At 46.4% G+C, this 55,505-nt stretch carries 41 protein-coding genes and 3 pseudogenes; 15 read left to right on the forward strand and 29 right to left on the reverse strand.

The window, feature by feature from the left end:
• The 3 genes from VNN20_03720 to VNN20_03730 form a co-directional block, all read right to left on the reverse strand.
• Positions 1–209, reverse strand: a 209-nt coding sequence (locus tag VNN20_03720; GenBank protein ID HWP91294.1) for a hypothetical protein, incomplete at its 3' end; no start/stop codon positions are given.
• A 1,085-nt stretch (positions 210–1,294) separates the two neighbouring features.
• Complete coding sequence (locus VNN20_03725) at positions 1,295–1,432, reverse strand: hypothetical protein (GenBank protein ID HWP91295.1); 138 nt, start codon at positions 1,430–1,432, stop codon at positions 1,295–1,297.
• An 870-nt stretch (positions 1,433–2,302) separates the two neighbouring features.
• Positions 2,303–3,163, reverse strand: a complete 861-nt coding sequence (locus VNN20_03730) for an IPT/TIG domain-containing protein (GenBank protein ID HWP91296.1) — start codon at positions 3,161–3,163, stop codon at positions 2,303–2,305.
• A 313-nt stretch (positions 3,164–3,476) separates the two neighbouring features.
• Between VNN20_03730 and VNN20_03735 the strand changes: the two genes are divergently transcribed.
• The 3 genes from VNN20_03735 to VNN20_03745 all read left to right on the forward strand — a co-directional run bounded on the left by VNN20_03735 (position 3,477) and on the right by VNN20_03745 (position 5,802).
• Positions 3,477–5,024 (forward strand): sigma-54-dependent Fis family transcriptional regulator, encoded by a 1,548-nt coding sequence (locus VNN20_03735; GenBank protein ID HWP91297.1) that lies wholly within the window; start codon positions 3,477–3,479, stop codon positions 5,022–5,024.
• A gap of 143 nt (positions 5,025–5,167) precedes the next feature.
• On the forward strand, positions 5,168–5,365 hold the full coding sequence (locus VNN20_03740; GenBank protein HWP91298.1) for a hypothetical protein: 198 nt from the start codon (positions 5,168–5,170) through the stop codon (positions 5,363–5,365).
• The gene (locus VNN20_03745) at positions 5,365–5,802 is read left to right on the forward strand and encodes a type II toxin-antitoxin system VapC family toxin (protein ID HWP91299.1); all 438 of its coding nucleotides are present in this window, start codon (positions 5,365–5,367) and stop codon (positions 5,800–5,802) included. The genes VNN20_03740 and VNN20_03745 overlap by 1 nt, the downstream gene beginning before the upstream one ends.
• 25 nt (positions 5,803–5,827) lie before the next feature.
• Here the strand turns inward: VNN20_03745 and VNN20_03750 are convergent.
• From VNN20_03750 to VNN20_03770, 5 genes and pseudogenes are all read right to left on the reverse strand, one after another.
• A pseudogene (locus VNN20_03750) lies at positions 5,828–6,112 on the reverse strand (type II toxin-antitoxin system PemK/MazF family toxin).
• A gap of 22 nt (positions 6,113–6,134) precedes the next feature.
• Positions 6,135–6,365: an addiction module antitoxin gene (locus VNN20_03755; GenBank protein ID HWP91300.1), complete on the reverse strand. Its 231-nt coding sequence runs from the start codon at positions 6,363–6,365 to the stop codon at positions 6,135–6,137.
• Positions 6,366–6,538: 173 nt separating this feature from the next.
• Entirely contained in the window at positions 6,539–9,766 is a 3,228-nt protein-coding gene (locus tag VNN20_03760; GenBank protein ID HWP91301.1) for an adenylate/guanylate cyclase domain-containing protein, read from the reverse strand.
• A 105-nt stretch (positions 9,767–9,871) separates the two neighbouring features.
• Positions 9,872–13,171, reverse strand: coding sequence for an adenylate/guanylate cyclase domain-containing protein (locus VNN20_03765; GenBank protein HWP91302.1), 3,300 nt, complete (start codon positions 13,169–13,171; stop codon positions 9,872–9,874).
• A 199-nt stretch (positions 13,172–13,370) separates the two neighbouring features.
• Entirely contained in the window at positions 13,371–15,506 is a 2,136-nt protein-coding gene (locus VNN20_03770; GenBank protein HWP91303.1) for a TonB-dependent siderophore receptor, read from the reverse strand.
• A 211-nt stretch (positions 15,507–15,717) separates the two neighbouring features.
• Between VNN20_03770 and VNN20_03775 the strand changes: the two genes are divergently transcribed.
• Together VNN20_03775 and VNN20_03780 are read left to right on the forward strand one after the other, a co-directional pair.
• Positions 15,718–16,347, forward strand: a complete 630-nt coding sequence (locus VNN20_03775) for a DUF1326 domain-containing protein (protein HWP91304.1) — start codon at positions 15,718–15,720, stop codon at positions 16,345–16,347.
• A 245-nt stretch (positions 16,348–16,592) separates the two neighbouring features.
• Complete coding sequence (locus VNN20_03780; protein ID HWP91305.1) at positions 16,593–17,384, forward strand: DUF2182 domain-containing protein; 792 nt, start codon at positions 16,593–16,595, stop codon at positions 17,382–17,384.
• A gap of 170 nt (positions 17,385–17,554) precedes the next feature.
• On the opposite strand, the gene VNN20_03785 is transcribed toward VNN20_03780, so the two are convergent.
• The 11 genes from VNN20_03785 to VNN20_03835 form a co-directional block, all read right to left on the reverse strand.
• Complete coding sequence (locus tag VNN20_03785; GenBank protein HWP91306.1) at positions 17,555–18,082, reverse strand: hypothetical protein; 528 nt, start codon at positions 18,080–18,082, stop codon at positions 17,555–17,557.
• Positions 18,083–18,136: 54 nt separating this feature from the next.
• A complete protein-coding gene (locus VNN20_03790; GenBank protein ID HWP91307.1) occupies positions 18,137–19,732 on the reverse strand; it encodes an FAD-dependent oxidoreductase in 1,596 nt (531 codons plus the stop codon).
• Positions 19,733–19,901: 169 nt separating this feature from the next.
• A complete protein-coding gene (locus tag VNN20_03795; protein ID HWP91308.1) occupies positions 19,902–20,165 on the reverse strand; it encodes a DUF4242 domain-containing protein in 264 nt (87 codons plus the stop codon).
• Between the two features lie 71 nt (positions 20,166–20,236).
• Complete coding sequence (locus VNN20_03800; GenBank protein HWP91309.1) at positions 20,237–23,962, reverse strand: tetratricopeptide repeat protein; 3,726 nt, start codon at positions 23,960–23,962, stop codon at positions 20,237–20,239.
• 331 nt (positions 23,963–24,293) lie between these two features.
• Positions 24,294–25,850, reverse strand: a complete 1,557-nt coding sequence (locus VNN20_03805; protein ID HWP91310.1) for a sigma 54-interacting transcriptional regulator — start codon at positions 25,848–25,850, stop codon at positions 24,294–24,296.
• A 603-nt stretch (positions 25,851–26,453) separates the two neighbouring features.
• A complete protein-coding gene (locus VNN20_03810; GenBank protein ID HWP91311.1) occupies positions 26,454–26,939 on the reverse strand; it encodes a hypothetical protein in 486 nt (161 codons plus the stop codon).
• A gap of 1 nt (position 26,940) precedes the next feature.
• The gene (locus VNN20_03815; GenBank protein ID HWP91312.1) at positions 26,941–27,504 is read right to left on the reverse strand and encodes an FMN-binding protein; all 564 of its coding nucleotides are present in this window, start codon (positions 27,502–27,504) and stop codon (positions 26,941–26,943) included.
• 181 nt (positions 27,505–27,685) lie between these two features.
• Positions 27,686–29,077: a hypothetical protein gene (locus VNN20_03820; protein ID HWP91313.1), complete on the reverse strand. Its 1,392-nt coding sequence runs from the start codon at positions 29,075–29,077 to the stop codon at positions 27,686–27,688.
• A gap of 318 nt (positions 29,078–29,395) precedes the next feature.
• A complete protein-coding gene (locus VNN20_03825; GenBank protein HWP91314.1) occupies positions 29,396–30,403 on the reverse strand; it encodes an FAD:protein FMN transferase in 1,008 nt (335 codons plus the stop codon).
• 472 nt (positions 30,404–30,875) lie between these two features.
• Positions 30,876–32,123 (reverse strand): replication-associated recombination protein A, encoded by a 1,248-nt coding sequence (locus VNN20_03830; protein ID HWP91315.1) that lies wholly within the window; start codon positions 32,121–32,123, stop codon positions 30,876–30,878.
• Positions 32,124–32,554: 431 nt separating this feature from the next.
• A complete protein-coding gene (locus VNN20_03835; protein ID HWP91316.1) occupies positions 32,555–33,196 on the reverse strand; it encodes a methyltransferase domain-containing protein in 642 nt (213 codons plus the stop codon).
• Between the two features lie 44 nt (positions 33,197–33,240).
• On the opposite strand from VNN20_03835, the gene VNN20_03840 reads away from it, so the two are divergent.
• Entirely contained in the window at positions 33,241–33,627 is a 387-nt protein-coding gene (locus tag VNN20_03840) for a VanZ family protein (protein ID HWP91317.1), read from the forward strand.
• 18 nt (positions 33,628–33,645) lie between these two features.
• Here VNN20_03840 and VNN20_03845 read toward each other — a convergent pair whose 3' ends face one another.
• From VNN20_03845 to VNN20_03860, 4 genes and pseudogenes are all read right to left on the reverse strand, one after another.
• Entirely contained in the window at positions 33,646–34,329 is a 684-nt protein-coding gene (locus VNN20_03845) for a response regulator transcription factor (protein HWP91318.1), read from the reverse strand.
• Between the two features lie 305 nt (positions 34,330–34,634).
• On the reverse strand, positions 34,635–34,904 hold the full coding sequence (locus VNN20_03850; GenBank protein HWP91319.1) for a glycoside hydrolase family 15 protein: 270 nt from the start codon (positions 34,902–34,904) through the stop codon (positions 34,635–34,637).
• A pseudogene (locus VNN20_03855) lies at positions 34,884–35,108 on the reverse strand (glycoside hydrolase family 15 protein). Before VNN20_03855 ends, VNN20_03850 begins: the two are co-directional and overlap by 21 nt.
• A gap of 279 nt (positions 35,109–35,387) precedes the next feature.
• Positions 35,388–35,789 carry a trehalase-like domain-containing protein gene (locus tag VNN20_03860; GenBank protein HWP91320.1) on the reverse strand — a complete coding sequence of 134 codons (402 nt, stop codon included), beginning with the start codon at positions 35,787–35,789 and terminating at the stop codon, positions 35,388–35,390.
• Between the two features lie 343 nt (positions 35,790–36,132).
• On the opposite strand from VNN20_03860, the gene VNN20_03865 reads away from it, so the two are divergent.
• Positions 36,133–37,332, forward strand: coding sequence for a phosphoglycerate kinase (locus tag VNN20_03865; protein HWP91321.1), 1,200 nt, complete (start codon positions 36,133–36,135; stop codon positions 37,330–37,332).
• A gap of 1,170 nt (positions 37,333–38,502) precedes the next feature.
• Here the strand turns inward: VNN20_03865 and VNN20_03870 are convergent.
• The 3 genes and pseudogenes from VNN20_03870 to VNN20_03880 form a co-directional block, all read right to left on the reverse strand.
• Positions 38,503–41,754, reverse strand: coding sequence for an N-6 DNA methylase (locus VNN20_03870; GenBank protein HWP91322.1), 3,252 nt, complete (start codon positions 41,752–41,754; stop codon positions 38,503–38,505).
• A gap of 4 nt (positions 41,755–41,758) precedes the next feature.
• The gene (locus tag VNN20_03875) at positions 41,759–42,043 is read right to left on the reverse strand and encodes a UPF0758 domain-containing protein (protein HWP91323.1); all 285 of its coding nucleotides are present in this window, start codon (positions 42,041–42,043) and stop codon (positions 41,759–41,761) included.
• 24 nt (positions 42,044–42,067) lie between these two features.
• Positions 42,068–42,384: pseudogene (locus tag VNN20_03880) on the reverse strand (nucleotidyltransferase family protein).
• 135 nt (positions 42,385–42,519) lie between these two features.
• On the opposite strand from VNN20_03880, the gene VNN20_03885 reads away from it, so the two are divergent.
• The 3 genes from VNN20_03885 (at position 42,520) to VNN20_03895 (ending at position 45,447) form a co-directional block, all read left to right on the forward strand.
• Positions 42,520–43,554 carry a M42 family peptidase gene (locus VNN20_03885; protein HWP91324.1) on the forward strand — a complete coding sequence of 345 codons (1,035 nt, stop codon included), beginning with the start codon at positions 42,520–42,522 and terminating at the stop codon, positions 43,552–43,554.
• A 33-nt stretch (positions 43,555–43,587) separates the two neighbouring features.
• The gene (locus VNN20_03890; protein ID HWP91325.1) at positions 43,588–44,421 is read left to right on the forward strand and encodes a tetratricopeptide repeat protein; all 834 of its coding nucleotides are present in this window, start codon (positions 43,588–43,590) and stop codon (positions 44,419–44,421) included.
• Positions 44,422–45,084: 663 nt separating this feature from the next.
• Positions 45,085–45,447 (forward strand): hypothetical protein, encoded by a 363-nt coding sequence (locus tag VNN20_03895; GenBank protein ID HWP91326.1) that lies wholly within the window; start codon positions 45,085–45,087, stop codon positions 45,445–45,447.
• A gap of 48 nt (positions 45,448–45,495) precedes the next feature.
• Here VNN20_03895 and VNN20_03900 read toward each other — a convergent pair whose 3' ends face one another.
• The 3 genes from VNN20_03900 to ptsP all read right to left on the reverse strand — a co-directional run bounded on the left by VNN20_03900 (position 45,496) and on the right by ptsP (position 50,701).
• Positions 45,496–46,785: a citrate synthase gene (locus VNN20_03900; GenBank protein ID HWP91327.1), complete on the reverse strand. Its 1,290-nt coding sequence runs from the start codon at positions 46,783–46,785 to the stop codon at positions 45,496–45,498.
• A gap of 250 nt (positions 46,786–47,035) precedes the next feature.
• Positions 47,036–47,938: a site-2 protease family protein gene (locus tag VNN20_03905; GenBank protein HWP91328.1), complete on the reverse strand. Its 903-nt coding sequence runs from the start codon at positions 47,936–47,938 to the stop codon at positions 47,036–47,038.
• A 468-nt stretch (positions 47,939–48,406) separates the two neighbouring features.
• Positions 48,407–50,701: a phosphoenolpyruvate--protein phosphotransferase gene (gene ptsP, locus VNN20_03910; protein HWP91329.1), complete on the reverse strand. Its 2,295-nt coding sequence runs from the start codon at positions 50,699–50,701 to the stop codon at positions 48,407–48,409.
• A gap of 159 nt (positions 50,702–50,860) precedes the next feature.
• Here ptsP and moaA point away from each other — a divergent pair, with 159 nt between their 5' ends.
• The 5 genes from moaA to VNN20_03935 form a co-directional block, all read left to right on the forward strand.
• The gene (gene moaA / locus VNN20_03915; protein HWP91330.1) at positions 50,861–51,874 is read left to right on the forward strand and encodes a GTP 3',8-cyclase MoaA; all 1,014 of its coding nucleotides are present in this window, start codon (positions 50,861–50,863) and stop codon (positions 51,872–51,874) included.
• Positions 51,875–51,881: 7 nt separating this feature from the next.
• The gene (locus VNN20_03920; protein ID HWP91331.1) at positions 51,882–52,133 is read left to right on the forward strand and encodes a hypothetical protein; all 252 of its coding nucleotides are present in this window, start codon (positions 51,882–51,884) and stop codon (positions 52,131–52,133) included.
• A gap of 395 nt (positions 52,134–52,528) precedes the next feature.
• Complete coding sequence (locus VNN20_03925; GenBank protein ID HWP91332.1) at positions 52,529–53,242, forward strand: FAD-binding oxidoreductase; 714 nt, start codon at positions 52,529–52,531, stop codon at positions 53,240–53,242.
• 193 nt (positions 53,243–53,435) lie between these two features.
• Positions 53,436–54,704: a gephyrin-like molybdotransferase Glp gene (glp, locus tag VNN20_03930; protein ID HWP91333.1), complete on the forward strand. Its 1,269-nt coding sequence runs from the start codon at positions 53,436–53,438 to the stop codon at positions 54,702–54,704.
• 76 nt (positions 54,705–54,780) lie between these two features.
• Positions 54,781–55,505, forward strand: a 725-nt coding sequence (locus VNN20_03935) for a transposase (protein HWP91334.1), incomplete at its 3' end; no start/stop codon positions are given.

The raw sequence follows: 55,505 nt of genomic DNA on the forward strand, positions 1-55,505 counted from the left end.
TCCCCTGAAAGGAAGGTTTCCTTTATCCACCTGAAAAACGAAATAGGGTTTTGACTATACGGACCAGAACCACCATGAAATTTTATGTGCGCTAAATAAAACCCTCTTTTTAGTATCTTCTTCTTGGCTTCTGGTAGGCTCGGCGCCCTAACCGTACCCAGCTTCTTCTTTCCCGATGAATTAAATGCTATAAATTCAAAGGATTTCATTTTTTACCTCACAATCTTTGCATTCCTCATTAAAGAGCCAGGAGGAGCCTGTCGACTCCTCCGATGGCACGCGGCCCAACTTCTAGAGAATAAAAACTTAAGTTTGCCGAAGACCGAATTTAAAAATCTCTTCATCTAGGCTCTTCAGGGCTGTTCAAAACGTATATTGATTTGCTGTCGTGGCGCGTTGCATGAAGGAGTCGGGCCCGATCCTAATCCCCCTTCCGTACCGTTACTAACCGTGCACGGCCGGATCGCTCGATTCTGGCAGTTGTTATCACTTTGACTGAATCCTGAACCAATCTCAACAGAAACTGTTACTCCACTAGGATCAAGTCCAGCATTGTACCTTATTACGTTCCATAGTTGGCCGCCACACGTCACTTGTATCGGCTGTTTATTTCTGATTGCATTAATCAAAGTAGCAGCGCCTGAACCATCACATACGAATGGACCACCAAGGTCACCATACAATGTGATCCTAGTGTAATTTGGTGACAGATTATTTCTAAATGTATGCCAACTGACACATTGGGCTTGGTCAGGTGGGCTTCCAGTTTCATTTAATATGGAGAATTCTGCTGGTGCGAGTATTGTTGTTGTCGTAAACCTTACCCATTCAGTTCCATTACAGCCTTCAAAATTGGTTCCGTTATAGCGCAAGTATCCCGCTTTACTGGCATCACAGGTAGCTGTGTTATTAGTAAGCTGAGAGGGTCCCGGTGGTCCCTGTGGCCCCTCCGGACCCTGAGGGCCTTGTGGTCCGGTTGGTCCTTGCGGACCTGTTGCTCCAGTTGGGCCTTGTGGCCCCGCTGGACCCTGAGGACCTTCCGGTCCTTGAGCACCTTGAGTACCCTGCTCGCCCTGCGGGCCTTGTGGTCCCTCCGCCCCTACTTCTCCCTGCTCCCCTTGGTCACCTTTTTCTCCCTTACAATCCAGAGGGGTACATTCATTGTCATTATCCAAATCCTCCGTCGCTACCTCGCACGTTCCACTACCATCTAGATCCCAACATGATATACCATCGAGTCCATCAAGACCATTTTCTCCTGCTGGACCCTGTGGGCCCTGAGGACCTACTGGTCCTACCGGACCTTGAGGTCCGATTTCGCCCTGCAATCCCTGAGGTCCTTGCGGGCCGGTTTCTCCCTGAGGACCTTGAGGCCCAGTCTCTCCCTGCGGCCCTTGTGGACCTTGCTCACCCTGCGGGCCTTGAGGTCCAATTTCACCCTGCAGCCCTTGTTCTCCTTTTTCCCCTTTACAATCTAGATGGGTACATTCATTATCATCGTTCAAATCCTCCGTGGCCACATCGCATGTTCCACTGCTGTCTAAATCCCAACACGAAGTCCCATCGAGACCATCGAGACCGTCTTCTCCGGCTGGACCCTGTGGGCCAATTTCACCCTGTAAACCCTGAGGTCCTTGCGGCCCAGTCTCACCTTGAGGCCCGGGTGGTCCCGGCGGTCCTTCAGGTCCTTGAGGACCTTGCGGACCTTCCGGCCCAGGTTCGCCCCGAGGGCCTACTGCACCTATAGTTAGATTATAGTCCTCCGTCTTACTCTGGCTTGTTCCAACAGAGACAGTAAGAAGATAGTCACCATCTGATAAACCCGGCGAAGGAAAGTCCACCACTACCGTATTGGAGTTCGCAGAAACTATAGTTAAATTGCCAAATTCTCCCAATATTACCTTCAGGTTGCTTGTGGGGGTGAAGTTTGCTCCGAGGATCGTGATGGTTTCACTCTGAAAATCTACAAATACCTCGTTAATAGTTACACCACCCTCTACCGGTAGCGCTGATACCTTAAGTTGAAACGATATTAGAAAGATCAGAATCACGCCCAATACTCCAAGCGCTTTAAAAAAGCCCGTCCGTGAGTATTGTTCTGGAGAATAGAAGAGTATCCTCATCATTTGCTGTCCCTCCTTTACTTTTTAACAAGCAGCATTGCAGTACAACATAAGCTCCATAATTAAGTTTCAACCGCTACCGTTGTAAGAAAGATCCTTGTGCATTCTTTCAGGAACAAAATGTTCTCCGCCAGGAGCAGGGGTAAGCCTCCCAGCTCACCCCGCTTGGAATTTAATAATTATTGGACTACTCCACAAATAGCTCTAACAATGATTGTTACGTTAAGCTGAGAACTTGAGGAAGCATTAAAACACGATAGCTCCCAACCCGTACCTGGGGAATTTGGTTGAGATTGTCTCATGGCTACAGGATATGTACCGAGGGGGGCACCGCTATCTATTAAACACTGTCCGCCTCCGCCTATTACATTTTTCCCCGCAGGACAAAGGACAGTATAGGTAAGACTTTGTTGAAGAGGGGGTATCGCCTGAAAAAAAGTACCTCCAACTATCTGATACTCCGAAATCCCTGGAGGGCCCTCTGGCCCCTGTGGACCTGCCGGTCCTTGTGGACCGGTTTCTCCCTGAGGTCCTTGTGGTCCAGGTGGTCCCTGTGGACCTACTGGTCCTTGGGCTCCTTGTGGACCCCGCTCACCCTGTGGCCCCTGTGGACCCTCTGGACCAGGTTCTCCTTGTGGGCCTACCGCCCCTATGGTTAGGCTGTAATCCTCCGTTTTGCTTTGGCTTGAACCTGTTGAGACGGTAAGAAGATAATCACCCGCTAACAAACCCTGTGAAGGAAACTCCACTACTATCAAATTTGAACTCGAAGTAACAATATTTAAAACCCCGAATTCGCCAAGTGTCACAGTTAAATCGCTTGCTGGTGTGAAGTTAGTCCCCATTATAGTTATGGTTTCATCCTCAAAATCCACTAACACCTCGTTAATCGTTACTCCTCCTTCCACAGGTGTTGACGACACCTTAATAGAAAACGAAATTAAAAAAAACAGAATAATGCCTAGTACACCAAGAGCTTTAAAAATGTTTACCCCCGACCCCTCCTTGGAAACCTCGAAACACGATACTATCCTCTTCATTTGCTTACCCTCCTTTATTTTTTAAAACTCAGCACAGCAAGCCCAATGCCAGGTAGGAGTAAAGGAATAATGAAGAGAAGAAAGTCTAGTGAGATCAAGCGATTAAGTTAATTAAAAGAAAGTTTTCCTTATTTCTTGAATCGGTCATCTCCTAAGTTGTATGTAAACGTTCTTTACATGTTTCAATTCGAAAATAGCTTTAACAATTGCCAATGAAGGAATTAGACTCTGTGTAAAGTTGATTTACATGGTGTTAATTCCATTGACACCTCCATATCAACAGTGATAAAATTATCCAAGCTGAGGAGATAGAGTGCACTCCATAAAGAAACAATCCTCTCACGAACATAATAAGACCGGTGAAGAATTCCCTGAGATTATCAAAATCTCCTATGCCATAAACTCAGAAAAGGATTTGTCCAACCTTCTTTATCTTATAGCCAGGGAAGCCGCAGACCTCACCAATGCCGAGAAAGCCAGCATTTTCCTCCTGGATAGAGAAAAGCAAGAGCTCTGGTCAATAGTGACACTTGACGGCGAGCAGATAAGGCTCGATGCCCGCATGGGGATTGCCGGAAAAGCTGCTATGACCGGTCAAATGATCAATGTGGAAGACGTTTATCAAGACCCGCGATTTTACAAGAAGGTTGATGCCCGTACCGGATACCGAACACAAAGCCTCCTCGTCGTCCCGCTAAAGAACCAGGAAGGAAAGGTAATTGGAACCTTCCAAGTCCTTAATAAAAAAGCGGGCACCTTCACCAAAAGGGACGAGGGGATTATGGAGGCCTTGGCCGAGCAGGTAGCTACCGCCATCCAAGCCGCTCAGTTGGTCGCCGACCTGAAGGATTATCAAGAGCAATTACTCAAAGAAAACGCACAGTTGTGGAAAGAGATTGAGGACCGATTCTCCACCGAGAGCATAGTAGGCACCAGCCCGGAGATTCAAAACGTGGTCAGGCTGATCGAACAGATAAGCGACAGCACCGCCAATGTCCTTATCTTCGGCGAGAGCGGCACCGGAAAGGAACTGGCAGCCAAGGCTATACACTACAACAGCCCGCGCGCAAAAAGCCCTTTCATCGCCATAAACTGCGCAGCGATTCCGGAGAGCCTAATCGAAACAGAGCTATTCGGGATTGAAAAGGGTGTGGCCACCGGGGTAGAGGCGAGAATCGGAAAATTCGAGGAAGCAAACGGAGGAACGCTATTTTTAGATGAAATCGGAGACCTTAGTCTGGCGGCCCAGGCAAAGATACTCCGTGTAATTCAGGAGAGGGTTTTACAACATGTAGGTGGCAGGAAGACAATTCCGATAGACGTGCGAATTCTAGCCGCAACAAACAAAGACCTGGAAACAGAAATCAAGAAGGGGAATTTCCGTAAAGACCTCTACTACCGTCTAAAAGAAATACAGATTCAGATGCCGGCGCTCAGGGAAATTCCTGATGATATTCCTATCCTTGTAGATCATTTTCTTACAAAGTATTGCCAGCAATTGGATAAGGAGCCAAAGAGGATTTCCGGTAGGGCACTGGACCTTTTGATGAGTTACAGTTGGCCCGGAAATGTTAGAGAGCTAGAAAACACCATAAAAAGACTGGTGACCTTAGTTCCCAGAAAATTAATATACGAAGAGGACCTTCCTGAAAATATACAGGAGAGCAGTCGGGATAAAGGGTCTCTCAAGTTGCTGTCAAAACATACCCTGAAAGAGAGGGTCGAAGAATTCGAGAGGAAGATTATCGTAGAAGCATTAGAAAGGTGTGAGCAAAACCAGATGCAAGCGGCAAAGCTTTTGGGCCTCAGCCGGCAGGGGTTGATAAATAAGATGAAGAGATACGGACTGATAAGAAGTTGAGAGTCTATAGTCGGAAATCTCTTGCCCCGTGCCATTTCCCCATATGCCGCCTCTAAGCCCGAAGAGCCTACATATTGACATCTATCCATATCTTATGTACGGTTTTCCATATGAAAACTACCCTCATAATCCATGACAAAATTATGAAACGCCTCCGAGAAGAGGCCGCAAAGCGTGACACAACCATTTCCGAGTTAGTAGAAGCGGCTCTCCGTCTGATGCTCGAGCGTAAAAGAGGGGATACTACCGACATTCCACCCCTGCCTTCATTCGACCTAGGAGGAGCCTATGTGGATATATCAGACCGGGATGCCCTTTACCAAGCAATGGAAGGACGCTAATGTTCGTTGTGGACACCAATGTGTTCATATATGCCATTGATAGAAAATCAAAGGAGCACACCCAGTGTAGAACTTTGCTAGAGACATGGAGGAAAGACCGCTTACCCTGGTACACAACATGGGGGATTCTCTACGAGTTTTTACGAGTCAGCACACATCCAAGGGTTTTTCGCAATCCTCTAACCCTTGAGCAGGCCTGGAGTTTGGTCAAGGCTATACTAGCTTCTCCGGGACTGAGAATGCTTTCAGAAGGAGAAAATCACACCGAGGTAGCCGCCAGGACATTCAAGGAAATCCAGGGTTTGAGCGGTAATCTTCTCCATTATGCCCACATCGCAATCTTGATGCGAGAGCACGGTATAAAACGAATCTATACCAGGGATACGGATTTTCATCGTTTCCCCTTCCTTGAGGTCATCGACCCGGTCAACATATAAAATTTAAAAGTAAAACGAAAAGGGCCTACAAGTCGAGTTGCACTTTAACAGCGTTTTCGACTTTTTTCATATCTGAATCAGACAATCTTCCCACCAAGTTAATCAAGCGTGATTTGCTTACGGTGGTCAATTGATCGGCCATAGTTTTATTTTGTTTTCCACTCAGGTTCACGTATGCCTCACTAGGATAAAGTCGCTCCACCTTGCTCGTCAGCGGTACCACTTGCACCCGGTTCAGAAATTTATTTGAAGCATCATTACTGATAATGACTGCGGGTCTTTTCTTTTTGATTTCACCGCTGATAGAGGGTTCAAAGTTTACCCTCTATACCTCACCGCGGTTCATCGCTGACGTCTCCGATTGTGGCTTCAGACCACTCTAATGCTTTGGCTTCACGTCCCTCGTCTTGCGCCATTTCCATGTATGCCGCCTCTAAATCTTGAGAGACTACACGAGGTCTAACCAAGGATTCTATAAATTGGCTAATATTTCTGGGACCAATGACTTTATGTAACCCCTCATAAACCTTTTCATCTATGGTAATAGTTAGTTTTTTCTGCATATTTACTCCTATGTACGTATTCAATACGTACAGTATAGGTTACAACATTAAGAAGCACAAGAAATGCAAGGAAGAATGTGAACACTGAACTGCATTCTTGCCCTTAGACAGGATTAAGGTGAACTGTAAAAATTTTATTCATTAGTGTAAGCTTGTGCACATACGTGGCTATTCTACGACAACTCATTTAACAACTCCTTCGCTTCAATCAAGTCCCTCGTATCAAACCCCTCCGTAAACCAGCCGTAAATCTCTGAGAGTATTTCCCTCGCTTCATCTCTTCTTTCCTGCTCCCTCAAAAGACGACTCAGGCTCACTACAGACCTAAGCTCTAGAGATTTTGCACTTTGACGACGCGCAATTCGAATGGCACGACGAAAACACTCTTCTACCTCATCTCGATTGCCTTGAGAGTATGCAAGCAATAATTCCCCTTTCAGCCTTAGTAACTCTGCTTCCCACCAGCGTTCTTCACTCTTATCAATCATGGTTAGAGCATCACTCAGCACTTCTAACCCTTCCTTCACCCATCCTTCCCGGTAATAGGCTTCAGCCAGCAGAGAAAGAAAGTACGGCCTTGCCAGTTCCGCTCCAGTTGCCTGCCAGGCAGCTATGCTATTTTGTATCTGTTCAATCCCCTCTTCCATTTTGTCCTGTTTTGTTAACGCCCAACCCTGAAGAATGGACCCACCTACCAGCCAGAATGTAAAACCCTGCTCTTTTGAGAGTGCGACCTCCTCCTCCGCTCGTTCTAGAATGAGCTCTGGTTCACAGCAGAATTGATTCATTACTGCATCGAAGTGTAAAGCATAAGCCAGACTGAAGAGATGAGATACCTCCCGATCCAAGACTAACATGTCCTTGCATAACCTCAGAGCCGAATCCGGGTAGCCAAGAAGCCAAATGCTCCAGGATGCAAATCCACGGCAAGCTACCCCGGGATCCTGTCCATAGAGGTAGGCATGTGAACTATGCTTCTCAGGGTCGTATAGTGCAATTCCCTCCTCCAAACAAGCTCTGGCAGAGATCAAATCTCCCAGCCAAAACAATGTAGTCCCAAGCCCAAAGTTGGCTTCGACAAGAAGAGCGTTATCTTGCAAGCTCTGGGCTATGCGCATGATTAGTTCACCCAACTCATGCGATCTTTTAAACTCTGCCCGCACCAAATAAAACCTCAAAAGTCCATGGAGCACCGGAAAGAGTTCCGGAATCTCGCCCAGGTCCTGACACAGCTCCAAAGCCCGAGCGTAAGTTTCTTCCACTTCTGATGCTGCATAGCCCTTGGTCATGGTCAACGGAATACCAAGGGTCATTCGTAAGGCCAGTTCTTGTTGAGCACGCTCAGGGGTTTCAGGAAGATTTTTAAGCAACTCTAAGCCCTTTCTGAGATGAGCAATAGCTTCTATGTTAGCCGAGCGCTCGATAGCCCTCTCCCCTGCCCTCTGCCAGTAGGGAACAGCTTTTTCTACGACACCCGCTTCAGTAAAGTGATGTGCCAGAAGTTCCGGCTGTGTCTCGACTGTCCATGGAAACCGCTCCTCCAAGACCTCTGCAATCCTCTTATGATACTGCTGCCTTTTCCCCTTTACCAAGGACTGATATGCCACAACCTGAATCAGGGCATGCTTGAATGTGTACCTAGTCTGAGCGAAAAACTTGCTCTGGTAGAGAAGCTCTGCTTCCACTAATCGAGAGAGCTCTCTCTGCAAAGTCATTCCGTCTAGGGATGAAACTGCGTGGAGTAGCTCATAACTATACTCCCGACCAATTGTGGATCCCAGCTCTACCACCTCTTTCTCTATTGCCAGACGGTCTAACCTTGCCATGAGTGAGTCCTGAAGTGTCGAGGGAATTGCAAATGCGGGCGACCGGCCGGTCGCCCCTACAAATGCCAAATCAGACTCAATTACCATCTTTGTCAGTTCCTCCACGAAAAGAGGCACTCCGTCGGTCTTTGCTACGATCTGATTTAACACCTCAGACGGAAGTGTCTTCTCTCCAGCTACGTTCTTCACCATAGCCTCTACTTCTTTCTGACTTAACCGGCCTACAGTGAGATTGGTTATATGCGGACCGCTCTCCCAAGGAGAGATAAACTCCGGACGAAATGTAAGGACAATAAAAATAGGAGCTTTAGGTTCCCGATCTATAAGAAGATTTAGAAATTCCAGAGTCGATGGGTCTGCCCAGTGCAAGTCCTCCATTACGAAGAGCACAGGCTGATTCTTTGCCACTTCCATGAGCCATGAAATCAGGGCTTCGAGTAACTTCTCCTTCTGCTTCTGGGGAGTCAAAGTAATAGGTGGGTAACTGTCAGGAATTGGGAGAGAAAGAAAGGAGGCAAAGTGAGAAACCGTCTCTTGTAGTGGAATGGGACACCACGGTCCTGCGTTCAGTGCCCTCTCGAGCTTTCTAAACTTCTCCTCCGGGGAATCTTCTATTCTAAATTCAAAGATCCGCTCAAGAAGGTCAATCACAGGGTAAAAAGCGGTATTTTTGTGATACGGCAGGCAGCTACACTTTAGCCACACATGAGCGTCTCCAGATACGTGATCTCTTAGCACGCGCAAAAGGCGGGATTTGCCGATTCCCGGCTCTCCGTTGATTAGCACCACCTGCCCGTTTCCCTTCTTCACCTTCTCCCCCAGGTTAAGCAAAAGTCCTACTTCCTTCTCTCGTCCTACAAGCGGGGTTAATTTTGTACCGACAGCCGCCGCAAATCGGCTTACACCCCGACGCTCCCCGGTGACTCGGTATGTCTGAACCGGCCTGGAAATTCCTTTGAGAGTACAAAGACCTTGATCGAGACACTCAAAATAACCATGTACCAACCGATAAGTGTCCGAGCTGATTACTACGGTGTTCGGTTGGGCTATTTCCTGTAGACGAAAAGCGATGTTCGGGGTCTCGCCCAGTGCGAGTAGCTCCCGCTTCTCCTTTGCCCCTAATTCTCCCACCACCACAAGACCGGTGTGAATTCCTATCCGAATCTGTACGGATTGTTGTAAGTGCTCCTTCGGCAGAGACAAATTACCAATCGCCCCTGCAATCCTTAACCCTGTCCTCACAGCTCTCTGTGCATCGTCTTCATGAGCAAACGGGTAACCAAAGTAAACCAGAAGTCCATCGCCCAGATATTGGGCGATATAACCCTCAAAACTATAAATTATCTCTGCACATCCCCTTTGATATGCGGTCACCACATCTCTAAGCTCTTCGGGGTCGATTTGCCCTGAGAGGCTGGTAAAGCCGGCTATATCACAGAACATCACCGTTATCTGGCGACGCTCTGATTCAATTTTAGGTTTGGTATCCGCAGGTTGCACTGTAAGAGGCGTACCGCATCGCCCGCAGAAATTAAGCCCCGGTGGGTTTTCGAAGCTACAACTCGGGCAGTGCATCCCCGCCCCCAAAATTAGACTCAACTAAGTCTATCACAACAGTGCTAAAAATTACAGCTTCAACTGCCCACTCTCGACTCTTGGCTCCCGACTCTCTACTCTCGACTATTTCGACAATTCATTTAACAATATCTTTGCTTCTTGTAAGTCTTTTGTGTCAAACCCCTCCGTAAACCAGCCATAAATCTCGGCGAGCATGTTTCGCGCTTCTTCTTTCTTTCCCTGCTTCATCCATAGACGGCTCAAATCCATCACGGCGCAAAGCTCGAATAATTTGGCCTTTTGCCTGCGGGCAATTTCAATGGCACGGAGGAAACATTCTTCTGCCTTGCCCTCGTCAAGAAGAGCCAGGAGAAATTTTCCCTTGAAACGGTTTAACTCTCCTTCAAAAAGGCAAAATCCTGTTTCTTCGAGATTAGCTAAACACTCGTTCACAAAATTTAGACCAACCTCTACTTGGTCGATTTTCAAGTACACTTCGGCAAATTGTGGTGCAAAAACCTGGATGATCACTTCATCTCTCCCAGTCTCAGGCGCTCTTATTCCCTGCCACATCTGTTTGATTATATTCTCGGCCTTCACCAAAAGATTATCATGAGAACCCATAATCAGCGCCCAGCCACGAAGAATTTTCCCCATCCCCATATAAAACGGCAAGCCAAATTCTGTAGAAGAGGCAACCAATTCCTCCGATCTCTCCAATGTCAATTCAACCTCTCGACTTTTACAATGAAACATGGCCGTAAAGGCCATGTAGAAGCAGAGCTCTACAAGATTAGCACCAGCTTGAGCCATAACTTGGGCTTGATGAAGTATAGAGGACGCCCGTTCTGCATAGCCAAGAATCAACAGAATCCAGCTTTTATAGCATAGTGCCATCAAAATTGGGTCATAAAAACCATATTTATTATAAGACTTCTCCGTTTCAGAGATAGCTATTGCCGCGTTAATATGCTCCAGCGAAGAGTCAAGCTCCCCTTGCCAGTATTTTAATGTACCCATATAGGAATGGCACCATATATAAAAGCTTGGGTCTTCTGCACTTTCGGCAATCTTAAACATCTTATCAGTCATCTCAATAGCAATTTTCAAATCCCTGAAGCTGTACATAACTGATAAACCCATTAAAATTGGGAAAAGATGAGGGGTGCCCCCCACCTTCCGGCACAGCTCTAAGGCTCTGTTATAATTTTCTTCAACTTCTGGATTGGAAAACCCTTTGCTTAATGCCAAGGCCGACCCCAGCATGACCAATATTGTGAGTTCCTTCTCATTACTATTCGGAGTTTCCGGAAGTATCTCCAGTAACTGGAGGGCTTTCTTAAGATGACTTACTGCCTCTATATTTGCCGAGCGCTCTACAGCATTTTGTCCAGCCCTGGTCCAGTAAGGAATCGCTTTCTCCCCTATTCCCGCCTCTGTGTAATGATGTGCTATAATCTCCGGCTCTATCTCTATTGTCTCTTGATACCTCTCCTCCAATACCTCCGCAATCCGCTGATGATACTGCTGCCTCTTGCTCTTCAGCAAAGATTGATACGCCGCATCCCGAATCAAAGCGTGTTTGAACGAATATTTAACATCTCGCCCTTCGACGGGCCTGCCCTGAGCCTGCCGCTCTCCTTCGACAGGCTCAGGATGAGCGGCAGAGTCGAAGGGGCTCAGGGCGAACGGGTTATCTAACTTTAATAAAAGCTCGGCTTCTACCAACCTATCGAGCTCCCTCTGCAAAACCGTATCGTCAATTGTGGAGATTGCCTTTAGTAACTCGTAGCTGAACTCCCTCCCTATGGCCGCCCCTATCTGCGCTACCTCTTTTACCGTGGATAATCTGTCTAACCTCGCCATCAATGAATCCTGAAGTGTCGAGGGAATTGCAAATACGGGCGACCGGCCGGTCGCCCCTACAAATGCCAGATCCTGCTCCATCACCATCTTCGTTATCTCTTCCACATATAGCGGTATCCCGTCGCTCTTTGCCACTACCTGTCTCAACAATTCAGACGGCAACGTCTTTCCCTTCGCTATACTTTCGGTCATCTCTCCCGTCTCTCTCTCGTTCAGCCTATCTAACGTAATAAAATCAGCATCCTTCGACAGCATGTCTGGGCTTTCAGGGCGGGATGTAAGAAGAATGAGAATTCTATTCTCGTTCTTACTATCTATGAAAAGATTTAAAAATTCTAGAGTGGAAGGGTCCACCCACTGCAGGTCTTCCACTACAAACAGCACCGGCTGCTTTACTGCCATGTCCACGAACAAATCATATAAAGCCTCTATCGTCTTCTCCTTCTGCCTCTGCGGGGTTACCTGGATCGGCGGATACCCCTCGGGAATGGGAAGAGACAACAATGACGCGAATAAAGGTACCGTCACATCCCTGGGCACGCTGCAGCGTGCCCCTACATAATCCTCTATCTTCCCAATCTTCTCCTCTCCCGTGTCCTCTCTCCCTATCCCCATCATCCTCTCCAATAGCTCTATCAACGGATAAAATGCACTGTTCTGATAATTCTCTAAACATTGACATTCAAGAACTATGCTCTCTTCGTTCTTTATCTTCTCCCTTAACTCATGTACCATCCTCGACTTCCCTATCCCCGCCTCTCCTCTCAGCATCACCACCTGCACTCCCCCTCTCACTCTCTCCCATAAGCTCTTCAATGCTCTTAACTCTTCCTCCCTCCCCACCAGCGGCGTCAGCCCCCTCGCTATATGCCTACCAAACCTGCTCCTTACCCTCCTCTCCCCTATTACCCGATATACCTCCACCCACCCCCCTATCCCCTTAAGATTACGCAATCCCATGCTTTCACACTTAAACTCCCCCTCCAAAAGCCGATGCGTTTCCGAGCTTATCACTACCTCATTCTCCCCGGCTATCTCCTGAAGCTTCGATGCTACATTCGGCGCCTCCCCTACCGCCAACCATTCATGTTTTGCTTCTCCCCCTACCTCACCCACTACCACTACCCCAGTGTGTATCCCTACCCTAACCCCTATGTCTTTCTGTAGATGAGTCCTGGGTAATGCTAGTCTATGAACTGCCTCTACTATCTCCAGCCCTGCTCTCACCGCCCTCTGGGCTGTGTCCTCATGCGTTATCGGATACCCAAAATACACTAGAAGGCCGTCTCCAAGATATTGGGCAATATGCCCGCCATGCTTGTAGATTATCTCCGCACATCCTCTTTGATAGGCGGTGACTATCTCCCTCAACTCCTCAGGGTCTATCTGTCCGGAAAGGCTGGTGAATCCCACCAGGTCGCAGAACATCACCGTTATCTGGCGTCGCTCCGCTTCTTCTTTCTTTAGTTCTGGAGATAATTCACTTAGAACAGCCCCACACTCCCCGCAGTACCTGAACCCGGATGGATTGCTAAAATTGCACTTTGGGCACTGCATCCCCACCCCTCCTCGACCCAGATTATACCACACCAGAGGATTGTAATTTAGTAGTATTTACGCGTTACTTCACGATTCCGGGTAAATCTGTCTAACACACCCCGTCCCTACGGGACACCCCTCTCTAGAGGGGATTTTTTTGCCAACTCCCCTCTTGAGACCAGCCTGCCGAAGGGGGGGATTTAGGGGTGTGTAACTTTCAAAACTCAACCCTCAACGTAGCCAGCATCGTAAACGGCTCACCGGGAATGACGGTTAGTCTTGAAGTAGAATTCACAATATAATCCTCGTCAGTAATATTTTTAAAATTCACAGATGCTTTCACCTTTCCGATATTCCTAATTTGCCTCTCATAGTACAAAGCCGCATCCAGCCTCACAAAGCCGTCCAATTTAAATGTATTTTCAAGATCCCCTTCCCTCTCGCCGACAGCGACTAAACCAGCACCGACTCCAAATCCGTCTAAGACCCCCTTGTAAAACTTGTAAGTTGTCCATACGCTCCCGCTGTTTTTTGGAACTCCGGCAAGCTCGTTGCCCTCTTCAAAAAAATCATCCTCTACCACTTCCGCATCGGTGTAGGCGTAAGACGCTATTATGTTCCAACCGTTTACAGGCTCGGCAGTCAAATCAAACTCAAACCCCTGGCTTCTTTCCTTATCAACCTGGACGGAGAAAATGGGATTAGCCGGGTCGGGTGTCAGGGCGTTTCTTTTTATTATTTTATAAAGGGCGATAGTCGAAGAGAGCCTGCCATCCCAAAAATAAAACTTAACTCCTCCTTCATATTGTGTCGACCTTTCAGGGTCGAGGACCGAGCCGTCTGTCGTGAATGCATTCACTAATAGCAGTTTAAAAGACTTTGCATAATTTGCATATAACGAAACACCTCGGACTGGCCTGTAGGTTATACCAAAGCGGGGGCTGAACTCGCTGTCCTCTTTTTTTATATTGTTGAAACTGAAATCCGGTGCAGAGGTGTTATCCTTTAAGTTCTGATTCAAGTAGTCGTAGCGCAAACCGGCAAGCACGAAAAGACGGTCAAATAGATTGATCTGATCCTGTACATATACCCCCAAGTCGTTCAGTTTTCCTGACCGTCTTACTAAAGGCACGTCATCTGGGTTGAAAGGGACTTCGATGCCGTAAACCGGGTCGAATATATCTATCGGGCTTGCCGGAAGAAACCGGGCAGGGTTGTCGAAGTTTTCTCTTATATATTCCAGCCCGATTAGTATATCGTGGTCCACTGACCATGTTTTCAAATTGATGTTGAGTTCATTCTGCGTGGTATAAATCTCGTCTTTAAGGGTCGAGTCAAATATGAACCGCAAAAGATTTCTGTTATCTTCGAGAAGCGCCAGGCTTCTGTGGTCAAAAGTGTCGGCGTCTGTGCGGTAATACTGAAAGGCATTTCTAAGAGAGACATTTTCGTTAAACTCGGTTTCAAGTGTAGCTTTAGCTAGATAGTTCTTAAATTTAGTCCTGTCGGTTGGCTCGGCAAGATTACGGCTAAATGGTATCTCCGCTACCTCATCGCCAACTGCAATGAGTCCTTCATCGAAAGGCTGGTCCACATAGAAGTATTCTCCCCCAAGCGTTAGTACCATCTTTGGATTAATCTGCCAGCTTAATACTGGAGCTACAAAAACCCGTTCCAAAAATATAAAATCACGGAAGCTGTCTGAATTGCGATAGGAAGCATTTATTCGAAAAAGTAAGCTATTGTCTTTGTTCAAAGGAGCCGAAAGGTCTAAAGCTCCTCTATAGAAATCAAAACTACCAATCATACCCTCTGCTGAAACATAGAAATAAGGGAGAGGTTTCTTAGTTATGATATTTATTATCCCTCCGGCGGCAGCATTCCCGTAGAGTACGGAGCCAGGTCCTTTGAGAAACTCGATGCGCTCTACATTAGTCAGCTCTTCGAGCAAAAGATTGAGAAATATAGCGGAGCTGAAAGAAAATCCGTCTCTTAGTATCTCCGCCCTGAATCCACGGACAAGATACGGCACTAAGAAGGAATCCCCTGGAACTACTCCGGATATGTTATAAACCGTATCCTGCAACTGCACTGCACCTTGGTCGTCAATGAGTTCGCGGTCGATGACTTCGATAGACTGGGGGATATCTTGGATAGGTGTGTCTGTCTTGGTAGCGGTCGAGGCCTCCTCTTCGATATAAGAGCCTTCTCTTCTCTCCCCGGGAACTAAGACTTCTGGAAGGACTATCTCAGACTCCTGCTCTTTTTCCTGTGCTTTATTCACCCCGAATGAAAGAAAGAAAACCAGCAGGAAAACCAAAACTTCCTTAGCCGGATTAAATAGCGCAATCAACAATCACTCCTTAAGGCAGATTATACAATTTCATATCAGATTCCTACCTCACGACGCCTTTCGGATTGATGTTTATATGGTTCTATTAGCCTGGATATTACTGTCAAGTGCTAACGAAAGACCAAAGATACAATTTTATCCGTGAGAAAATTAAAGTGGAAAAAATTTACGTGTATAGTAAATTAAATACCTAAAAAGGGTACAAACAAACATGAACACATCAACCGGTATAAAATGGCACATCACCGGCTATGAGATCTCCAACTGCAACTGTGCCTGGGGCTGCCCCTGTCAATTCAACGCCCTGCCGACCCATGGCCGTTGCGAGGGAATAGCCGTCTGGCAGGTCAGAGAAGGGTACTTCGGCGATACTCGGCTTAACGGCACGCGTTTCGCCGGGATCGGTTGGTTTCCGGGACCAATACATGAAGGCAATGGCACAATACAGATTATTATCGATGAACAGGCCACGCCGGAGCAGCGCGAGGCGCTGATTAAGCTTTCCAGCGGCAAGTATGGCGGCGTGTTTTTCGAAATCTTCGCTGCGGTTACTCCAAACCGACCTGCTCCTATCTTCGCGCCGATTTTCATGGAGATGGATTATGACCACCGCACCGCTAATGTGCGCATACCCGGCATTCTCGAAAGCCGCACTCAACCGATCAGGAACCCGGTGACGGGTGAAGAGCACCGGGCACGGATAGTTTTACCCAACGGGTTTGAGTTCAAAGAAGCGGAGATTGCAAACGCAGCCATTCTCAAAGTCACAGCGGGCGGCAGGCTCATTTTTACACATGAGAACACCCATGCCCATCTTAATGCCTTTGACTGGAGTAATTGAGTATTTCCAGGCTTAAAGATTCCTCATATTCATTCGGAATGACAAAATAGAGAGAGGCCTTAAATAACAAAAAGATCTTTAGCCAAACTAGATTGCCTCATCGAGTTTTACATAGAGTACATTCTATCTATGCTTTCGGTGCTGACAAGGCCGACGCCCTTGTAATAACGGTGGACACCGTGTTGGGTGCGATGGTAAATTCTCAGGTTAGAACCAATTCCCCGAAACTTTAGAGAGGACTAGACATGTTGAATATTCAGTTATCTAAGCACGAAAAGATTATCATAGCTGCCTTGATAGCAGTATCGGTAATTGCCTGGGTTGTCACCATACAGCACTCGACGGGTATGTCTTCTCATTCGCCGATGGAAATGGAGATGCCCATGAATATGGAGCATACTTCCTCGATTCTAGAGGCTTCCCTTTTTTTAGTCATGTGGACGGTGATGATGATTGCAATGATGTTCCCGGCAGTGGTGCCGATGGTGGTTATCTTCTCTACCGTACAGAACAAGCGAAAAGCCGGGAACAAAGGGTTCATACCAACCTGGGTATTCGTTGCCGGGTATCTAGTAGTTTGGGCTTCCTTTGGCGTTCTGGCATATCTGGCGGATTTGCTGATCCGACATCTCGGAATGCCCTTCCCCGGTTTACAATCCTATACCCCTCTGATTAGCGGAGTAGTTCTAGTCGCCGCCGGAATATATCAACTAACACCGCTCAAAAACGTCTGCCTAACCCATTGCCGTTCTCCACTCCACTTCATCACCCACAAATGGAGAGAAGGCTACCTGGGCTCGTTAATCATGGGGGTAGACCACGGAGCGTATTGCCTCGGCTGTTGCTGGGGCCTTATGGTTGTCCTGTTCGTCATGGGGTTGATGAATCTGGCGTGGATGGGAATCCTGGCGCTGGTGATATTTGTGGAAAAGATTAGTAAACATGGGGTGTTAATTTCTAGATTGGTGGGCGGGGCGCTGATTATTCTGGGGATTGTTATTGCTTTTCAGCCTGAGATATTTTCGATGCTGATTTAAATAGCGCAGGGAACGCATCCTTCGACCGGGCTCAGGATGAGCGGATGTACATCCGCTGAAAGTGATTTTGGTAATTCATTGAAAAAATGTAACTTATCCCGACACCGTCCGACAAATCCTGATTTTCACAACTAAAGTTAGTCTACAGATTCTAGTTATGTACTACCAACTCAACGAAGTGGTGCTCTTGTGAGCCTGATGTCGTCGACCCACACAGTCCCCTTGCCGTTTATAACCAGATTAAGCTTAACTCCATCCGTTTTCATTCCCCTTGCCAAGTAGAAAGTAGCCTCTTGCGTCGACCAATCCTGAGTTCCGGTTATCCGGCTGCTACGCCCTCGGGATAAAAGCTCCCGCCGGTTGGGAAAGCTACATCTTATTTCTAGATAAGCATCGCCTTGCAGATTTTCTGTACGGATTCTCATCTGATAGATTAAGCGTGCATCCTCAACACTTATGTCCCTGACCTCGAACAGCTTTATAACCGCAGGCTCTTCGACGCTTATACGAAGCGACCCTTTACCATCGCTGGAGATACGCTGGTCAAACTCGACGCCCGAATTGGTGATTATTCCATCAAGGCTGTTCAGCGGAAACTGCTTTAATTCCTTTGGCCGGTCCGACATTTGAAGGATTCCAAATATAAAAATTACAACCGTGGCTGCAACCATCAACAATAGTAGATAACGTCCGCTCATGTCAACATCTCCACATCATCAGAAATTTCCGACAATCCACAAACTGAAGCCAAATTACTGCCTGGCCCTCCTGTCCCTGACCGCTTCCGATATTAAATCCCGTAACGGACCGAGCGAACTGGATATTTGTGTAAACACATTCTTGCCCATCACCACTACTTCCACCGGTGTTTTGGCCCTTACGCTGGCATTACGTGGCTTATTGTCGACTAATGCCATTTCACCAAAAAAATCACCGGAACCAAGAACCGCTATGACATCACCCATCTCTCCCTCCTTTCTAGACTTGAGTATCTCGACCTCTCCGCTCTCTATGATGTAGAAATTTACCCCAGGGTCGCCCTGGTGGAAGATGTAATCACCCGGCCTGTAGTAAGCTTTGGAGATGCGTTCAGTCTCGTTGGTTTTCGGGTAAGCGAGGTCACGCGAAAAGACTAGGTCCCATGCCCAGTCAAACCCTACCTTGACGCGCCTGGCCCATGACGGAAGCTTCAAAAGATAAACTCCGCGCCAGAGAAACCAGGCCAGAAAACCAGAAATACGGATGCCCAGTATCTCGGCCACGGCGTTATGGCCGCCTATCGAACAAAGTTGCCCGAGCGGTTTGAAGCGAAATGGGCGGGTCTTCTGTCCGTTTATTGCCCGAACTATATTCTCGGCGGCCTGTTTTCCCTGACGCTCGGCAAATTGCCCCGTAGTAGGGCATGGCTTGTTATCATAACTGTTTATGATATAGGCGCAGTCCCCTATAGCCCAGGCATTTTCAAATCCAAGAATACGCATGTCTGCCTCGGTAACGAGTCGCCCATGTTCCTTGGGAATATCCAAACGCTCAATTATTGGGGACATGGCATTCCCCACCGTGCAAATAACCGTAGCCCCGTTAATGAAACTCCCGTCGTTAAGTCCGACCCCTTCCGGGGTCACGAGCAAAGCGCGTTTATTCAAAACCATCTTTATACCCGCCTTTTCCATCTCTACCCGCGAAAAGTCCCTGAGCTTAGGAGTAACCTCGGGCAGAATTTGGTCGTGCGGGTGTACTAGGGAAACCGTGACCAGGCTAGGTGGTATATTCTCGAAGAGATGCACGCTATCACGGACTAGGTCATTAATCTCTCCGGCGACTTCTACACCGCTGAAGCCCCCACCCAGTACGATAAAAGAGAGATAGCACTTTTTTCGCCCCTCATCCTTGCACACCTCGGCCTTTTCCAATTGTCGGATAACATGATAGCGAAGGCGTATAGCGTCGCCGACCGTCCTCAAAGGGAATGAATGGTCGGCCATTCCCGGAATCTGGCTCAGGTTGACGACCTCCCCACAGGCAAGAACAAGATGGTTGTAGGACATTTGAAGTAAATTACCTTCATAGCTCTCAAACTCGACAAAGCCTTCGTTAAGTGAGATGCTCTTAACTTCTTTAGACCTACAATGCACACCCGGAAGCATCTGTCTTAGCGGCGCAGCTATCGCATCCGGGTCTATGGATGCTCCGGCAACCTCGGCCAAAAGCGGTTGAAAAACCAAGTGGTTTTCCCGGTTGAAGAGCACTATGTCGCAATTTTCCGGAGGCAATAACCGGCGAAGGGTCTTAGCGCATTTCACTCCGGCGAAACCGCCCCCGACAATTACAATTCTCGATGACGCCATGATCCTTGATTCCTCGTTGTGGAAAACTCATTGCGCAATAATTCAATTTATATATGAAATTCACTTAATCGGCAATATTAGTGGTATAGAAAATCGAAGCGTAGATCTATTGGTTTATTTATAAGACAACCCTGCGGGTCGTCCCCAGCACAGAATATAAGGTTAATTGTTACTTAAACATACTTGGGTCAAATTCACCCGATATCATAGACACAATATCTATTGGGAGTTGTGCGCGCTTTGCGTGTTCGTATATAGCCTCAATGTTCGGCGCCTCGTACTCACAGTAGAACTTTCCATCAGCCGCAGAATGGTAGCTTTTTATCCATTTCATTCCCAGCTCCTCTGCAACGGCCTTATTTAGCTTGGCTGCTGCGGTTATCTCCTCTTCCTTCAATGGTGGAACTGTCCTGGTAACTAAAAATCGCGGCATTTTGTAATCCCTCCTTCTTTTTAAGTTTTTAGTGATTGGTGTTTAGTTTTTTAGTTCCCTAAAGCTAATCGCTAAATACTCTCCTTCATTATCTCGGATAACGCGTTTTTGCTACTTGCCGTTAACTCCTCTTCCCCTACTTCCTGGGCTAAAGATAGAGTTTCCTCATAACACCTCTTAGCCTCTTCATAATTTTCCAGGGCCCGATAAACCCTTCCAAGATTATGAAGAACCCATGCTTCTCCCCTTTTATCTCCGAGTTCTTTTCTTATTCTCAAAGACTCCTGATATGATTTCCAAGCCCCACGGTAATCACCCATCTCATAATACACGTTTCCGATAGAGTTTAGAATATATCCTTCAACCCTCTGGTCTCCGGCTGCTTTTAGAATATCAAGAGCTTTCTGATTGCATCCTAATGCCCTTTCATAATCGTGTAAGCTGAGGTACACCACACCCATGCCGCTAAGGGCTATTCCTTCCTGTATGGTTTTTCCGGTCCTCCTACAAACTTCCAAAGACTCCTGGTAGTAAGAAAGAGCCTCCTGGTAAAGACCTAGATTCCAGCAAACTACTCCCAGGCTGTTTAGCACAGTCCTAACCTCTTCCTCATCGCCTATTTTTTTCTTAATATCCAAGCTCTCTTGATAGTACGAGAGGGCCTCATGATAATCAAGCAGATTCTGTCGAAATATATTCCCGATTAGGCTGAGCACCCTACCTACAGAGGCCTTGTCTTCTAATTCTTTAAAAATCTCTAAAGCGTATTGGTAATGCTTCAGCGATTCTTTATAATCCCCTAGGATTTCATGAATAGCAGCAATGGAGCTTAGGATACTGGCCTCTTCAAGCCTGTTTCCCAACCCTCTGCTTATACCGAGCGCCTCTAGATAATACTTTAGGGACTCTTCATAATTACCGAGACGCCAATACACATTGGCGATAGCGCTCGGAACAGCGATCACCCCGGAGAAACTAAGTGTACTGTATCTTCTCTCCTTGATTATTCTCCAACACTCTTGGTAAGTCTTTAAACAGGATTGATAGTCGCCCATGTCTCTATAAACACTGCCTATATTGAATGTACAAGTATGCTGGCCGAATATTATCCCTAAGTCTCTATAAATCTTTAACGCTTCTTCTAGGCATGATAAAGCATCTTTATAACGCCCTAGCTTTCTATAAATATCTCCAAGACTTACCAGCTCAAACCCTTCCGCTTCTGTGGCTTTCAACTCCCGATGAATATTTAAAGACTCAAGATGGCATTTCAGTGCCTTATCATAGTCGCCCGAATGCCAATGTATAAAACCCATGCCCCTTAAGGCCTTTCCCTCTCCTGATTTATCACCGATCATCTTCTTAAGATTAAGGGCCTTTTTACCGATCTCTTTAGCCTTTCGGTATTCCTTCATAACACTCAAGAATTCCGCCTGTCTTATATACACGTCGGAAAGCCTTCTCTCATCATTTAGTGACATTGATAATTCTACGAGTTCATCCAGGATTTTTTTCTGCTCCTCTCTCTTTTCCGTAGCATCGTAGATGTTCTCCATATCCAGAAGAACGTCTATCTTCCTCTGTCTGTTCAGCCCGTTCTCAGGCATCCCAGACAAGCGCTTTAGAGCCTCGCCGTAGAAACTAATCGCCTCGTTGTTAGCGTATACTTCCTTCGCCTTTCTACCTGCCATATTCAAATAATGAAATGCCTTTTCTCGATTATCCGTCCGGCTGAAGTGATGGGCAAGAATCTCATATAGCTCTTCAATTCTATCTAAGTACAGCTCCTCGATGGCCGTTCCCACCCTTTCATGAAGCTCCTTTCTTTTTTGAACCAGGAGGCTGGAATAAGCTACATCATGGGTCAGAGCATGTTGGAACGCATATTCAGAGTTCGGAGAAAAACCGGTCTCATAGATCAACTCTGAATTTCTCAACGCCAATAGATGGTCTTTAAGGTCTTTATCACCGGACACGGTTTCGAGCAGATCAAGGCTAAACTCTCTTCCAACGACGGATCCAATTTGAAGAATTCTCTTTCGGTTTTCATCTAACCTATCTATCCTAGCCATTATTACATCCTGTACCGTGCTCGGGATTTCTAATGGCGATACGAGCCTATTGACTTTATACCCACCGTTGGTCTTTACGATTATCCCGGTCTCCAAGAGCGATTTTGTCAGCTCTTCTATGAAGAACGGATTACCCTCCCCTTTCTTGTTGATCAGTTCAATAATATCATTCGGCAGACTGTGGGTTTCCAGGAGAGCTTCTGCCATTTTAGCGCTTTCATCTCCAGAAAGATTATTCAACAAGATTTTCCTATGATAATCCGTCTCTCTGAATGGCTGGAAGTAATCCGGCCTATAGGTGAGAATTAACAGCACCGGTAATGTACCAAGGCTATCCGTGAGAAAGGCAAAAAAATCTTCAGAGGTCTTGTCTATCCAGTGAAGGTCTTCTACAACCAGTACCAGGGGACAAACCTTTCCGGTTGCTACTATCACTTTTCTGACCGCCTCGAATATCTCCGCTCTTCTCAGTTGAGCGTCCATAACGGCGACCGAAGATTGCCCTCGGTCTACGGAGAGAAGATATCTAAAATAGGGTATGGCTGGCTCCAGGTCGTTTCCGAGGGATAATGTGGCTTCATCGATTTTTCTAATTATGTCATCTTCGGCATCCGTTTCCGCTATGTGGAAAGCCTTCTTTAAAATCTCTATTACCGGCAGATAAGATACGGATTTACCGAAGGAAAGACATCTACCCTCAAGCCAGCTTACGTTATCGTTGGCGAGTGATTTCCGGAACTCCAGGAGTAATCGAGATTTGCCTACCCCCGCCTCCCCCACCACCGAGACGATTTGCCCATGCCCGTTTTTCACTTTATTTAAACATTGTTCAAGTATGCTTAGCTCCTTCTCTCTTCCGGTAAAGGGCGTTAGACCGCGTTCTATCCCGATGTCGATCCGTGTCCGGGCACTTCGAGCCCCTATCACCTCGTATGCTCTTACCGGTTCTGACTTTCCCTTTACCTGAACCTCCCCAAGAGGACGTGTAAGAAAGTACCCGCTTACCAGCCTGTAAGTGCTCTCAGAGATGAGTATCTTCCCGGGTTCGGCTAGACTCTGAAGACGGGAGGCCAAATTAACCGTGTCCCCTATAGCCGTGTAGTCCATCCGTAGATCGTTGCCTATAGTTCCAACAACCACTAGGCCGGTGTTGAGCCCTATCCTCATCCTGAAGTCAATAGACCTCTCTTCTTTGAGCTTGTCGCCGTACCCTTTTATCGCCTTCTGAATAGCCAAAGCCGCACTCAAAGCTCGGTGAGGATGGTCCTCCAAAGCTATAGGAGCTCCAAAAAGGGCTAAAACCCCATCTCCCAAGAACTGATTAATCGTTCCCTCATAGCGGTGCACCTCTTCTATGATAATCTCAAAGCACCGATTCATTATGGAACGCACATCCTCCGGGTCCAGCTTCTCTGAAAGTTCGGTGAAGCCGTGTAGGTCCGCAAAAAGTGCGGTTACCTGCTTTCGCTCTCCTTCGAGGCCGGCTCTGCCGCCGAGTATTTTTCGGGCCAGGTTCTCGGGGATATAGTTCAGCGGCTGGTCTAATATAAACGCGTCAGCTTTATTGACGCCATTGTCCAGCTTCCCCCCGCATTCAAAGCAAAACTTGTTGGCTGGAGGATTTTCTCTCCCACAGCTCAGACACTTAAGCCCTAGCTTGCTTCCGCACTGTCCGCAAAACTTTGCCTCTTCCGGGTTGTCATGTTGGCAATTAGAGCATCTCATTCTCTATTTGCTAACTCTCCTAATAACAATTTGGTTCAAATACTCGTAGCAAAGCTCAAAGGCCATTCTGACAAAAGTGGGAATCCACAAACCGTTTAGTTAAAATGGATTCCCGATAAAGCTTGTATCCGAAAGCATCAACCGGGTAACGTGCGGGAATGAACCACCCTGCAGCAAGCTGCAGGATAACACGAAAATTTCCCCTCCCTTGATGGGAGGGGATGAAGGGGAGGGTGAAGCACCCCCACTCCTTCGCCTTCGCTTAGGCCAGGCTTAATCATTCTTGTCCGACATCCGACTTTCCTCTGACCTCCAATATATCCTGCATGAATTAACCCAACCCATACCTTTTGATCTTCTTTATCAGCCCCTGCCTGGTTAGCCCCAGAATCTCAGAAGCCCTCTGTTTGTTTCCTCCGCACCTTCCGAGCGCCTCTTTTATCATGTGGATCTCCATCTCTTCTAAGGTTACACTCGAAAAATCGACATCTACTTCCTTAGGGGCACATGGCGATGTGCCCCTACTTCTTACTTCATCCCTGATATTCTCGGAAAGGTCACTCTCCTCGATTACCTCACTCTCAGCTAGTATGGCAGCGCGCTTTACCTCATTCTGGAGTTCCCTCACGTTTCCGGGCCAGCTATATCTCACCAGGCAGTCAATCGCCCCCGGAGAAAAGCGCATGGGGCTTCTTCCCAGCTCGTTCGTGAAGCCAATCAGAAAATACTGGGCGAGAGTGGGGATATCTTCCTTCGTTTCACGTAGGGGCGGCATGTGTATGTGAACGACATTCAAGCGGTAATACAAATCTTCACGGAAACTCCCTTTTTGTATATCGTTCTTCAAGTCTTTATTTGTGGCCGCGATAACACGGACATCAACCTGGATTGTGTTCCTTCCCCCAACCTTTTCCATTTTTCTCTCCTGTAGCACACGGAGGAGTTTAGCCTGGGCCACAAGGCTCATATCCCCTATCTCGTCGAGAAACAAGGTTCCGCCGTTCGCCATTTCAATCTTTCCTACTCTTTTCTCTACCCCGGTAGCTACCCCTTTCTCAATTCCGAAAAGTTCGCTCTCGAGCAGAGTCTCCGGCAGTGCCGCACAGTTAATGTCAACAAAGGGTTTCTCCAGGCGGGAGCTATTGTAATGGATGGTACGGGCAACTAGTTCCTTACCCGTGCCGCTCTCTCCGGTAATTAAGACGCTTAGTGGGCTATCCGCAACCTTTTCTATAAGCTTTATAATCTCTTGTACCTTAGGGCTGGCTCCTATTATGTTGCTGACAAAGAATCTGCCCTTGGCTTTTTCTCTCAAGAGAACGTTTTCTTGTTTTAGCCTGGACTTTGCCTCTTCCAATTCCCCTATTAGCCGGGCGTTCTCTATCGCCACGGCCGCGTGAAAAGCGAATATCTCCAGAACCTCTTCATCTTCCTTGGAAAAAAGACCATCTTTTTTGTTCAATACCTGTAATACACCAACCGGCCTTCCATCGATGTTTTTCATGGGGACACAGAGAACGGATTTTGTGATATAACCGGTTTGTCTATCTACTTCCGGGTTGAATCTAGGGTACATGTAAGCATCATCAACATTCACTACCTTACCCCACTTGAGAACCTCTCCGGCTATTCCCAAATTAGCATCGAAGCGTATTACATCAGTAATCCCGATTGCCACTTTAGACCAAAGCTCGTCTTTCTTCTCATCGAAGAGAAAAATAGTCCCCCGGTCTGCCTCCACCACTTCTGCCGACTTCTTTACCAAGAAGTCAAGAAGCATATTCAAATCCTTCTCAAAGCTCATCATGTGGCAGAGGTCAAACAGGGTAGAGTATTTGTGTACTAATTTGCTTTCTTTCTCTTTATTCACTCCGCCGGAGTTCATCATCTAGCTGCTCAAAAGCCCCTTCTCATACCCTAACAAAAAGGATTCTATCACAGAGTCTGAAGAAGCGTCAATGTAATTGTTGTATGTGAGGTATCGTAAGGACCATCTGGGCAAGGATATCGATATAGGCTTACCGAAATGAGCTTCTAATGAATGAATGATCAAACCATCTAACCAAGAATAAAACCAGATAAGGAAAATAGGAACGCATGTATGCGTTCCCTACAAAACTATATATTCTAGCAAAGCCAGATGAGAAACTCTAGCCTGGTCGCAGGGGTGTTTATTCCTTTCTAATAGGAGAGGGGTTCACTCATCCTTCCCCGATTTAATCGGGGAACTACTCAGGACAGGCTCTGAATCATGAGCAGTTTGACTAGCTGACTACCCCGGCCGAACATGGTTATTTCATTAGTCATTTTCAGCGGATATACATCCGTTCATCCTGAGCAGGGTCGAAGGATGTATTTTTACGTCTCTCGATCCTTCGGCACAGCGGGACAGGCTGTGCTCAGTGAAAGCAGATTGCTTTCATTGTGTCAATCCTCGAAATCCAGTCGTTATCACATCAATAACGACCTGACTTGTGAGCATTTAATAGGACTAATTCACCGCCTTCTGCTTCTGGTAAAGAAACCAGGTAACCAGGATAAGCAGTACCGCCAAGGAAATTTGCAGTATGACCACCGAGGCAATCTTCAGGTAGGCAAAGAGAGGGCTTACGTAGAGTATGAGCCAGCCGCCGGCGATATCTCCGAATGCCGAAACAAACGAGGCCAGTATTATAAGCAGTTTCCAAAGGCTTCTGATTCCGGTAAACAGAATCAGGTGATTAAGGGTTACCAGGATTATGGCCATAGAAAAGAAATGGAAATGGGCTTCCTCGAGCATCCCTATGTAGGTTTTGGCCGGCCTGAACGTCTCTTCGTTACCCCTGTAGTAATCAACCACCGAGTTGTAGCTAAAACCGATTTTCAGGTATAAAAGCAGGTTGGTCAACCAGAGGAAAAAAAAGAATATTAGGGTAAAGACTATGACTAATTTTAAGAGGCTGTTTGTCCTTATATCCCCGGATATGAAAAATCTCAATTTAGTCCTTTACCTCTGCGGCTAACTTATTCTTTCCCAGCACCGCCGACTGGAATACGGCCATTATTCGTCTTACCGAGCTGGCCATCGAGTTAGAGGTTATGGTAGCCCCGGTTATGTTGGGGATATCCCTTCCCACCTGCAGTGAATCCGACGGTTTTTTCTTGTTAAATAGATTTATCCAGCTATCCGGCGGCATGTAATCCGGGGGCTCGAAGAAGGCCAGGATCTCCACCTGCCTGAGCGTTCCGTCCGGATTTATGACCACCATTATTGTCTCGGTCACGGTTCTCAATAAGTGGGTATCGATAACGGCGTAGCCAAGCGTTTCATCTCCTCTTTTTCCCTCATAAAATAGGTATAACTTCGATTCAAGCTTGGTTCTGGCCGTGGATGCTATCTCTTTGGCCTGTTCTTCGGTGAGGTAAACGTGTCTCTTCTCGACGCGGTCTGCCCCGGGGAAGGCCAATTTCAAAGCCTCGTCCCTGGTCATGTAAACCTTGGGGAAAGCAAGAGCGGGTATGGCTAAAATGAAAAAGATTGTTAAAATCGATAATTTTTTCATAAAAAAAATACCCGCCTTGAGATCTTGAACAGGAATTAATCTCTCAAACAAGCTTAAATCCGGGTAGAGTTTAAAATGCAGGGGCAGTATAAACCTGCCCCTGCTATCAAATGGACTTGATTCTTAGCCACTTTTAAACGAGACCCAACTAAATACAGCATGCACGAATATTTAACCTGACTTAGAACACATATCCAATACCCAGATTAAACTGGTTGTCTGCAGTGTCAGCCTCATTGTCTCTCCACTGGTAATCCGCTTTTATTACTATCTGAGGTATAGGCTTGTAGCTAAAGCCGAATGTGACGAGCTGCCGGTCGTTCGCCGGGTCCGAAGAGAACCCGGAAGGGACTTTATACTGCGTGTTGTATTTCTCGTATCTGACAAAAGGTGAAAAGTATTCGAGATAAGGACCGAGGTCAACCAGGGACAGTACGTTGTATCCAGCCTCTAAGTAGAAACCATAAAGCTCGCTCCCCACAGACTGATTTCCAGTAAATCCGTTATTCTGATTTATGAGTCCGGCGTCGCTTATATCGATCCAGGCAAAGAGTCCCCTAGCCTCCAACCCTCTCCACTGAAATTGAGCGTCCGCCTCATATATCTGGACCAAGCCGCCTATTTTTTCCCCATCTACGCTTTCATTTTGGCCGGAATTCCCTATGTAGAAGGAACCGCCCAATACTAGTCCGGGGATTCCGTTGTACTCTGCTCTTGTAGCAAAGGCCACGTCGTTTATTCTCGGCCTATTCCCGTTTTGTCTTCCTCCTCTTATACCTTCGCTGGCGGTAAAGCCTCTTGAATCAAGCCCGTTTAGCACATAAGCCCTATAGTTAAGACCGGGTATGACCTGACCGAAGACTCCAACTCCTAGGTCCCTCCATGTAGTAGGGATAATAAATCTCTCGACATCTGGTCTCAAGACACCGAAAAAGGTCGTCGGTTCGTGTACCTCGTTAATTATGCCGATGGGAACAAGGTTGAGCCCGGCCCGCAGGTTGGCGTAATCGTTAATCAGGAAGTTTAAATTAGCAAATTCGACCGCTACTTCTCCCGACTGGCCATTCGCATTCTCATCGGTATTGCCATGCTCGAATTCTATCTCGGAGTTGAAAATAATCCTATCATTATACTTATAGCCAAAATACAAAACAGCCCTGAGCATATCGGCGATATTACTCTGACCGTGAATGAACTGAGCATTGGCCTCGCCATAACCACCTATGGATACGCCCTTATCCACTAGATAAACCTTGGAGGCAGCCGGTCCCTGCCCGTATATCATTTCGTATGTCGGCTCCTCAACCACGGCGGCAGATTTGATGTTTTCTATCTCTTCGGCAAGGACATCCAGCTTTCTTTCAATCTCCTTTACCTTTTGGTCTGGAATCCCCTCAGACCGGAGGCTCTGAACCTCATCGGTGAGGCTTTGAATCTTCTTCTCCAGCTCCTTTATACGCTCTTCTTGACTCGCATCCTGGGCTGAGGCGTTTAAACCAGAAAAAACGAAAAAGACGGCCATGAAGGCCATCATTAACCTAAACCAAAGGCGATGTGAAGCCCTCTCCTTCATATTTTTATCCTCCTTTAATTAAATTGATAATCATTTTCAGAATCAACTTACCAGAGTTTGACCGGGTGTCAAGAGGTTAAAAGATAATAGAGTTATAAAGAAAAAATCGGGGACAGACTGAGGAGTTAGGGTGTTAGCCCAATTTATACAATGGCAAGCAAATGGACAAAGCTATAAGGAACGCATACCTGTACTGAGCAGGGTCGAAGTATATGCGTTCCTACACATCAATAAATAACTATTTCACTTTGAGCAACGAGCCCGGCTGCTTATTTAGGTAATTACTATGCTAAGATAAGTTCATCTCGAGTTTGCCAGCTATTGAAGGGAACCAGACTCAGGAATCTCGAAACCTTTAAAGAAAGAATCCTTATAAATAGAAAGATTGCCCTTATGCCCGGTCACGATAATCGACCCTACCCTCTCTAGCTTTTCAAGGGTCTCGACGGATTTCTCTTTTCCCATGACCGACACGGCGGTGGAAAGGGCATCGGCATCGGTTGCATTTTCTGCAATTATGGTGACGGATGGAACGGATTCAACGGGATATCCGGTTCTAGGGTCAATTATATGGGAGAAGCGCTTGCCGTTTATCTCAAAATATCTTTCGTAATCACCGGAGGTAGAAACCGCCATATCCCTGACTTTGATGAAAGTAAGCGCTTCCTCTTTCATTCGCGGGTGTCTAATTGCTATCGTCCAACCCTCCTCCCCGGGCGGCGAGCCGATTGCATAGATATTTCCGCTGAAGTTTATCACGCCGCTTTCAATCCCATTAGCCTTTAGAATCTTTAAAGCTCTATCCACAGCGTATCCCTTCCCGATTCCGCCAAAGTCGATGGAGAGGCAGGATGATTTTAACTGAATCTCTTTTTCCCGAGGGTAGAGTGCTATTTTCTTTGACCCTACGCACTCGGAGACCGTTCTCTTTATCGTTTTCTCATCGGGCATGTCGTCTTTTTGTTGGCTATTTCTCCAGAGGTCAACGAGATCCCCCACGGTTATATCAAAAGCCCCATCGGTCAAATTGGAGAAGTAAACGGCTCTCTCGGTAAGCTCGACAAACTCTGGGGGAACCTTGATCCTTCCTTTCCCGGCTTGGGAATTCACCAGGGAGAGATTGCTATCGGTCTTGTAGTTGCTGAGCATATCGTCTAATCTCTTCACCTCGCTGTAGGCATCGAATATAGCCTCGTTGCATAATTCTTTAGTCTGGCAATAGAGCCTGAACTCAATCACCGTTCCCATTACGAAAAAAGCTCTCTCCACCAGGACAGGTTTGGGTGTAAGAGTGATGGAGAATAAGAGGGGTAGTATCAAACTCATTTTTGTGTTGCCCTTTTCATTTGCTATTTATGGTAGTGGCACGCTGCAGTGTGCCACTACATTGGAGAAATATAACAGTACGTTTCCAACTCAGTCCCCACCATTATTCGTCTATTCAAATCCACCACCACAAAATACCCCAAGAATATCATTATTGCCAGGGGCATTTGGCCTTGTGCAAGACAGGCAATAGTGAAAAAGCAAGCTCATTAGATTCTTCGAAATGACAGGAGCGGTTTGTGGTACAGGAGATACAACCATTGTTCTATCATCCGCTACTCATCTATCATTTCGAATACCACAGGGAGAAATCTTAGCATTCAGAAATCCTGAAAACCAACAAGATTCCTCACGTTCGTTCGGAATGACACCTTGTGTCATATTGCATCACAGAATTTTATACTGAGCAGGGCAAATATTTTCGCAATCACAATACACCAATAACTCTCGGGCAAATTGCTGTTTAATTCATCTATTTTCGGCGTTTTTTCCATATTTTTTCGAGGTACTTTTTTAGATTAGCCTCTCTCCCTATTTCCGTTGGCAGGTAGTAGATTCTATCCTTAAGCTCTTCGGGCAAGTAGTTTTGCTCCACAAAATGACCCTCAAAATCGTGGGCATACTGGTAATCCTTTCCATAGCCTATGTCCTTCATCAACTTAGTCGGGGCATTTCTCAGATGAACAGGAATAGGAAGATAGGGTTTCTCCTGAATGTCTGAAAGTGCCTTCCCGATTGCGGCATAGGCTGCATTGCTCTTGGGACAGCTGGCCAGATAGGTCGTAGCCTGGGCCAATATTATTCTGGCCTCGGGCATTCCTACGTATGTCACAGCGGTAAAGCATGCAGTGGCCAAGGTGAGCGCATACGGCTCTGCATTCCCTATATCCTCGGATGCCAGAATAATCAGACGCCGGGCGATGAATTTCGGGTCTTCCCCTGCTTCGAGCATTCGGACCAGATAGTAAACAGCGGCGTCGGGGTCGCTCCCTCTAACGCTCTTTATGAATGCTGAGATAGTGTTGTAATGCTCCTCTCCGGTCTGGTCGTACTTGTAGTGTTGTACCTGATAGGCCTCTCTAATTTTAGCTTTATCAATCTTGATTGGAATCTTTTCGCCACTTAGGTCAATCGCTACTTCCAACGCGTTCAGCATAACCCGGGCATCGCTCCCGCATAACCGGACCAGTTCCTCCCTGGCATCGGGCGTAAGTTCAATGTTTTTTATTAACTGGTCCTCGGTCAAAGCCCGGTTTAATATAGTCTCCAGCTCCGAATCATTAAGCGGGTTCAACACGTAAATCTGACAGCGAGAGAGAAGCGGAGATATAACTTCGAAGGAGGGATTTTCGGTCGTCGCACCGATAAGAATAATGGTCCCGTCTTCCACGCTTTTAAGAAGAGCCGCCTGTTGTGCCTTGTTAAATCGGTGTATTTCGTCTATGAATAAAATAGTGCGCCGGCCGGTTTCGAGAGACTGTTCCGCCCGGGTTATAATCTCTCGAAGCTCCTTAACACCGGATGAGATGGCGTTTATCTGAAAAAAATCCGCATCCAGCTTGTTGGAAATAAGCCTGGCCAGGGTCGTCTTTCCGGTGCCCGGCGGTCCCCAAAAAATCATCGAACGAATATTTCCACCCTCGACCATCCGGCTGACCACACCGGATTTTCCAATAAGATGGTCCTGGCCGACGAACTCGGCGAAATTCTTGGGACGTATCCTTTCGGCAAGAGGAGCCGCGGATTTTAAGGGACTAAAGAGTGAAGTGCTATCCTTGTCTGGCTTTGAAAACTTCTTTGCCACCTGAAAAGATTAGATGGTTACGAAAAAGAAATCAATTAAAAAATTGCAATCCGCTAAATCCCTGGTAATACCATTTGCCCTATTAGAGAGCCTGTTGAAACCCGCTTCACCCTTCGTCTTAGTTTATCCCGAGCCTCTCGGCTACGCTCAAGATAAACTAGGCCGAAGGACTCCAGGGTGAAGTGGTATTAGAATGAGATTGCCCTTCCTTCATGGTGAGCGGAGTCGAACCATGAGCCTTTCGGCTACACTCAAAGCCTGTCCTTGTCGAAGAGGGTCGAAGGGCAAACTCCTTACGTTTTAAATTCATACTTCGATTAAACTCAGCATGAGCGGAGGTATATCCGCTAGGGCGTTGCCTCGATCAGATGGAAGATCCCAAAAAACCTTCGCTCAGCTGATATTATTTTTAACCCGGCCTCCTGCACAAGGTCTAGAGGCTCACGATTCCAGCGGCAGCCAAGCTTTTTGGCGTGGGCCTCTGCTCTTCTGTCCTGCCAGCGCCCTATCCAACCCCGGTCACTTCGACCATGCTCGAGGAGTAGAATTCTACCTCCATCCCGGCACACCCGGGCCATTTCTTTGAGCGCGGCTAAAGGGTCGGGAAATGTGCAGATGCCCATAGAATCTACGACTATGTCAAAGCTACCTTCGCGAAAGGCAAGACTCTCCGAATCCATAACCAGAAAGTTAACCTTAAGACCGAGCGTTTTAGCCCGCTTGTGGGCTATCCCCAGCATCGCCGTGTTTGAGTCCACTGCCGTAATCCGGCAGTTCCGCCGATAGTATACTAGGTTCCTTCCCGTACCGACGGCGATTTCAAGAACCTCGCCAGAGGTCTTTTCCAAAATTTTTCTGCGCAGTGCTCCTATGCCCAGGAACTCCGGCATTGCTACCATAAAATCGTACCACGGAGCAAAACGGTTGTATTTTTGTTTTATCTCGTCTTTGACCTCTTGATAACTATCCGAAAATGGACGCTCAAAAATTTTTGATTAAACACTGGATTCGGTTAATCTTATCATCCTTATCCATGGAAAGACAGACTTTGCTCTCCGGAGTTTTATTAGTCGTTTATTGTGCATTTATATTTTATCTCTCTTCGCTATCGGGAGGATTTATATCCGGTCTTCGTCTTAACGATAAATTAGTACATCTTTTACTCTACTTGGTTCTCGGCTTGGTATTTTCACATTTCCTGCATAATCTCAAACCACAACAGTCCGCCGTCAAATCGGGACTGGTAACTTGCCTTTTCATAGTTCTTTACGGGCTTAGCGACGAGATTCATCAAATTTTCGTGCCCAGGAGAAACTTTAGCTTACTCGACCTTCTTGCGGACGGCGTTGGAGGTATGGCCGGGTGGTTATTATTCCTCTTCCTTGTCCAGCTTGGCCGGAATTTGGTAAATAGCAGGTGAACAATCGAAGATATTAGGTTAAAACTGCGGAGAGGACTTCCTTGCAAACTTTTGATTATTAGGTCTTCTTCTGTAGGCTATAAGCTGATACCTGCTTCTAAGCTCAAGCTTATCGAATATGCTGGTTAGATGCGCTTTAACCGTCTTTTCCCGGATAGAAAGTTTCCTGGCAATCTCTTTGTTGCTCAGGCCATTGGCGACCAACTCCAGCACCTTTATCTCTCCTTTCGAGAGTAAGACCTTCTCTTTTCCTATTCCGGCGGGCTTATTTTCAGGTACTACGTGGTTTAAAAAGGCCGCTTTTAAAATGTGGATCAGCTCGGATGAATCGGTCTCTTTATTGATATGAATGACATTAAGAGAATCTAATTCCTGTCCGTCTTTAACATCAAACATTATAATCTTGGTAAGAGGACTTATGCGATTGACCCTACCTAGCAGTCTTTGATTATCCTTAGTGACGATTCTATTGTCGATAAAAAGTATGTCGACTACGGTATTTCTAATACGCTCTACCGCTAAATCCAAACTGGTGGTTTCAAATATTATTTCGATATCGCTCTGTTCCTGTAAAATTCTACGCAGGCCCTCCAGCAAAAAACCAGAATTTGAGACCAAACCTAACCTTAAAGACTTCCCGCCGTTCATTATTACACCCCCCACATCTTCGCCGCTTACGAAACCTGAGAATTTTCTCGACAAGTGTAAGCCTACCTCAGCAACAACAGATAATAGTAAATATGTATATATACTATTATATATATTAAGTTTGGACCAATTCCATCCTCGGTGAATACGGTAATCTTGGTAATGATTTTAGTATAGTTTACACATAAATGTCAAGTACAAACTTATATATATTAAAATATTACTTTTACTATAATAGTGATTTGTATTAATATACAGGCACAACTATCCCATATAATTAATAATTTCTGCATCTAACATCAAAACGACTTGATTTGAAAAGGCGGCATTAGCAGCCAGATAATCGGAAGGCTGGGAAACTAGGCACGCCTTGACCCGGTACCGGCCGGCTCCGGGCCTATCTGCTTTTTCCCCCTTGCCATACCTAGGTAGAGCGCGCTGTTTATCAGCCCGATATGGCTGAATGCCTGTGGGAAATTCACTAGTTGCTCATGCGATTTGGTATCTATCTCTTCCGCCAGTAATCCCAATGGGCTTACGTATTCTAAAATACTCGGCAATATCCTCTCCGCTTCTTCAACACGTCCGGAAAGGGTCAACACATTGACCAGCCAGAATGTCCAAAGCACAAAAGTGCCCTCCTCTCCGTCTAGTCCATCCTCGCCCTCATAACGATAGAGCAATCCCTTTTCACTCATCAGTCGCTTCATGGTAGCATCTATGGTGCCTTGCACGCGGGAGTCTCCGAAGGGCAGAAATTCCATCAAGGGAATCAAGAGACAGGAGGCGTCGAGCTCATCCGCATCGAAGTATTGAACGAAGCTGTTTAACTTTCGGTTAAAACCTCCTCATGCCATGGACCATCAAAAACACATTGGGAAGATTCACAATCATGTGCCCACTCCAGCCAATAATTAGTAGTCTTCTCTATATGGTCCTTACATCGCTCAGGACTCATTATTTTATTGCTCCCGTACTGGAGTATAAACCATTTGGTTTCACCCTCTTTGATAGTAAAAACACCACTAGGTCATAGATCTCAAAGGGAAACGGTGACTGTAAGAAAAGTTTTTGATCATTCCATCTAGCTTCTATTCCGCTATCAGCCAGCCTCAGGTCGGGCAGGACACGGGCATAATCGAATCGAGGTTTAAAATCCACTTGCATTTCGACGCTTCCGCTATGGCTCGTACCACGATCCCGGAAGCATCCGAGTAAGAGCCTTCTATGACCGGCATAAAATCAGTCAGTACAACAGTTCCTGACTCACATTGGAATGTAGTTTGAAGAATATTGGTATCCTCCAGGTAGGACTGCTTAGCCTGAACGCCATGCTTCGGGCCTATCCGAAAATATCCGCCCTTCTCGGCATCCAATATAGCCGCAAATACACTCGGTGATTCCAGATGAGGAAAACAGCACCAATCTATAGACCCATCATTTCCGACCAGGGCGCAGGTCTCCAGGTTGCCTATGACGCCATAATCCTCCAGTCGCTTGTAAACTCTATCCATCGCAAGATTCATGATCGCTGGCGAGAATAATGGAAAAGCGGTGGTAAATCAAGAGTGGCTTTTGAAAAATTATTTACTCCACAAAGTCGATAGCAATAATAGAGATTTGGGACTTTTTTAATAACCATTTTTTCTCCTCTTGCTTTCATTTTTCTCTCAAAGTGATAATTGCCAAGGCTAAGCGTCCTTTCTAGACTACAGGAAGTTATTTTGATATATTTTAAGGTCTTTTTCGAGCATCATGCTGTATATTCCCCGACCCGGAGTTTGTGAGAAAACGATATCTCATAAAATGGCAGAGTGTACCCGGCACCTCAAAATACAAACCCAGGAGGGCTCATGAATGAAGATAGCTATCTCCGATATGCCTGATGATTTTTACAAAGGCAAAAGGGTATTTGTGCGGGTTGATTTTAACGTCCCCATAGAAAAAGGTAGGTTGAGAGAAGATTACCGAATCAGAAGGTCGATTCGAACAATAGAGTATTTAGCCAATAGAGGAGCGGCGGTCATACTCGCCTCCCATCTGGGGAGACCGAAGGGGAAAGTAGTCCCCGATTTGTCTCTAAAACCGGTTGCGGAGAGGCTTTCCAAGGTGCTCAGGGTCAAGGGTGTGAAGTTTGTCAACGACTGTGTGGGCAAAAAGGTCAAAGAGAAGGTTGAGGAGCTTTTAGGAGGGGAAGTCTTGCTACTAGAAAACCTGCGGTTTCATAAAGAGGAGGAAACAAACGATAACGACTTTAGTAAAGAGCTCGCCTCGCTGGCCGACATATATGTTAACGATGCCTTCAGCACCTCGCACCGAAAGCACGCTTCCACTTACGGAATAGCTCCCTTTTTCAAAGAGAGATTGGCCGGGTTTTTAGTTCAAAACGAAATCGAGGTCTTGGGTAAGCTAAGGGATAATCCGGATAGACCCTTCACCGTAGTGGTAGGCGGGGCTAAGATCAAAGACAAAATAGGCGCCCTTAAAAATCTTATAAGCAAGGCAGACCGAGTGCTCATAGGCGGAGCGGTTGCATATACGTTCCTTTCTTCCAAAGGTATCTCTGTCGGGGAATCGTTGATAGAGGAGGATTTCCTGGACTGGGCTCAAGAAGTTTTGACAAAGAGCGAAGAAAAGATTTTCCTGCCGGAAGACCATGTGGTTGCGCCGAGCATGGAGAAAAGGGCCAAGGCAAAGTTGGTTCAAGGAGAGATCCCCCGTGGATTCATGGGGTTTGATATAGGCCAGAAAACCGCACTCAGGTACACACACGAGATAATGAAAGGACAAGGGACCGTATTTTGGAACGGCCCGATGGGGGCTTTCGAGATAGACGAATTTTCCCATGGGACTATTGACGTAGCCAGGGCGCTTTCTCTTGCCTATTGGAGAGGGGCGCGCACTGTAGTAGGAGGTGGAGATACAGCCGCAGCTCTGAGGAAAGCCGAGGTTCTGGAAACGGAAGTTGATTATGTCTCCACCGGCGGAGGCGCTTCTCTGGAATTTCTCGGAGGGAACGAACTGCCTGGAATTTCGATTCTTAATGACAGAAAGTAAATATTCTTAGTTTGAGAATTACAACATCGTAACAATTCATTCCCTTGAGAAAATTTCCCAAGGTGAAATTAACTCGCTAAGCTCATGACTGTTAATCCTGCAGAAGCAGGGATCAACTAACTTGTCATTCCCACGAAAGTGGGAATCCACCCATCCGTCATTCCCACGAAAGCGGGAATCCAGTTTCTAATTATAGATACCCGATTAAGCTTGTGACCCATAACTCATTTACTGAAGTGTCCAGTACATGCGCTTTGAAAATGTAAGGAACGCAGATCCTTCGTAAGGCTCAGGACAGATCTGCGTTCCCTACACGAATGTGCGTATTAGCAATGTCGTTACAGTTTGTTCAACATGAATACAACTCAAGATTGCATTACTGTAGAGACGACAATTGGTTGCCTGGGTACCCTTCGACTTCCTCACTACTCAGGATGAGCGGCATGTTAAAAGGGCTCAGTACGAACGGCAATAAGACCCACTAACAGTAGTCTCCCCGTCAAGGGGAAAGGGTAACACACCCCGTCACAACGTGACACCCCTCTCAAGAGGGGATTTATTACACTCAGGATGAACGGGGCTTTAAAGTTGAGCATGAGGTAGTGTAATATGTTTGTAAGGTAGCTGAAAGATGGAAAGTCGCTCCGACCATCTGCATATGCTTCATAGAAGCCTTTGCTATGAGGGGGGGGTGGGCGTCCCTCCAGCTACCTTAACTTCGGCAACAATATACATTGGATCGCTTTTGAGATTTTTTCATAAAAGCCTTCCTCCTTTCAAATCATCTCAATGTTCCCCTAAGACTAGCCTAACTTGTCATCCTGTTCAGAATCCGAAGGATCCATATTTCTTTAGATTCTTCACTGGAGCTTGTCCAGCGAAGCCCAAGGGGGCTCCAGAATGACAGGGTCAAAAATTACTTCTAGATACAACTCATGCCGACATTGCCTGAAATCTCAAATTCTGATTATTACACTTTTTTTTCTACTATCAGATTTACTTCTTTAACTTGTACGAATACACAATTTACGCTTTAATGCAGAGGGAACCTTCTAGTTTCCTCAATCCACAAAAACGTAAGGAACGCATATATGCGTTCCCTACAGCCATGATTGTATTAGCAATGTCATCACAGACTGGGTAGCGTCGGGGTTTTAAGACCTCCGCTAATCAACCAAGAATCTCCTTAACCAGCCTATCAATCTCTTTTAATTCATCACTCAACGTCTTCCTTACCATACCCCGCAATCTACCGATGCTTTTGATATTGCCTGCGCCTCCACTTGCCAGCCATCGCTCTACTTTCACCGTGCATTCCTTACCTAATTCCGCTAGACAACGATGAATGGGATTATCCGCTTTGAATTGTGGAATAGAAAGTTCAAGAACCTTTTTGTGTATATCACGTTCCCCGAATAAGCCACGACTTTGCATCGGCTTTATCATCTTGTCAATTGCAGGCGAATTAAAGACCGAGACTAAAAAGAAAACCTCCTCGTTATTACTCAACTCATAAAAGTAAGTCTTGTGGTCAACTATAAACCTCTTCATTGAAATGACCTGACCTGCGATTCCAAACTCAATTTGCTCGTTTTTCACCACAGCGGCAGTCAAATTTGTACCAGAGGTATTGTAAATGACCCGATACTTTGCTTGCGAATTTTGGTGAGTCAAACCATGAACACGATCAAGTCTTTCATAAATGCTCATTTGTTCGGCTTTAGCTCCACGACGCTTTGTCCATTCTGCTTCCGCTTTCTCAAGCCACTTCTCTAGCCCATAAAGTCCGTCTTTGTGTGCTTTTTGCTTATCAATCAACTCGTAGTGATTATCCTCAGGCCTAATTGGCAGCACTACCAGGCGATAGTCGAGGTGTCCAAACGGAAGCAGGTCTGTCGAAAGAAGCGTAGCATAGAGAAATTCGCTTTCTACATTTCCTTCCAGCCTGACATCATGATAGGGCCTCTTGGCCATCTCTATCGCCCTTGGGTCGGTTTCCAATGGCGGCCTGGACGTATCAAAACCAAGAGGAGAAGGCTTTATTTGAACAAACCAGAACGAACGAGGAACGATCGTAGCCCCCTGCTTAAAATGTCTGGCATAGAAGCTTCCTTCATAAGAGGCTTTTCCTTTCTCCGTCCCCCAATAAGAACGTTTGCCTCTAGTGTTCAAGAAAAATTCAGCCTTGTCTAAGGTTAGCTCCTCTTCCGCTTCCTTGAGTGAAGCGTTTTTTCGTTTCAGCTTACCTCTAATAATTTGACCTAGAATGGGATATCCAATTTGTAATTCCCTGTCGCACTTGTCGGCAAACAACACACAACAGGGCACGTTAAATAATGGAGTGATGTTTTCGCAATCCCATACCTCACGCCAGACGAGATTCTGCTTCACATCCTCGCTCAGTACAAAAGTTCTCTGGCGAAGTCCGCCGTGCTGGTCGGCGCTGAATAAACTTCTAGGCAGAACAAAGGCTATACTACCGCCGGACTTGAGATATAGGTCTGCCGCACGTACCAGAAAAAGGGTTGCAATCTCCATGTGGGTAATGAGTTCACCGCGTCCCTTTAGCAGATTATAACGTCCTGTAATGTGACCCTTTAGAAACTCCTGATACTGCGGCTCTCTAATGCTGTTAAAAACAATCCAGGGCGGATTGCCGACTATGAAGTCAAACTGTTTCTTGAAGAATAGAGGCTTGAATATGTTTTTCAAGATAAATGCCCAAATGGTATCCCGGTCACTATCAATGAATTTCTTCAGAGTTTCTGTGACGGCGAAGAGAGCTTCGAGGAGCGCTTGATTTTTAATCATGGGAAACTGCTGGGCAATCAGAAAGTTATAAAAAGATTGTTTGTCGATTGATTTTCCCTTGTTGTGCCTGGCAAAATCCTTACAGAGTTCAATTGCCCGGTCGTAGACATTGAGATCGTCTAGTAACACCTCCGGTAAAAGGACTTCACTTCCGTCTAGCTCCACAGCATAGCTGGCCAATCCCCAAAGAGTGGTCTGAGTCTTGAGTTCAGGCAGTCGGATTGTGTTTGTCAGATAAACCGGAATGGAAACTATACCCTTTCTGCTCTTGAGTAAATCTCCCAGGGCTAGAATGTAGTTTGTCTTTGCCACAATTACAGCAAGCGGATGCACATCAGCGCCGTACACCGAACTGAGGATATGCCGCAAGCTCTGAGAAGTGTTTCCTAGTCTCGATCTCTTCTCCCTAATGGCCAGATAAAGAAAAGTACCGGAGCCGCAGGCGGGGTCGAGCAAAGCGCCATCGGGTCTTTCATCCAATAACTTCTTAACCATGCGATGCGCAAGCCAATCCGGCGTGTAGAATTCGCCCAGGTCCTGGCGTGTCTCGGGATCAACAAGTTCCTGATAAAGAGACTTGAGCACGTCTTCCGATAGCTCGCGCAGGTTATAATTTTGCAAAAGGCTGAATAGCCAGCGCACTACTTCGACTCCCGTTTTAACCGCTTGGGCGCGAGACAGCCACGAGAAAAAATCCTCTTCTATAAAATTCTCGATCCCCTGTCTCTTGAACAGTTCTCCTTCCAGCATCTGGGCAATTTGAACGTCGTCAGGAAGGGTCGTATTCTCGCTTATTCTCATCCAGGACATGAGCTTTGCCAGCGTAGCCAGATAGGTGTGACGGACAAACAGCTCATCCCCGGCAACATCGCTTCCGTACACAATACGGAGATATTTCTCCCAGCTATCGTATATAACCTGAAAACCGCTCTGGTTTTTAACTTTCTCCCACAGATTAAGGAGCGCACCATTTGTAGTTTGAAAGGCGTGGCTTTTGGTGCCGAAATCACGCACTATTGTCTCGCTCGTCGGAGACATGATTATCTTGCGCAGGAAATAGCGGTCAAGCCAGTAAAAAACCTCTTCCGGTTTTAATCTTGTCCAGTCTGCCTCTTCAAGTACATGGAGCTTTATATCATCGGGTGATAAATCTTGTTTATCTGGATTGACCGGTTCCGGCGAATAAGTTACGAAGCGGACCCCGTCTGTAGCTATAGACAGGAAAGGCGTCCTGTTATCTGCCTTTTCCAGAGACCAAAGTATAGCGATATAACGGCGTAACTGTTCTTCTGCCTCAGGAAGCTTCTTGGGGATGATGGATTCGAACTCTATAATTACATTACCAAAGAGGTTATCCGCTTCCCCCTTCAGAATGCGGTCCTTTTGTTTTACTTTTAAAAACCTCTCTATACCGGTGCTGTAGTTTTCTATGAAGTTAGGCTCGATATCCAGAAGTTGCTGAAGAAGCGCCGTAAAGCGGTGTGAGCGGGCCGATTCTTTGTTTAAGGTCTCTACATCATGTAAATATCTGGTTATTGTTTCATCCCAATTCGTCTTACGTATCTCTGGAATGCGGGTAGCCTTTTCGATGAGTTTTGTTTTTTTTGCCATTAATTTAGACCCTGTTTCGTTCCATGATGCGTCTTGCCAATTCAAACGCTGCAGCTATTCGAATTATTTTTACATCGGAAAGACCCTTTATTTTGAGTAGTTCCTCAAGAGGCTGATTAGCCAGTCCTTCCAATGAGCCGAACCTTTGTATTATTTCACTGGCGATTTTCTCGGCAGGTTTTCCTTTTATTCCCACAGAGATTAGAATGGCCAGAAGCTCCTGGTCGGTGAGTTTCTCAGCTCCTTCTTCTCTCAGTTTTCCGCCAGGATGCTTCCATTTGGGTATCAATTGATTTGCTCCTATGGTGCATATTCAATGTGCGATTTCAATATACTCAACCTCTTTCATAATGTAAGGCTTTAGGTATGGACTAAGCGACTCTGCCGTTACCAGTTCTACTTTCTTTTGAAAAATTTCTTCGAGGAAAAAGCTAGATTAATAAAATTGTCAAAATTCTTTTTGCCTAGAGAAAATTCAACTAAGATATCTATATCACTATTTTCATCCTGGTCTCCTCTCTCATAGGAGCCAAAAAGACCCAACCTTTTTACGCCTAACTTGCTAACCTTATCTTTATTCTCTTCAATAAGCCTTAAAATTATTTCCTTGGTTTCAATTTTTGTATTCATTATTCAGCCCTTTTTTTAATATATTCTTATGTTAACTCATTCATAAAGCAATAAATTATACCATTCTATGAATTGTAATTATTACATATTTTCCATTGGCAAATCCGTCTCAGTTTGTTATAATCAAAGCCCAACATGCAAATCGACCTGCTAAAGCGGCTTTGCGAGGCTCCCGGGCTTCCCGGCGCTGAGGAAGCGGTCAAGGAAATCGTAATCTCCTCCCTCAGGGAATTCACCGATGAAATCACCATAGACGCCCTCGGCAATACCATAGCCCACATTCCCGGACGTGGACCAAGGCTTGTCCTGGATGCACACACCGATGAAGTGGGATTCATGGTTAAACACATTGACCAAAGAGGCTTCCTGCATGTATCACCGCTCGGGGGAATCGATACAAAGGTATTCTACGGACAAAGGCTGGTTATCTGGGGGAAGAAACCGCTCGTCGGAATGGTAGCCGCATTGCCGCCCCATATAAGCAAGACCAGCGGGGAGAAGGAAGCACCCGAGGTTGAAGACTGCACCGTCGACCTGGGGCTAACCGCAGACAAGGTTTTTGACCTGGTACAAATAGGCGATGTTGTCTCCTATTTTTCACCGTTTGTGGAAACCGAAGACGCGGTGATATCCAAAGCCATCGACGACCGGGTCGGACTCTTCGTCATCCTGGAAGCGCTCAAGCGAAGACCGAAAATAAGCTGCGACCTGTACGTTTCTGCAACCGTCCAGGAGGAGGTCGGCCTCAGGGGAGCAAACGTTATAGTTCCGGTATATGAACCAGATTTCGCCATAGCCATCGAGGGAACGGTCTCCAACGACCTTCCCGGCGTTCCCGACCACAAAACCTTGGCCAAAGTGGGCAAAGGCCCGGAGATAAGGCTTTCCGACAGATACCTGGTTGCCCATCGGGCCCTGAGCTTCTTTATGAGAGAGGTCGCTGAAAAACGAAACATCCCTCATCAGATTACGGTCAAAAAAGCGGGGAGCACAAACGCCACGGCTATGCAGGTAACCGGTAAGGGAACGCGTGTTGGAGTTATCTCCGTACCCGTCCGTTATCTCCACAGCCCGAGCTGCTTAGCCTATAAAAGCGACATCGAAGAGACTATCAAGCTAACCACGGCTATTTTAGAAGAAATCGAGCACTTTGCTCAAAATACTAATTAGCTTCTTGGTTAAATTTAGGGCTCTAGATACCGAATGAAATATTTTCTAACAAACGCTCTTTTGATGACCACCCTACTCTTCTATACCCCGGCTTCAGCAGTTACTGCCAGAATCGAGAAAAGCACTGTCTCACCAGGCAAGGAACAGAGAGAAACCAATCTCGAAGAAGCCAAGAGTGTTTACCTCGATTACTACAAGGATTTAAAGAACCTGGACCGGTCAATCGGCATCCTAGAAGAAATCCTGGAGAAAGACCCGGAGAACCTGGAGGCTTTGCTCTTACTATCAAGGGTCTGGCTGACCTACGGTTACGCCAAGGCTCCCGATGATGATGAAAAATCGACAGCATTCAAGAACGGATTCGAAGCGGCCAGGAGGGCTTTAGAAATAGCGCCGGACGACCCGGACGCCCATTTCTACCATGTGGCTAACCTAGGCTCATGGGCGGAGACTCGAGGCGTTATAAGGTCCCTTTTCTTATTACCAAAGATAAGGGGAGGAATAGAAAAAATACTGGAGCTAGACCCGAAGCATGTTTACGGTTTAGCTATGTACGGGCTATTCTATTACTCACTCCCCGGTTTTCTGGGCGGAGACCTCCACCTGTCTGAGATATACCTAAAAAGGGCTATAGGCATAGATCCCCACATGAGCACCCTCAAGATTCATCTGGCCAAGACACTGATAAAACAAAAAAAGTACGATGAAGCGAAAGACACGCTCAGAGCATTAATCGAGGAAAAGAATCCGACCTTCTACGCGGACTGGTACCTTAACCGGAAAGTGGCCGCAAGAATGATAGTGAACATAGAGAAACTAGAGAAGAAGTCGGATTTTAATCTTACGTCGTTGTCGTCTACTGAATGAATTCCTAGAGGCATAGTCATGGCAAGAATGCTTTTGTCATTCCCACAAGTTACCGGACTAAACCTGTCCCCTCACCTATGAAGAGGGGAACTCTCCGGTACGAGATTGAGTGGAAATCCGCCGATTTGTCATTCCCACGGAACTTGTCCTCGACCATGATCGGGGAGCGGGAATGCACTCACCTGTCATTCCCGCGCAAGTGGGAATCCAGTTTTTCAAGAATGGATCCCCGATTAAGCCTGTCCCCGAATGTTATCCGATTAATGCTTTCGGATACAAGTTTTTGCGGGGAACGTTCGGGGATGACATGCGGAGAGGAACCCGATTGATCCCCCGGTTTAACCAGGGCCTATGCCCAGAATGAACCGATTTATAACCTCTTATATTACTAACGGATGTCGATCCGCTCATTCCTTCCCCGATTTAATCGGGGATCTACTCAGGACAGGCTCTGAGTCCAATCGAAGGATGATCAGATACTAGAGAAGTTCACCCTTCGACGATGCTCAGAACAGGCTGGGCTCAGGGTTAACGGAGTTTTTATTTCTCCTTCCCAGCGGATGCATTCATCCACTCATACCGGCCTGCCTTGAGTTATCGAAGGCTCGATCGAAAGTTTGTTTCTATCGAACTTCGCTTTACCTGGGTATATTTATTGGCATTATGGACATTGAAATCTCTCTTCTAGAAGTTTTCGAGAAAACACTAAACAAGCACTATCCCAAACTTCAGACAAACCAGGTCACGGTCCTTCTTAGAGAAAATTTAAAGGGGAAAAAATTTGATAGACAGGACGAAATTTTGATTGAAATTATACTCAAAGACAAAGGCAATCCCCTCGAGGAATCGTTCTTGGAAAACCTCGGCGATTATATAAACGAAATAGAAGAAGATGTAAACCGGATTGACCTGCTTGCAAGCAAAGAAGGTCAGCATAAGGTTTCCGAGATCTATATTTCTTCCCTGGAGAGGCTAATAAACTACTATTACAACCTGCTCTTCAACAGCCAGTTCTTTACCGGTTGAATAGGCATAGCACCATCGGCTGTAAAAGCCAGCCAACCAGTTCACATCTTATCCCCTTTCTTCAATAGGGACAAAGTCGCGCTCTCCCGAACCCAGGTATACCTGTCTTGGACGAAATATTTTTCTTTCTTCATCCAGTAGCATTTCCTGCCACTGTGCCAGCCAGCCCGATGTACGCGCTATGGCAAAAAGAACGGTAAACATACTGGTTGGAAGCCCCATGCTCTGGTATATAAGACCGGAGTAAAAGTCCACGTTGGGGTATAGCTTCCGCTTGACGAAGTATTCATCCTCAAGAGCGATTCTCTCCAGTTCCAGAGCAACGTCCAGTAGAGGATTCTTACCGGTTACTTCAAAAACCTCGTGGGCAATCTGCTTGATTATCTTTGCCCTGGGGTCATAGGACTTATAAACGCGGTGTCCAAACCCCATGAGCCTGAACTCTCCGGCTTTCACTCTCTTGATGTATTCAGGAATTCGGTCTTTCGAGCCAATTTCATTGAGCATATGCAATACCTCTTCATTCGCCCCGCCATGTAAAGGCCCATAGAGCGCGGCGATAGCCGCTGCAGTGGCCGAATATGGGTCGGGTAAAGAGCTTCCTACAGTGCGCATAGCGCTCGTGCTGCAATTCTGCTCATGGTCGGCATGGAGTATGAACAGTATATCTATGGCCCTCTCTATGACCGGGTTGGGTTTATACTTGAGCTCGGTCATCTTGAACATCATGTTGAGGAAGTTTCCGGTGTAGCTAAGGTCATTATCCGGATATACGTAGGGTAACCCCATAGCGTGGCGGTAGGAAAAAGCGGCCAATGTAGGCATCTTCGAGATCAGACGATTTATCTGTATATTTCTTACCTTCTGGTCAAAAATATTCTTTGCTTCCGGGTAGAACGTAGAAAGAGCCCCAACCGTGCTAACCAGCATACCTACCGGGTGTGCATCATAACGAAATCCGTCCATGAATTTTTTAACGCTCTCGTGGATTATTGTATGGTAGGTCACATCGTGAACCCACTTGTCATACTGAGATTTATTGGGAAGCTCTCCGTTGAGAAGAAGGTAAGCTACCTCTAAGTAGTTGCTCTTCTCAGCCAGTTGCTCTATAGGGTAGCCGCGGTATCGAAGAATGCCTTTATCCCCGTCTATGTAGGTTATCCGGCTCTTGCAGGATGCGGTGTTCTCCAGTGCCGGGTCATAACTCATCATCCCGAAATCACCCTCAGACACCTTGATTTGACGAAGGTCCATAGCCCTGATTGTGTCGTTGGTTATAGGAATCTCGTATGTTCTACCCGTCCGGTTATCGGTAATCGTTAACGTATCCTTGGCCACTACTTTGTCCTCCTTATATGACGTTTGTTTAGTATTGTATAAATCTAGTGGTTAGCGCTTCGATAAAACTTCTGGATTTTGGCCAGTAAGGCCGTCCAACATCGAGTAATAGTGTAACTCAACCACCTAGACAATACCTAAATTACATAATTTTTCAAATTCACTGGCAAGTTAACGGATGGAGGCTTTGTTTTCTTAACTATGGAATTGCCTATACAAATTTATCACCCGACCGGGAAAGGAGGCCCGTCTAAATCTTGATCGGAACCGGGGTAAAACAGCCTATGAATAGAAGCAACGCAAAAACACCCAGCATCTTTCTCTTCCCGTCTAACGGTACTTCATCGTACATAGTAGGCGGGTGTCTCGTGCCCATTATAGATAAAATGGCCGCCCACATGATCCATCCCGGCCATCCGTCAAATACGAATACCTCCCGGATATAGCTAAAACCAGACCCTTCAAAAAAGGAATTGAGGAACTGGATCAAAGGCCTGGTACCAATTCCCAGGATCGCTAGAATCAAGACCATAGAAATTGAGCTTAGCCTGTACCACTTCCTGGAAAGAAGAGAATACATTATATGGCCGCCATCGAGCTGTCCGGCCGGGATCAGGTTAAGAGCGGTCACAAAGAGCCCGATCCACCCGGCAAATGCTACCGGATGGAGGAGGATATCGTAGCCCTCTCCTATGTTTCCCAGTAAGACCTCCGATAGGAAGGTAAAAATTAAAGGGGAACCGAGACTTATTCCGTCTTTAATTTCATTATTACCCGCTTCAATAACCCGGGATAGCCTGAGCCCGACTATTATTACCGGTATCGCGGCAATTATACCGGCCACCGGGCCGGCCAGCCCTATGTCAAAGAGTGCCTTTTTAGTGGAGATCGAGGACCTGATTTTAATGAAAGCGCCAAAGGTTCCTATGGGTGAGATAAGGGGTGGAGCGGGTATAAAATACGGCGGTGAAATATCAACCCCGTATCTCTTCCCGAATATGAAGTGCCCCATTTCGTGGGCACCCAGTATGAAAAGAAGAGCGGCAGAGAACGAAATGCCCCCGGCAACGCTTCCACCCTGAAAGAACCCAGCCAAGAAGGTAGTAACCAGCGTTACCAGGAAAAGAACTATATGGATTTTGCTTATTCCCATCTACCGGATTTATGATTTAAGACTCGAAAGAGTAACCAGGATATTTTGAAAGAATACCCAAACGATTGTTAAATGGGAAGAAAAGAAAGACTGTCGAATTTATAATTATTTTTGCAAATTCCCCTCATGCTACGGTGCTCCCATTGAATATTTGAGGGAGTCAATTTTATCTGTACATTCTCCCAGCATGTCATCTCCTCGCCCAGTCAAACCGGTGGATTGATCGAGCGTCCATCCCTTTTGTCATTCCCGAATGTTCCCCGCCAAAGCTTGTATCCGAAAGTATTAATCGGATAGCATGCGGGGACAAGCTTAACCGGGAATCCCCTCAGCATGTCATCCCCGAATGTATTAATCGGGGATCCATAATTAAAAACTAGATTCCCGCTTACGCGGGAATGACAGGTCGGTGTACACGTATTTTTTCCCGCATATGCACGGACAAGTTCCATGACATCTCAACACAAATCATTCGATATTAATAAGGTTAGAGTCGATTGATTCCAATACCTCGACCATGTACCGGCGTATCTCGGCCTCTTTTCTCTCGTTTAAAATCTTAGATTGTATCCGGCTGAGAATACCATCATCCACCCTGTTGCATAGATAGCGGATAATGGGGGCATGCGATGGAGAGACGCTGAGCTGACGGTAACCTATGGCCATCAAAGCCAAAGCACCGGACGGCATTCCGGCAAGCTCGCCGCAGATCGAGACTTCCTTTCGGAAAGAACTTGTTTTATGAAAAATATCGTTAAGCATCCGCAATACCGCTGGATGAAAACCGGAATATAGATGCCCGACCACGTTAGAATTCCTGTCGACGGCCAAAAGATACTGAATCAGGTCGTTCGTGCCTACCGAGATAAAATCAATCAACTCCCTGTAGTCATCCATCTGGTAGAGAATAGCCGGAACCTCCATCATTACCCCGAGAGGGGGCAGCTTTTCGGATGGTATCCCCTGCTCCTCACCCAGCTCCTCTAACACCTCCCGTGCGGTCTCTACTTCCCAGACATTGGACACCATGGGGAGGAGTATTTTGAAGCGGTATCCCTTTTTCACACCGAGTAGAATCGCTCTTATCTGGTCCCGAAATAGGTTAAGATACTCCATGGAAAATCTAATTGCCCTTAAACCCAAAAGGGGATTCTCCTCCTTGGGAAAGGAAAAATAGGGAAGCAGTTTGTCCGCGCCGATATCCAGGGTGCGTATGGTGACATAGCCGTCAAAATGCCTGGCTACCTCTTCATAGATTTCTACCTGTTCCTGAACTCCGGGCCATCTATCGAAGCGAGTAAAGGCGAATTCCGTTCGAAAAAGCCCGACATCGCTCAGGCGGTAGCGCTTGGCCATCTCCAGGTCAACCGGGAAGCCGATGTTGGCAGTGAGAGTTAGGTCGAGATGGTTTCCCTTGGCCTCCGTTCCCTCTCTTTCGATCTCCTCTCTCAGGCGAGCCAGTTTTCTGTACATGTTTTCATACTCGGAGATAAGACCGTCGTCCGGGTTAGAAATTATGAATCCGGTTTTGCCGTCAACCATGATTTTCTCGCCCGGTTTTACCAGATTGCAGATATTTTCTATCCCTACCACTGCCGGAATTCCCAGAGACTTGGCCAGAATAACGGTATGAGAGGTTTCACCGCCCTTTTCGGTTATTATTGCCGCCACCTTATTTTTGTGGAGCATGGAAAGAAACGACGGCCCGACATCATAGGCAACCAGTATCGAACCCTCCCTTGGCTGAGGAGTAGCCCTTGATTCGCCCCGTGATTGCAAGAGATAGTGCAGTATCTTTTCCCCGATATCGCGAAAATCCTGCGCCCGTTCCCGGAGATAACGGTCGGAAAGGTTTTCAAACTGCCCGGCAATAGATTCAATACCCTCGATGACGGCAGCTTCCGCGGCCAGTTTGTCCTCCCTTATCTTTGTCAACATGGTGTTCTGGAACGTGGAATCCTTGAGAATCAAAAGGTGGGCATGAAATATATTTATCTCACTCTCGGATAAGGTACCCTCCATCTCCAGGGTCAGAATTATGTTTTCGAGGTCCTTCTCCACGCTCACTATGGCATTGGAGAGCCTTTCCGCTTCTTCATCCGGGCTAGAGGCTATAAGCTCATTTGCCTGAAGTTGCTCGAAAAGCCCGCGGAAAAGAAATACGTTTCCTACTGCGAACCCTCCGGATACACCCTTTCCCTGGTAGGTCTTGCTCTCCTGTTTAATAACAGAAGGGGTATGCAGTCTCTCTAACCGGTCCGCCACTTCCAGTAGCCCAGCCAGGCGGGAGGCTATAATCTGGAAGAGCGTTTCCTCCGCAGGGTTAATCAAACGCTTCTCTCTGGTCTGGCCGACCAGCACGCCCAGGCACAGGTTTTGAAGCAGAATTGGAACGCCGATATAACTTTCGTACTCCTCTTCTCCTATCTCCGGAAAGTACCGGTAACGAGGATGATGGGACGCCGGCATGACCACGAGCGGCCGCCTGGTTTCGTAAACTAGCCCGGTCAAACCTTCTTCCGGTTTCAGGCTTATGGGATTGTCCGGGTCGACGTGTAGTCCTCGGGTGGAGCGAAGAACCAGCTCATTTTTCTGTTTGTCCCAGAGATATACGGATACCACGTCGAAATTAAGAGAATCGCCTATCTTGTTCACTATTTTCTTCAGGATGGTAGTCAACCCGGAGGACTGGTTGACCAGGTCGCTGATCTCATGGACTATCTTGAGATGAAAATCTGCCCTATCGACCGAGGATGGATTCATGTAACGGTTTTAACCAAAAATGTTTTTGAATACCCCAAGAAGTATGATACCACAGCTTGATTTGTAAATAGCCATCTCTCGTATAGATAAAACAAGTTTATTTATAACGGCTTAAAAATTATTTATTCATGCCCCAACAACTCAGGTAATATTAATGAGATGTCTGAGAATAGTGAAAACGGCTTCAGCCTAAAAGATTCTTTTGGCCGCACCATCAACAACCTCAGAATATCGGTCACAGACCGGTGTAACTTCCGCTGTCAATACTGCATGCCGGAAAACGGGATGGCATGGATTAAAAAGGGCGAGCTAGTCACTTTTGAAGAAATCGAGCGGCTGGTAAATATCTTTTCAGGCCTGGGCATCAAAAAGATTCGTCTTACCGGTGGCGAGCCTCTCATGCGAAGAGACCTTCATCTACTGGTGAGAATGATCTCAAATATCTCCGGTATCGAAGACCTTGCGCTCACCACGAACGGCTATTTCTTGACGGACCAGGCAGAAAAACTGGCCGAAGCCGGACTCAAGCGGATTAACGTAAGCCTCGACTCGCTCGATGCTGTTAAGTTCGGCGTCATAACCCGGCGGGACTATTATCACCAGGTGTGGGAGGGAATAGAAGCCGTAGATGCACTGGGCATAAAGCCGGTCAAAATAAACGTTGTTCTCATGCGCGGGGTGAACGACGATGAAATACCAAGATTTGCTTACCTTGCCCGAGAGAGGTCGTTTGTTATTCGCTTCATTGAATTCATGCCCCTCGGCGCAGACGATGGCTGGACTCCAGACAAGGTGGTATCCACGCAGGAGATAATCGAAACCATCGAGGAGAAGACGGGAAAGAAGCTGATTCCGGTCGAGTACAGGGGAAGCCAGCCGGCAGACCGCTTTATGTTCGAAGACGGAATTGGCGAAATCGGATTTATAAGCTCGGTAAGCGAGCCATTCTGTAACCACTGCAATCGAGTACGGTTGACATCCGACGGAAAGCTTCGTACATGCCTTTTTTCCTTGAAAGAGACCGACTTAAAAAAGCTGATGCGGGAAGGCGCCGGTGATGAGGCTATTAAAGAGATTATTCTAAAATCCGTTTGGAATAAGGAACCCGGGCATCTCATAAACCGCCCCGGATTCATCCGGCCTAATCGGACCATGTCACAGATCGGGGGGTAGGTAAAACTTGTACAGAATAAGAGATTGCTTTACCGCAAAAGAAAGAATAGAATTTTTGGGGTGTTCGCCCTTTGACTCCGTCCTTCGTCGGGCTCAGGACGAACGGGTCTTTTATTACCGATTAACAGCGGATGCTTGCATCCGCTCATCCAGAGCCCCGTCGAAGGATGCCAATGTACTTACTCGTAACCCTATCCAGCTATTCGAAGGGATAAATTCCACGAACGAAACTAATGCCATCAGGACATACACGGCATAGTTAAACGGATATGATTTAGACAGCATTTGCATAACAAGCACATAAAAAGGCAACCTGATTTGAAATTATCCTTTTTATCTGTCTAAAAGTCTTATTTACAGAGATAGATTGTTTGATTTCTGATTATCTTGGACAGCAGTGGGGCTAGATAAATCTTCAACGCTCCAGTCAGTTAGAAGTCATAAATTTCTCTCAAAATGTAACAATTGTAACCAAATCATCCGCGTGTCTGAATCCATTCATAATGATGCGTATCTATAAAATAAAGAGGTTAAGGTATGTTGTACATCTTTTTACACATTTGGCATAGACTTTGCCAACACAATAACGATTTATCTAAATTCTTAAGGAGTTGATCAATCAAAGCAAAATTTTAAATACGAGGAGAACCCTATATGCAAGCAGAAGCGCCAAAGGCGAGAGTATTAGAGAAGGTCAGTCTTACCGAACATCTTATGGTCATAAAGATAAAACCGGAGGTCCCCTTTACATTTAAACCGGGTCAATACTGCACCATAGGCGTGAGCGGTGTAGAAAGGCCTTATTCCATAGTTTCTTCTCCACACGAGGAATCGGTCGAGCTCTTTGTAGAATTGATTCCGAATGGAGGGCTCACGCCTCAATTATGGCAGGTCAACATAGGGGACACGGTTAGCATCCGGCCAAGGGCAAAGGGTGTCTTCACATTCGACGATAAATACCGGAATCAGTTGATGGTAGCAACGGTGACCGGGATCGCTCCATTTGTGAGCATGATAAGAAACTACCTCCACCTAGGACAACAATCCCATAAGTTCTATGTCCTTCACGGCGCCAGCTACCATGATGAGCTAGCCTATAGAGAGGAGCTGGAGAAATTGGCCAGAGAATATGAAAACATCTTCTACATTCCTACGATTAGCCGGTCTGAAGAGCATAGAAATAAATATTGGGGCGGTGAAAGGGGAAGGGTGAATGTAGTGGTCGAAAAATATATCGATGAATTCTCCCTGAGCCCGGAAAACACCATAGTATATGCCTGCGGTCATCCGGAAATGATTGAAGACGTTAAAGAAAGACTGGAAATGAAAGGATACAAGGTCAAAGAGGAGAAATACTGGAGAGATTGAATTAACCCATTCTCTGACCAGTCGAACCAAAGAACAGGCCAATTTGTTTATCCCTCTTGTAATTAGATCAATATTATTAGAGACGCATTGCAATGCGTCTCCAAAGAATTCCATTGGTTATGTGAATAATGTAGAGACGGGATTAATCCCGTCTCACAAATAACATTCTCTACAATTCATAAGGCGCACGTCTATGCTAAATTTTAGCACTGCGCTTAGATATAATATAGCGAAAGAGAAAATGATCGCCGTGGAAGAAGCCAGAAGACTGATCCTCGAAAACACCGGTTTATTAGAACCCGTCGAGATTTCATTAACCGAGGCTAAAGGATACGTACTGGCTCAAGATATTATCAGCACGGTGAACCTTCCCAACTTCACTAACTCGGCTATGGACGGCTATGCCGTAAAAAGTGAGAACACAAAAGGGACAAATGAAACCAATCCCATCCGTTTACAAGTAATAGGCATAGTACGAGCTGGAGACTTCCCGAACTTCATCGTCGGCGAGGGCGAGGCAGCCAAGATTATGACCGGCGCTCCCATACCCCAGGGAGCGGATTCCGTCGTAATGGTGGAATACACCGAGGAAAAAGACGGATACGTAAAAATAAAAAGTCCGGTCGGTCCCGGTGAAAATATAAGGTACGAGGGAGAGGAGATAAAAAAGGGTGAGATTGGGCTCGAAAAAGGGGTTCAGCTCAATTCCGCATCTATTGGGTTTATAGCTGAACTGGGCGTGAACAAGATATTGGTTCATCGAAAGCCGAGAATAGCCTTGGTTGTAACCGGGGAGGAGGTGGTCGGCCCGGATGAAGAATTGAGACCGGGGAAGATTAGAGATACAAACTCATTAACCCTTAAATCCGCTCTTTCTCAGGAACTCGTCGAATTCAAGTTTATGGGACGGGCAAGAGACGAGGTCTCCGATATTAAAAGGAAAATAGAAAACGGACTTGAGTGGTGCGATGTTCTTCTTGTGACCGGTGGGGTTTCGGTAGGCGATTACGATTACGTAAAAGAGGTTTTAGAAGAGCTTTCAGTTGAAGGCCTATTTTGGAGAGTCGCCCAAAGACCGGGAGGACCGCTATTCTTCGGGAAAAAAGACAGCACGCTGATTTTTGGCCTCCCTGGGAATCCAGCCTCTTCCCTTGTTTGCTTCTATGAGTATGTAAGGCCAGCGCTTCGTAAGATGATCGGTAAAAAAGATTTATTTCTTTTAGAGGTTGAAGCCGTGCTCTTGGAAGAAATAAGAAAAAGACCGGATAAGACACACTTCTTAAGAGGATACTTGGAAAAAAGAGATGACACTTTTTATGTAAAATCCACCGGAAGCCAGGGCTCTCACATGCTTAAATCATTCGCTCTCTCCAATTGTCTTATCGTGGTTCCTAAGGAGGTAGACCATCTTCCACCGCAAAGCAGGGTAAAGGTGCATCTTCTCCCGGAAGCTATTCTATAGACTCATTTTCATTAGCCTTCCTTAAAGAATTGGGGTCAGTTCTTGACTTTACATCAAATTGATATTTACTTTTCCTATGGCAAGACCTCTGAGACTAGAATTCCCCGGTGCTCTATACCACATAACCTCCCGCGGCAATGCAAGACAAGATATATTCCTCGATGATCAGGACAGAACTCTATTCCTGAGCATGTTTGCAAGAGAAGCGGAGCAGCAAAAATGGAGATGTTATGCATACTGCCTTATGAGCAATCACTATCACCTTATGCTAGAGACTCCAGAGAGCAATCTCGTCACAGGAATGAGACGTTTAAATGGGGTCTATACCCAGAAGTTCAACCGAAGGCATGGAAGAGTGGGACATCTGTTTCAAGGTAGGTATAAAAGCATAGTTGTGGACAGGGAGAATTACCTCCTTGAGCTTTGCCGATATGTGGTTTTAAATCCCGTTCGAGCGGGGATGGTAAGCAAGCCAGGGGATTGGAAGTGGAGCAGCTATCTTGCAACCGCAGGGGAAGTAAAGAAACCGGATTGGCTAGAGGCCGATTGGATTCTAGGCCAGTTTGACAGGGTTAGGGAAAAGGCTAAAGAGGCATACAAACGTTTTGTTTTAGATGGTGTTGGCGGACAAAGTCCTTGGACTAAACTTCAAGGTCAAATATGGTTGGGAAACAGGGCATTTTTGGAGCGGATGGAGAGATTGGTGGAGAAGAGGGATTTAGAAGAGGTTCCATCGGCACAGACTTTTCCCTCACGACCAACAAAACCCGATGTGCTTGAATCCGTTTCGAGAGAATATGG

It is taken from the genome of Thermodesulfobacteriota bacterium (assembly GCA_035559815.1).
Lineage (GTDB): Bacteria > Desulfobacterota_D > UBA1144 > Nemesobacterales > CSP1-2 > DATMAT01.

Coding starts and splice junctions, on each gene's coding strand:
- VNN20_03860 (HWP91320.1), bottom strand. CDS start 35,789: ATGGATAGAGTTTACAAGCGACTGGAGGATTATGGCGTCATAGGCAAC.
- VNN20_03795 (HWP91308.1), bottom strand. CDS start 20,165: ATGCCGCGATTTTTAGTTACCAGGACAGTTCCACCATTGAAGGAAGAG.
- VNN20_03840 (HWP91317.1), top strand. CDS start 33,241: ATGGAAAGACAGACTTTGCTCTCCGGAGTTTTATTAGTCGTTTATTGT.
- VNN20_03755 (HWP91300.1), bottom strand. CDS start 6,365: ATGCAGAAAAAACTAACTATTACCATAGATGAAAAGGTTTATGAGGGG.
- VNN20_03805 (HWP91310.1), bottom strand. CDS start 25,850: ATGATGAACTCCGGCGGAGTGAATAAAGAGAAAGAAAGCAAATTAGTA.
- VNN20_03775 (HWP91304.1), top strand. CDS start 15,718: ATGAACACATCAACCGGTATAAAATGGCACATCACCGGCTATGAGATC.
- VNN20_03740 (HWP91298.1), top strand. CDS start 5,168: ATGAAACGCCTCCGAGAAGAGGCCGCAAAGCGTGACACAACCATTTCC.
- VNN20_03825 (HWP91314.1), bottom strand. CDS start 30,403: ATGAGTTTGATACTACCCCTCTTATTCTCCATCACTCTTACACCCAAA.
- glp (HWP91333.1), top strand. CDS start 53,436: ATGCTAAATTTTAGCACTGCGCTTAGATATAATATAGCGAAAGAGAAA.
- VNN20_03785 (HWP91306.1), bottom strand. CDS start 18,082: ATGAGCGGACGTTATCTACTATTGTTGATGGTTGCAGCCACGGTTGTA.
- VNN20_03885 (HWP91324.1), top strand. CDS start 42,520: ATGCAAATCGACCTGCTAAAGCGGCTTTGCGAGGCTCCCGGGCTTCCC.
- VNN20_03870 (HWP91322.1), bottom strand. CDS start 41,754: ATGGCAAAAAAAACAAAACTCATCGAAAAGGCTACCCGCATTCCAGAG.
- VNN20_03800 (HWP91309.1), bottom strand. CDS start 23,962: ATGAGATGCTCTAATTGCCAACATGACAACCCGGAAGAGGCAAAGTTT.
- VNN20_03925 (HWP91332.1), top strand. CDS start 52,529: ATGCAAGCAGAAGCGCCAAAGGCGAGAGTATTAGAGAAGGTCAGTCTT.
- VNN20_03895 (HWP91326.1), top strand. CDS start 45,085: ATGGACATTGAAATCTCTCTTCTAGAAGTTTTCGAGAAAACACTAAAC.
- VNN20_03745 (HWP91299.1), top strand. CDS start 5,365: ATGTTCGTTGTGGACACCAATGTGTTCATATATGCCATTGATAGAAAA.
- VNN20_03780 (HWP91305.1), top strand. CDS start 16,593: ATGTTGAATATTCAGTTATCTAAGCACGAAAAGATTATCATAGCTGCC.
- VNN20_03890 (HWP91325.1), top strand. CDS start 43,588: ATGAAATATTTTCTAACAAACGCTCTTTTGATGACCACCCTACTCTTC.
- VNN20_03815 (HWP91312.1), bottom strand. CDS start 27,504: ATGAAAAAATTATCGATTTTAACAATCTTTTTCATTTTAGCCATACCC.
- VNN20_03905 (HWP91328.1), bottom strand. CDS start 47,938: ATGGGAATAAGCAAAATCCATATAGTTCTTTTCCTGGTAACGCTGGTT.
- VNN20_03765 (HWP91302.1), bottom strand. CDS start 13,171: ATGCAGTGCCCAAAGTGCAATTTTAGCAATCCATCCGGGTTCAGGTAC.
- ptsP (HWP91329.1), bottom strand. CDS start 50,701: ATGAATCCATCCTCGGTCGATAGGGCAGATTTTCATCTCAAGATAGTC.
- VNN20_03790 (HWP91307.1), bottom strand. CDS start 19,732: ATGGCGTCATCGAGAATTGTAATTGTCGGGGGCGGTTTCGCCGGAGTG.
- VNN20_03820 (HWP91313.1), bottom strand. CDS start 29,077: ATGAAGGAGAGGGCTTCACATCGCCTTTGGTTTAGGTTAATGATGGCC.
- VNN20_03865 (HWP91321.1), top strand. CDS start 36,133: ATGAAGATAGCTATCTCCGATATGCCTGATGATTTTTACAAAGGCAAA.
- VNN20_03760 (HWP91301.1), bottom strand. CDS start 9,766: ATGCACTGCCCGAGTTGTAGCTTCGAAAACCCACCGGGGCTTAATTTC.
- moaA (HWP91330.1), top strand. CDS start 50,861: ATGTCTGAGAATAGTGAAAACGGCTTCAGCCTAAAAGATTCTTTTGGC.
- VNN20_03730 (HWP91296.1), bottom strand. CDS start 3,163: ATGAAGAGGATAGTATCGTGTTTCGAGGTTTCCAAGGAGGGGTCGGGG.